At 69.1% G+C, this 55,793-nt stretch carries 55 protein-coding genes and 1 pseudogene (1 of these 56 running past the window's edge); 26 read left to right on the top strand and 30 right to left on the bottom strand.

Annotated elements, in window-relative coordinates:
- Positions 1–274: the 5' portion of a zinc-binding dehydrogenase gene (locus ACLARN_RS32945; RefSeq protein ID WP_409495374.1), read on the bottom strand. 830 nt of this gene lie to the left of the window's left edge; the window shows 274 of its 1,104 coding nt (coding positions 1–274); the start codon lies at positions 272–274; the stop codon falls past the left edge of the window.
- Between the two features lie 50 nt (positions 275–324).
- On the opposite strand from ACLARN_RS32945, the gene ACLARN_RS32940 reads away from it, so the two are divergent.
- Positions 325–1,704, top strand: coding sequence for an amidohydrolase (locus tag ACLARN_RS32940; RefSeq protein ID WP_409495373.1), 1,380 nt, complete (start codon positions 325–327; stop codon positions 1,702–1,704).
- On the opposite strand, the gene ACLARN_RS32935 is transcribed toward ACLARN_RS32940, so the two are convergent.
- Entirely contained in the window at positions 1,621–2,337 is a 717-nt protein-coding gene (locus ACLARN_RS32935) for an SDR family NAD(P)-dependent oxidoreductase (protein ID WP_084750451.1), read from the bottom strand. The two genes, ACLARN_RS32940 and ACLARN_RS32935, sit on opposite strands and share 84 nt — an antisense overlap.
- Before the next feature lie 69 nt (positions 2,338–2,406).
- On the opposite strand from ACLARN_RS32935, the gene ACLARN_RS32930 reads away from it, so the two are divergent.
- Positions 2,407–3,348, top strand: coding sequence for an aldo/keto reductase (locus ACLARN_RS32930; protein ID WP_409495372.1), 942 nt, complete (start codon positions 2,407–2,409; stop codon positions 3,346–3,348).
- A 394-nt stretch (positions 3,349–3,742) separates the two neighbouring features.
- Here the strand turns inward: ACLARN_RS32930 and ACLARN_RS32925 are convergent, their stop codons facing one another.
- Genes ACLARN_RS32925 through ACLARN_RS32905 form a run of 5 tightly spaced genes read right to left on the bottom strand, consistent with a single transcriptional unit; the run spans position 3,743 to position 9,649 of the window.
- Positions 3,743–4,441, bottom strand: a complete 699-nt coding sequence (locus ACLARN_RS32925; RefSeq protein ID WP_409495415.1) for an alpha/beta fold hydrolase — start codon at positions 4,439–4,441, stop codon at positions 3,743–3,745.
- Positions 4,442–4,471: 30 nt separating this feature from the next.
- Positions 4,472–5,392, bottom strand: a complete 921-nt coding sequence (locus ACLARN_RS32920) for an ABC transporter permease (protein ID WP_409495371.1) — start codon at positions 5,390–5,392, stop codon at positions 4,472–4,474.
- Positions 5,389–6,333 carry an ABC transporter permease gene (locus ACLARN_RS32915; RefSeq protein ID WP_409495370.1) on the bottom strand — a complete coding sequence of 315 codons (945 nt, stop codon included), beginning with the start codon at positions 6,331–6,333 and terminating at the stop codon, positions 5,389–5,391. Before ACLARN_RS32915 ends, ACLARN_RS32920 begins: the two co-directional genes overlap by 4 nt.
- Entirely contained in the window at positions 6,330–7,910 is a 1,581-nt protein-coding gene (locus tag ACLARN_RS32910) for an ABC transporter substrate-binding protein (RefSeq protein ID WP_409495369.1), read from the bottom strand. Before ACLARN_RS32910 ends, ACLARN_RS32915 begins: the two co-directional genes overlap by 4 nt.
- Entirely contained in the window at positions 7,907–9,649 is a 1,743-nt protein-coding gene (locus tag ACLARN_RS32905) for a dipeptide ABC transporter ATP-binding protein (RefSeq protein WP_409495368.1), read from the bottom strand. The genes ACLARN_RS32910 and ACLARN_RS32905 overlap by 4 nt, the downstream gene beginning before the upstream one ends.
- A gap of 234 nt (positions 9,650–9,883) precedes the next feature.
- Here ACLARN_RS32905 and ACLARN_RS32900 point away from each other — a divergent pair, with 234 nt between their 5' ends.
- Positions 9,884–10,870, top strand: coding sequence for a methyltransferase dimerization domain-containing protein (locus tag ACLARN_RS32900; RefSeq protein ID WP_409495367.1), 987 nt, complete (start codon positions 9,884–9,886; stop codon positions 10,868–10,870).
- Between the two features lie 2 nt (positions 10,871–10,872).
- On the top strand, positions 10,873–11,802 hold the full coding sequence (locus tag ACLARN_RS32895) for an alpha/beta hydrolase (protein ID WP_409495366.1): 930 nt from the start codon (positions 10,873–10,875) through the stop codon (positions 11,800–11,802).
- A gap of 74 nt (positions 11,803–11,876) precedes the next feature.
- On the opposite strand, the gene ACLARN_RS32890 is transcribed toward ACLARN_RS32895, so the two are convergent.
- Genes ACLARN_RS32890 through ACLARN_RS32875 form a run of 4 tightly spaced genes read right to left on the bottom strand, consistent with a single transcriptional unit; the run spans position 11,877 to position 16,810 of the window.
- A complete protein-coding gene (locus ACLARN_RS32890) occupies positions 11,877–12,464 on the bottom strand; it encodes a TetR/AcrR family transcriptional regulator (RefSeq protein ID WP_409495365.1) in 588 nt (195 codons plus the stop codon).
- Positions 12,465–12,505: 41 nt separating this feature from the next.
- On the bottom strand, positions 12,506–14,140 hold the full coding sequence (locus ACLARN_RS32885; RefSeq protein WP_409495364.1) for an amidohydrolase: 1,635 nt from the start codon (positions 14,138–14,140) through the stop codon (positions 12,506–12,508).
- A 3-nt stretch (positions 14,141–14,143) separates the two neighbouring features.
- Complete coding sequence (locus ACLARN_RS32880) at positions 14,144–14,935, bottom strand: molybdenum cofactor biosynthesis F family protein (protein WP_409495363.1); 792 nt, start codon at positions 14,933–14,935, stop codon at positions 14,144–14,146.
- Between the two features lie 9 nt (positions 14,936–14,944).
- Positions 14,945–16,810 (bottom strand): primary-amine oxidase, encoded by a 1,866-nt coding sequence (locus ACLARN_RS32875; protein ID WP_409495362.1) that lies wholly within the window; start codon positions 16,808–16,810, stop codon positions 14,945–14,947.
- A 122-nt stretch (positions 16,811–16,932) separates the two neighbouring features.
- Here ACLARN_RS32875 and ACLARN_RS32870 point away from each other — a divergent pair, with 122 nt between their 5' ends.
- Complete coding sequence (locus ACLARN_RS32870) at positions 16,933–17,652, top strand: SDR family NAD(P)-dependent oxidoreductase (RefSeq protein WP_409495361.1); 720 nt, start codon at positions 16,933–16,935, stop codon at positions 17,650–17,652.
- A 15-nt stretch (positions 17,653–17,667) separates the two neighbouring features.
- Positions 17,668–18,465: an SDR family NAD(P)-dependent oxidoreductase gene (locus ACLARN_RS32865; protein WP_409495360.1), complete on the top strand. Its 798-nt coding sequence runs from the start codon at positions 17,668–17,670 to the stop codon at positions 18,463–18,465.
- Between the two features lie 430 nt (positions 18,466–18,895).
- Here ACLARN_RS32865 and ACLARN_RS32860 read toward each other — a convergent pair whose 3' ends face one another.
- The 10 genes and pseudogenes from ACLARN_RS32860 to ACLARN_RS32815 all read right to left on the bottom strand — a co-directional run bounded on the left by ACLARN_RS32860 (position 18,896) and on the right by ACLARN_RS32815 (position 28,327).
- The gene (locus ACLARN_RS32860; protein ID WP_409495359.1) at positions 18,896–19,591 is read right to left on the bottom strand and encodes an ABC transporter ATP-binding protein; all 696 of its coding nucleotides are present in this window, start codon (positions 19,589–19,591) and stop codon (positions 18,896–18,898) included.
- On the bottom strand, positions 19,588–21,303 hold the full coding sequence (locus ACLARN_RS32855) for an ABC transporter permease subunit (protein WP_409495358.1): 1,716 nt from the start codon (positions 21,301–21,303) through the stop codon (positions 19,588–19,590). Before ACLARN_RS32855 ends, ACLARN_RS32860 begins: the two co-directional genes overlap by 4 nt.
- Positions 21,290–22,150, bottom strand: coding sequence for an ABC transporter permease subunit (locus ACLARN_RS32850; protein WP_409495357.1), 861 nt, complete (start codon positions 22,148–22,150; stop codon positions 21,290–21,292). Before ACLARN_RS32850 ends, ACLARN_RS32855 begins: the two co-directional genes overlap by 14 nt.
- A gap of 9 nt (positions 22,151–22,159) precedes the next feature.
- Positions 22,160–23,338, bottom strand: a complete 1,179-nt coding sequence (locus ACLARN_RS32845) for an ABC transporter substrate-binding protein (protein WP_409495356.1) — start codon at positions 23,336–23,338, stop codon at positions 22,160–22,162.
- On the bottom strand, positions 23,335–23,727 hold the full coding sequence (locus ACLARN_RS32840) for a nuclear transport factor 2 family protein (RefSeq protein WP_409495355.1): 393 nt from the start codon (positions 23,725–23,727) through the stop codon (positions 23,335–23,337). Before ACLARN_RS32840 ends, ACLARN_RS32845 begins: the two co-directional genes overlap by 4 nt.
- A gap of 185 nt (positions 23,728–23,912) precedes the next feature.
- Complete coding sequence (locus ACLARN_RS32835; RefSeq protein ID WP_409495354.1) at positions 23,913–24,680, bottom strand: MoaF C-terminal domain-containing protein; 768 nt, start codon at positions 24,678–24,680, stop codon at positions 23,913–23,915.
- A gap of 40 nt (positions 24,681–24,720) precedes the next feature.
- Entirely contained in the window at positions 24,721–25,719 is a 999-nt protein-coding gene (locus tag ACLARN_RS32830; RefSeq protein ID WP_409495353.1) for a helix-turn-helix domain-containing protein, read from the bottom strand.
- A gap of 61 nt (positions 25,720–25,780) precedes the next feature.
- Positions 25,781–26,263 carry a hypothetical protein gene (locus ACLARN_RS32825; protein ID WP_409495352.1) on the bottom strand — a complete coding sequence of 161 codons (483 nt, stop codon included), beginning with the start codon at positions 26,261–26,263 and terminating at the stop codon, positions 25,781–25,783.
- 60 nt (positions 26,264–26,323) lie between these two features.
- Positions 26,324–26,731: pseudogene (locus ACLARN_RS32820) on the bottom strand (zinc-binding dehydrogenase); the annotation flags it as partial.
- A 261-nt stretch (positions 26,732–26,992) separates the two neighbouring features.
- On the bottom strand, positions 26,993–28,327 hold the full coding sequence (locus ACLARN_RS32815) for a cytochrome P450 (protein ID WP_409495351.1): 1,335 nt from the start codon (positions 28,325–28,327) through the stop codon (positions 26,993–26,995).
- Positions 28,328–28,454: 127 nt separating this feature from the next.
- Between ACLARN_RS32815 and ACLARN_RS32810 the strand changes: the two genes are divergently transcribed.
- The 4 genes from ACLARN_RS32810 to ACLARN_RS32795 all read left to right on the top strand — a co-directional run bounded on the left by ACLARN_RS32810 (position 28,455) and on the right by ACLARN_RS32795 (position 33,800).
- Positions 28,455–29,735, top strand: coding sequence for a hemolysin family protein (locus ACLARN_RS32810; RefSeq protein ID WP_409495350.1), 1,281 nt, complete (start codon positions 28,455–28,457; stop codon positions 29,733–29,735).
- 63 nt (positions 29,736–29,798) lie between these two features.
- Complete coding sequence (gene ilvD / locus ACLARN_RS32805) at positions 29,799–31,478, top strand: dihydroxy-acid dehydratase (RefSeq protein WP_409495349.1); 1,680 nt, start codon at positions 29,799–29,801, stop codon at positions 31,476–31,478.
- Between the two features lie 50 nt (positions 31,479–31,528).
- The gene (locus ACLARN_RS32800) at positions 31,529–32,281 is read left to right on the top strand and encodes an NPP1 family protein (protein WP_409495348.1); all 753 of its coding nucleotides are present in this window, start codon (positions 31,529–31,531) and stop codon (positions 32,279–32,281) included.
- Positions 32,282–32,630: 349 nt separating this feature from the next.
- Positions 32,631–33,800 (top strand): helix-turn-helix domain-containing protein, encoded by a 1,170-nt coding sequence (locus ACLARN_RS32795; RefSeq protein WP_409495347.1) that lies wholly within the window; start codon positions 32,631–32,633, stop codon positions 33,798–33,800.
- A 9-nt stretch (positions 33,801–33,809) separates the two neighbouring features.
- On the opposite strand, the gene ACLARN_RS32790 is transcribed toward ACLARN_RS32795, so the two are convergent.
- Positions 33,810–36,119 (bottom strand): LuxR C-terminal-related transcriptional regulator, encoded by a 2,310-nt coding sequence (locus ACLARN_RS32790; RefSeq protein WP_409495346.1) that lies wholly within the window; start codon positions 36,117–36,119, stop codon positions 33,810–33,812.
- A gap of 88 nt (positions 36,120–36,207) precedes the next feature.
- Positions 36,208–36,441 carry a hypothetical protein gene (locus ACLARN_RS32785; RefSeq protein ID WP_409495345.1) on the bottom strand — a complete coding sequence of 78 codons (234 nt, stop codon included), beginning with the start codon at positions 36,439–36,441 and terminating at the stop codon, positions 36,208–36,210.
- A gap of 179 nt (positions 36,442–36,620) precedes the next feature.
- Between ACLARN_RS32785 and ACLARN_RS32780 the strand changes: the two genes are divergently transcribed.
- The 3 genes from ACLARN_RS32780 to ACLARN_RS32770 all read left to right on the top strand — a co-directional run bounded on the left by ACLARN_RS32780 (position 36,621) and on the right by ACLARN_RS32770 (position 39,153).
- Complete coding sequence (locus tag ACLARN_RS32780; protein WP_409495414.1) at positions 36,621–37,805, top strand: sensor histidine kinase; 1,185 nt, start codon at positions 36,621–36,623, stop codon at positions 37,803–37,805.
- Entirely contained in the window at positions 37,806–38,477 is a 672-nt protein-coding gene (locus tag ACLARN_RS32775) for a response regulator transcription factor (RefSeq protein ID WP_409495344.1), read from the top strand.
- 100 nt (positions 38,478–38,577) lie between these two features.
- Positions 38,578–39,153 (top strand): dihydrofolate reductase family protein, encoded by a 576-nt coding sequence (locus ACLARN_RS32770; RefSeq protein ID WP_409495343.1) that lies wholly within the window; start codon positions 38,578–38,580, stop codon positions 39,151–39,153.
- Here ACLARN_RS32770 and ACLARN_RS32765 read toward each other — a convergent pair.
- The gene (locus tag ACLARN_RS32765; protein ID WP_409495342.1) at positions 39,143–39,580 is read right to left on the bottom strand and encodes an ATP-binding protein; all 438 of its coding nucleotides are present in this window, start codon (positions 39,578–39,580) and stop codon (positions 39,143–39,145) included. The two genes, ACLARN_RS32770 and ACLARN_RS32765, sit on opposite strands and share 11 nt — an antisense overlap.
- A gap of 160 nt (positions 39,581–39,740) precedes the next feature.
- On the opposite strand from ACLARN_RS32765, the gene ACLARN_RS32760 reads away from it, so the two are divergent.
- Complete coding sequence (locus tag ACLARN_RS32760) at positions 39,741–40,085, top strand: STAS domain-containing protein (RefSeq protein WP_409495341.1); 345 nt, start codon at positions 39,741–39,743, stop codon at positions 40,083–40,085.
- A gap of 6 nt (positions 40,086–40,091) precedes the next feature.
- On the opposite strand, the gene ACLARN_RS32755 is transcribed toward ACLARN_RS32760, so the two are convergent.
- From ACLARN_RS32755 to ACLARN_RS32745, 3 genes are all read right to left on the bottom strand, one after another.
- Positions 40,092–40,532, bottom strand: a complete 441-nt coding sequence (locus ACLARN_RS32755) for an STAS domain-containing protein (protein ID WP_409495340.1) — start codon at positions 40,530–40,532, stop codon at positions 40,092–40,094.
- A 259-nt stretch (positions 40,533–40,791) separates the two neighbouring features.
- A complete protein-coding gene (locus tag ACLARN_RS32750) occupies positions 40,792–41,004 on the bottom strand; it encodes a hypothetical protein (RefSeq protein ID WP_409495339.1) in 213 nt (70 codons plus the stop codon).
- A 106-nt stretch (positions 41,005–41,110) separates the two neighbouring features.
- Positions 41,111–42,097: a LysR family transcriptional regulator gene (locus ACLARN_RS32745; protein ID WP_409495338.1), complete on the bottom strand. Its 987-nt coding sequence runs from the start codon at positions 42,095–42,097 to the stop codon at positions 41,111–41,113.
- Positions 42,098–42,285: 188 nt separating this feature from the next.
- Between ACLARN_RS32745 and ACLARN_RS32740 the strand changes: the two genes are divergently transcribed.
- The 7 genes from ACLARN_RS32740 to ACLARN_RS32710 all read left to right on the top strand — a co-directional run bounded on the left by ACLARN_RS32740 (position 42,286) and on the right by ACLARN_RS32710 (position 49,267).
- On the top strand, positions 42,286–43,701 hold the full coding sequence (locus ACLARN_RS32740; RefSeq protein ID WP_409495337.1) for an aminopeptidase P family protein: 1,416 nt from the start codon (positions 42,286–42,288) through the stop codon (positions 43,699–43,701).
- 151 nt (positions 43,702–43,852) lie between these two features.
- The gene (locus tag ACLARN_RS32735) at positions 43,853–44,452 is read left to right on the top strand and encodes a helix-turn-helix domain-containing protein (RefSeq protein ID WP_409495336.1); all 600 of its coding nucleotides are present in this window, start codon (positions 43,853–43,855) and stop codon (positions 44,450–44,452) included.
- Positions 44,453–44,530: 78 nt separating this feature from the next.
- Entirely contained in the window at positions 44,531–45,694 is a 1,164-nt protein-coding gene (locus ACLARN_RS32730; RefSeq protein WP_409495335.1) for an NAD(P)/FAD-dependent oxidoreductase, read from the top strand.
- Positions 45,691–45,999 (top strand): (2Fe-2S)-binding protein, encoded by a 309-nt coding sequence (locus tag ACLARN_RS32725; RefSeq protein ID WP_409495334.1) that lies wholly within the window; start codon positions 45,691–45,693, stop codon positions 45,997–45,999. The genes ACLARN_RS32730 and ACLARN_RS32725 overlap by 4 nt, the downstream gene beginning before the upstream one ends.
- Positions 45,996–47,357, top strand: a complete 1,362-nt coding sequence (locus tag ACLARN_RS32720) for an NAD(P)/FAD-dependent oxidoreductase (protein ID WP_409495333.1) — start codon at positions 45,996–45,998, stop codon at positions 47,355–47,357. The genes ACLARN_RS32725 and ACLARN_RS32720 overlap by 4 nt, the downstream gene beginning before the upstream one ends.
- A complete protein-coding gene (locus tag ACLARN_RS32715) occupies positions 47,354–48,265 on the top strand; it encodes a dihydrodipicolinate synthase family protein (protein ID WP_409495332.1) in 912 nt (303 codons plus the stop codon). Before ACLARN_RS32720 ends, ACLARN_RS32715 begins: the two co-directional genes overlap by 4 nt.
- Complete coding sequence (locus tag ACLARN_RS32710) at positions 48,266–49,267, top strand: proline racemase family protein (protein WP_409495331.1); 1,002 nt, start codon at positions 48,266–48,268, stop codon at positions 49,265–49,267.
- 47 nt (positions 49,268–49,314) lie between these two features.
- On the opposite strand, the gene ACLARN_RS32705 is transcribed toward ACLARN_RS32710, so the two are convergent.
- Genes ACLARN_RS32705 through ACLARN_RS32695 form a run of 3 tightly spaced genes read right to left on the bottom strand, consistent with a single transcriptional unit; the run spans position 49,315 to position 52,351 of the window.
- Entirely contained in the window at positions 49,315–50,529 is a 1,215-nt protein-coding gene (locus ACLARN_RS32705; protein WP_409495330.1) for an amidohydrolase family protein, read from the bottom strand.
- On the bottom strand, positions 50,526–50,963 hold the full coding sequence (locus tag ACLARN_RS32700; RefSeq protein WP_409495329.1) for a GAF domain-containing protein: 438 nt from the start codon (positions 50,961–50,963) through the stop codon (positions 50,526–50,528). The genes ACLARN_RS32705 and ACLARN_RS32700 overlap by 4 nt, the downstream gene beginning before the upstream one ends.
- A complete protein-coding gene (locus tag ACLARN_RS32695) occupies positions 50,960–52,351 on the bottom strand; it encodes an MFS transporter (protein ID WP_409495328.1) in 1,392 nt (463 codons plus the stop codon). Before ACLARN_RS32695 ends, ACLARN_RS32700 begins: the two co-directional genes overlap by 4 nt.
- Positions 52,352–52,486: 135 nt before the next feature.
- Between ACLARN_RS32695 and ACLARN_RS32690 the strand changes: the two genes are divergently transcribed.
- The 5 genes from ACLARN_RS32690 (at position 52,487) to ACLARN_RS32670 (ending at position 55,641) form a co-directional block, all read left to right on the top strand.
- A complete protein-coding gene (locus tag ACLARN_RS32690; RefSeq protein ID WP_409495327.1) occupies positions 52,487–53,413 on the top strand; it encodes a MurR/RpiR family transcriptional regulator in 927 nt (308 codons plus the stop codon).
- A gap of 79 nt (positions 53,414–53,492) precedes the next feature.
- A complete protein-coding gene (locus ACLARN_RS32685; RefSeq protein WP_409495326.1) occupies positions 53,493–53,657 on the top strand; it encodes a hypothetical protein in 165 nt (54 codons plus the stop codon).
- A 96-nt stretch (positions 53,658–53,753) separates the two neighbouring features.
- A complete protein-coding gene (locus ACLARN_RS32680) occupies positions 53,754–54,059 on the top strand; it encodes a hypothetical protein (protein WP_409495325.1) in 306 nt (101 codons plus the stop codon).
- Positions 54,052–55,146 (top strand): VanZ family protein, encoded by a 1,095-nt coding sequence (locus tag ACLARN_RS32675; RefSeq protein WP_409495324.1) that lies wholly within the window; start codon positions 54,052–54,054, stop codon positions 55,144–55,146. The genes ACLARN_RS32680 and ACLARN_RS32675 overlap by 8 nt, the downstream gene beginning before the upstream one ends.
- Positions 55,147–55,248: 102 nt before the next feature.
- Complete coding sequence (locus ACLARN_RS32670; protein ID WP_409495323.1) at positions 55,249–55,641, top strand: hypothetical protein; 393 nt, start codon at positions 55,249–55,251, stop codon at positions 55,639–55,641.
- Positions 55,642–55,793: the final 152 nt, after the last annotated feature.

Here is a 55,793-nt window from a genome sequence, read left to right as displayed (position 1 = left end):
GGTCGCCTTCGGTGATCTCCCGGCCGAGGGTGTCGGTGGTGCCCGGTCCGACCGCCACCACCTCGCCGACCATTTCGTGACCCAGCACCATCGGGAGCATGCCGGGGAAGGTCATCTGGCCCGACCAGAGGTGCACGTCGGTGCCGCACAGCGTGGTGCAGGTGATCCGGACCAGCGCGGCGCCCGGTTCCGGTTCTTCCGGCAGCGGTAGTTCCCGCAAGGTGAGTGCTGAGCCGTGTTCGGTGAGCACCGCCGCTTCGGTTCTGTTGACCATCTTTTTAGTCTACAGTCGTAGGAGAAAAAGTCCAGATCCTGGAGGAAACCATGCCGTCGCAACGTATTCGCCCCGCATCGCTCGTGGTTCGCGGCGGTCCGATCCTCACCTTCGACCCGGCGGGCACCGTCGTGCGGGCGATGGCGGTGCGCGACGGCCGGATCGTCGCCGTCGGTGATGTCGCCTTGGATCACGTCGGTCCGGAGACCGAGGTGGTCGAACTGGCGGGCAGAACCGTTTTGCCCGGTATCAACGATTCGCACCTCCACGCGACCTGGCTCGGTGCCCGATGGCCGGACACGCTCATCGGTGGTGCGGGATTCACCGGGGGAGAAGAGAAAACGGTGCGCACCGCGGCCGAACGGCGGGCCGCCATCCTGCGCGCGGGAGACCTGTGTGCGTCACTCGGCATCACCAGCTACACCGAGCCCGGTCTGGGCCCGGGTGAAACCGGCTGCTTCGGCGCCGAGGTGCTGGAGGAGTACGCGGCACTGGCCGTGGAGGGGCTTCTGCGGGCGAGGGTGACCGCGCTGCGGTTGTTCGGCCTGCTCGACGGCGCCAGTTCGCTGGAGGACTTCGAGCGCGGGCTGGCGACGCCGTCACCGGCCGCGGATCCGTTGTGGCTCACCGTGCCCGGGGTGAAGATCTTCGCCGACGGGATCCCGCCGATGCGGTCCGCGTGGACACATCATTGCTACGTCGACGGTTCACACGGCGCCCTGCTGGTGGACGGCGACGACGATCCCGGACGCGCGGGCAATCTCGCCGCCATGATCGACCTCGCCCATGAGGCCGGGATGGTGGTCGCGGTGCACGCCACGGGGGACCGCAGCATCGAGGCCGCACTCGGCTCGCTCCGCCGAGGTGACCACCTGGTGCACGGGGATCTGGTGACGGTGGATCAGCTGGCGAGGATGGCTTCGGCGGGGGTCGGCCTGACCACGCAGCCCGCGATCGCGGTGGCGATGCGGGGAATGTTGTCGGACGCTCTCGGTGCGGAGGTCGGCGCTCGCGCTTGGCCGCTGGCCGAGATGCTCGATTCGGGTGTCCCGCTGACCTTGAGCAGTGACGCGCCGGTGGTCACCCCGGACTGGCGGGTGCACATCGCCGCGGCCGCCCGGATGCTGGAAGCGTCCGAAGTGGACGCCGAGCTGATGACCCGGCTTCTGCGTTGCTACACGGTCGCGGCCGCCGAGCAGGACGGGGCGGCTGCTTGGAAGGGGTCGCTGACCGTGGGCCGCGTCGCCGACTTCTGTGTGCTCGCGGCGAATCCGCTGGAGACCGCGTTCGCGGACCTGCCGGACGTCGGTGTCGAACTTACCGTGTCCGGCGGCCGCGTCGTCCACTCAGGTGAGCAGTTGCCCGCCGTCGACCTGGAGGCTCACTCCGGTGAGATGGCCGGCGTCGGCGGAGGCGAGGAACAGGACTGACGGCACCACGTCGGCGACGGAAGCGATGGTTCCCAACGGGATCCTCGCTTCCCACGCCGCGCGGGCGGCGGTGTCCGAGGCGAATCCGGCGGTCATCGGCGTGAGCACCGGGCCGGGCGCGACGGCGTTGACCCGGATCCCGTGGGGTGCCAGTTCGAGCGCGGCGGAACGGGTGAGCGCCTCGACCGCGGCCTTGGTGGCCTCGTAATGGCCGAGTCCGGGAGTCGGCTGCCGGGCGCCGATGGAGGTGATGTTGACGATGGCGCCACGGGTGCCCGCTTCGAGCATATGCGCGCCGACCGCGCGGGTCATCAGGAAGGTGCCGCGGAAGTTCACCCGCATGCACAGGTCGAAGACGCCGATGTCCAGTCCCACCAACGGTCCGCCGCCTCCGGCGAGGCCTGCGTTGTTGACCAGGACGTCCACCGGTCCGAAGTCGCCGGTGATCAGCGCCAGCGCCGCGTCGACCGAGCCCGGGTCGGAGATGTCGAGTTCGACGTGTTCCGCGCCGAGTTCTTTGGCCAGGTCGTGAGCCGCGCGCGCGTCGACGTCGGCGATGACCACGCGGTCGCCCGCGGACTGGAAGGCTTCGGCGACTCCGCGGCCGATGCCACTGGCACCGCCGGTCACCACTACGAGTCTCTTGTTCATTCTACGATCGTAGACTAAAACTTGTTTCCGTTGCCAGTGAAAGGAAATCTCGTGAACGAGAAGCAGAACGGGCTGGGCTTCGCCACTTCGGCGCTGAGCCTGGGATCCTGGAACACCTGGGACCGCATGGACTTCGACGACGCGGTGCGTCTGATCCGCTACGCGATCGACGCCGGGGTCACGCTGTTCGACGTGGCCCACTACAACATGGGACCGCATTCCGAACAGTCGCGCACGGATCTCCTCTTCGGTGAGGCCGTCCGAACCGCCGGGATCGACCGCGACGACTATCAATTGTGCGGGAAACTCTGGCTCTGGGACTACCCGAACACCGGTTTCGCCGAGCAACTCGCGACCTCGTTCGACAGGATCGGCGTCGACCGCGCGGAAGCGGTCGTGGTCGGCGACTACTTCGAACGGCCGGACATCCCGCGGATCGTCACCGAAGTCGCCGAACAGATCCGCCTCGGCCGGTTCGACGTCTGGGGCGTGAACAACTGGCTCGCCTCGGATCTCGACCGGGCGCTGGACTTCGCTTCTGAGAAGGGACTTCCGGCGCCGAGTTTCGCCCAGCTGAAGTACAGCGTCGCGCGGCGGTCCATGGCGGAAGGTCCTTTCTACGGCCCGCATTTCGAGGCCGGACGGCTGACTTTGCAGGCGTCGGACGTGTTCGAGGGCGGGGTGTTGCTCGGCAAGACCCCGGACCGGAAGATCGGTGCGGATCCTGGCGGTATCCGGGAGTCGATCCGTGCCGCCGCCAGTCGTGTCACCGCTGTTGCCGGAGACTTCGGGGTGAGTCCTTCGCAGCTGGCGATCGCGTTCTGTCTCACCTACGCACCGGTGGCGAACGTACTGTTCGGGGTGAGCCGCCTCGTGCAACTAGAGGACAACTTGGGTGCTGTACGGCTGGCTTCCGAGCACGGTGCGGAGGTGCGGGACGCTCTGGAGGACCTCTGGCTGGACCGCTCGGTCGCCGCCGATGGGACCCTCTGACGCCTGTCGCATGTGCAATGAAGGACGCTTTCATAGCAAAATTTGCTATGAAAGCGTCCTTCATTGCACGTCCGCGGTGGTGCTGGTGTGCGTCGGTCCGTGATGTCCAGCGGCCGTGTCGCGAAAGCCACTTTGGGGACATCAGGCGTCCCCAAAGTGGCTTTCGCGACATCCGGAAGGGCTGGTATTGTCCTCACGGCGGCCCGGATCAGCGAGTCCTCAACTCGTGAGTGCGATCGGACTAGAACACGAATCGCCACTCACGACCACCCCGGCCCGCTCGGTACCGGCGCTCGGGACGTCATCGTTGTGACTGGTGGGTACGAGAACAACTCCTGGGCCTGACCCAAAATCGCCACCAACGGCACCTCGGCACAGGCGCGAAACTAAGTCCCTACCCGAGGAACTCCCGCACGACCGCCTTGAACTCCGGGCTCCGCAGCGCCCCGCCGTGGTCCCCGGGCACCCGCACCAGCGAGGCTCCCGGCACCAGTTCGACGAGCGTCTCGATGCCCTGACTCACCGGGTCGTCGGTACCGGCCACGAACCGTGTCGGCACGGCGACGGCACCCACGACCGGAGTGAACGGTTCAGCGCGCAGATCCTCGATACACCGCGCGAGCGCGGCCGGATTCCGCCCCGGTGCGGTGATCATGTGCGCGATCATCCCGGTCAGTGGATCGGACGGTGCCTTGCCGCCGTCGGCGAACGCCAGCGCGGCCGCGACATCGACGGCGCCGAAGGGCTCGAACGGGCTCACGCCGGCCAGCACCAGTCGCCGCACCGGCGCCTGGGTGGGCAGTTCCCAGGACAACCGGGCACCCAGCGAGTAACCGACAACGTCCACTTCGGACAGATCCGAGACGAGCCGCGACAGTTCGCCGGTGATCGCGGCCGCCCCGAGCGAGCCTGCGGGTGCCGGGCTGGAGCCGTGAGCAGGCAGGTCGGGAACGATCACTTCGCGACCCGCGGCGGTGAGGGCGGCGGGCCATCCTGTGGTGATCCAGTCGGTGTGCCCGTCGGAGGCGAATCCGTGCACCAGCAGTACCGGCGGTCCCGAGACGACCTCGGGGACGAAACGGCGCACGGCCAGAGAAGTAGTGGCAGACAACGGAATCCTTTCTCAGCTGCCGGAGGGGCGGCGGGTGCGCAGGCGTTGCATCTCGCTCAGCGTCCGCGCACGGGCGTCGACGGCGATCCGCAGCGACGATCCGATGAGGTTCAGCAGGAACACGCACACCATGATCGTCACGCCGGGCGCGATCACCAGCCAGGGCGCCTGCACCAGGTAAGACCGCCCTTCGGCGATCATGTTGCCCCAGGTCGGGGTCGGAGGAGCGATACCGAGGCCGAGGAAGCTCATCGCGCCGTCGACCAGCATCGCGGCCGCGGACAGGATCACCACCTGCACCAGCGCCAGCGGCAGCACGTTCGGGAACACGTGGACGACGAGGATCTTCCCCTTGCTCATTCCCGAAACCCTGGCCGCGCCGATGTACGCCCGGCCGGCGATGCCGAGCACCCGGCTGCGGATGACGCGGGCGGTGAACGGTGTGAAGATCACCGTCAGCGCGATCAACTCGGTCCAGATGCTCGCGCCGAGCGAGATCGCCAGCGCCATCGCCAGGATGATCGCCGGGAACGACATCCAGGCGTCCATCACCCGCATCAGCACCGCGTCCGCCGCCCGGAAGAACCCGCTGATCAGCCCGATCACGAGGCCGGTGAAGGCCGCGCACAGGGTGATCAAGGCCGACAACCCGAGCGACGCCCGCCCGCCGGAGACCAATCGGGCGAGCACGTCACGGCCGAACGAGTCGGTGCCGAGGGGATGCGCGCCCGACGGCGGCAGGAGCCGGTTGACCGGATCGGTCGCGCTCACGCTGGGCAGGAAGAGCGGCAGCACGAGCACGGTCAGGACGATCAGCGCCAGCAGCGCGGTGGTGATGACCAGCATCCGATTACGCCGGAACACCCGAGCCACCCGGCCGGACGGTGGGGCCTCGCGCACCGACGGCGTCTTTTCCACCAGGGCCACGCTCACGAGACACGCACCTTCGGGTCGAGCAGCGCGTACGACAGGTCCACCAGCAGGTTGACCAGTACGAACAGCACCGCGACGAACAGCGTCACACCCTGGATGAGCGGGAAGTCCCGAGTGGACACCGCGCCCATCAGCAGATGGCCGAGCCCCGGCACGACGAAGATGGACTCGATGATCACGATCCCGCCGACCAGCATGGCGAAGTTGCTGCCCAGCTGGGTGATCAGTGGCATCAGCGCGTTCGGCAGGACATGTTTGGTCATGACCTGCCGCTCGGACAGTCCCTTGACCCGTGCGGTGCGCAGATACGCCAGCGGAAGCTCGCCGAGCAGGCTTTCGCGCAGGGTGAGCACGAACAACGCGGTCTGCCCGATGATCAGCACGGTCAGCGGCAGCACCAGCGCGGGCACCGCCGTCGCCGGGTCGGTGAACAGGTTTTCGTAGCCGCTGGAGGGGAACCAGCGCAGCGTCACCGAGAACACCAGCACGAGCATCAGCGAGATCCAGAAGTCCGGCATCGCCATGCCCAGCGCGGACATCCGGTCCAGCAGCCGTGCCACCGGGTTGCGCGGCGACACGGCTTGCCAGGACGTGATCGCGACCGAGAGAAAGAAGCTGATCACCGTGGACAGCACGGCCAGCGTCAGCGTCGGCAGGATGTGGTCGGCGACCACGCCGAGCACCGGCGCGTGGTAGGTGATCGACGTGCCGAAGTCGCCTTGCAGCACGTTTCCGGCCCAGCCGAGATATTGCTCCCACAGTGTTCCGTTCAGCCCCATGCTCTCCCGCAACGCGTCCACATCGGACGGACGCGCAGTCGGGCCGAGGATGGTCTGCGCCGGGTCACCGGGGATCAGCCGGATGACGAAGAACATCATCGTCCCGACGATCACCAGGATGATCACCAGATCGCGCAGCCTGCGCAGTAGCAGACCGGTCATGATGCCAGCCAGGTGTTCCAGAATACGCGGTAGAAGTCGCCGTAACCCTTGAGTTTGGGGGAGTAGGCCGCGTACAGCTTGGACTGGCTCAGGGTGATCACCGACAGCTGCTTCCAGGTGAACGCCTGGAGCTTGTCCACCACGGTCTTCGCCTGCTCGGGCGTGGTCGAGGCGTTGAATTCGGCCATCAGCCCGTCCAGTTCGGGCGAGGAAGACCCGTTCAGCGTGCCCAGGGTGAGCGCGGGCATCTGCGCGGGCGAGGTCAGTGCCGAGTCGAAGAACAGCGTGGTGATGTCCCAGCCGCCCGGTTCCTTGGTCAAGGTGCCGAGCATGGTGGCGAAGTCGAAGGTGTCGATCTTGGTGTTGATGCCGATCTTCGAGAGGCTGTCCTGGATCAGCACGGCCCACTTGCCGAACTCGGGGTAGGAGTTCGTGGTGACGATGCGGATCGTCGCGCCGGCGGTGATCCCGACCTCGGCCAGCAACTGCTTGGCCTTCTCCGGATCGTGCTTCTTGTAGACCTCTTCGCCCGCGGTGGAATAGAACTGCTTGTTGTCCGGGGAGGCGAAGGCGCCGGTTTCGACGGTGAGATCCTTGCTGCCGCCGGTGGCCGCGTTGATCGCGGGTTTGTCCAGCAACAGGTTCAGCGCTTCGCGGGCACGGGGATCGGCGAACTTCGAACCGGTGTTGAAGTTCGGGATGATCACATTGTCGTTGCCGCCGGGCAGGTTGTGCACGACCACGGCCGGGTTGTTGCGCAGGGTCTCGTACTGGTCGTTGGTGGGCATGATGTGATCCCACTGCCCGGTCTGGAGGCCGTTGATCAGCGCGTCCTGGTCGGAGACCACCTTGTAGGTCACGGTGTCGAGGTACGCGTGCTTGGCGCCCGCCTGGCCACCCCAGTCCTCTTCGGACCGGGACTTGTAGCCCTGATAGCGCTCCAGCACCAGTTCGCGGCCGATGTCCCAGCTCTTCAGCTTGTAAGGCCCGGTCCCGATCGCCTTGTCCTGGGCGAACCCGGTCGGTGGGACACCGGCGAGGTTCTTCGCCTCGTAGATCTCCGTTCCCGCGCCGGCGAGTTCGTTGATCAGCGGGTAGCGCGGCTGCTTGAGCTTGATGGTCACCGTTGCCGGGTCGGCCGGGGTGATCGCCTCGATGTCCGGGGTGACCAGCTGACCGGTCCGGTGGACCTGCTGCCACCGCTTCAGGCTCGCCACGACGTCCTCGGACGTCAGCGGGTTGCCGTCGTGGAAGGTGACGCCTTGGCGCAGCTTGAAGGTATAGGTGAGCCTGTCCGGGCTGGTGGTGAAGTCCTCGACCAGCATGGGCCGGGCGGTGAAGCCCTTGTCCACTTCGAACAGCTTCTCGTACAGCATGTTGCCGATATGCGCGGTCACCTGGCCGGGGTTCGCGACCATGTCGAGGGACTGCGGGTCGGTGGGCACGGCGACGTTCAGGTTGCCGCCGGGCTTCGGCGGCCCGTCCGCGGCGCCACCGCCCGCCTGCCCTCCCATACACGAGCTGAGCAGCAGGACGGTCGCCACGCCGAGCGCGGCCGAGGTCAGGGTTCGTCTCATAGGTTCCGCACTCCAATTTCGGGGTTCGCCGCGAGCAGACGGCGGGTGTACTCGTGCCGGGCGCGGAGCCGGATCTCGTCCGGGTCGCCGATTTCGATCAGTTCGCCCCGGTACATCACGCCGACGCGGTCGGCGACCGAGAGCACCAGGCTGAGGTTGTGCGTGATGAACAGGAAGCTGAGCGCGCGGGTGCGCCGCAGGTCGAGCAGCAGGTTCATCACCTGGCCCTGCACCGAGACGTCGAGCGCGGAGGTGGGCTCGTCGGCGACGATGAGGTCGGGTTCGGCGGCGATCGCGCGGGCGATCGAGACGCGCTGCCGCTGTCCGCCGGAAAGCTGCGACGGCAATTTCTTGGCGGTGTCCGAGGGGAGCCCGACCTCGTCGATCAGTTCGGTGACCCGGCGGTCCAGTTCGGCGCCGCGCAGGCCGGTGAGTTCCCGGAGCGGTTCGGCGATGATCCGGGCGGCGGTGTGCCGGGGATCGAGCGAACTCTGCGGGTCCTGGAAGATAAGCTGGGCGCGACGCCGGAACGAGCGCTCGTCGCCGTCGAGACCGGCCGGGGTGCACCGATGTTCGCCGAAGGTGATGGTGCCTTCGGTCGGCGTCTCCAGCGCGCTCACCAGGCGGCCGAGTGTCGTCTTGCCCGAACCGGATTCCCCGACCAGGCCGAAGAACTCGCCCGGCGCGATCTCCAGCGACACCTTCTTGACCGCGTGCACCTCGGGCTCGCGGTTCAGCGAGAACCGCCCGCGGCGTCCGTACACTTTGGACACCGAGTCGATGACGAGCGTGGTGCCCTCGCCGGTGCCTTCGGTCTTCGCGCGGCTCAATGGCCTGGTTTCGGTCGCGATCGCCGATTCGCCGTTCATCGCGGCTTCCAGCATCGCCTCGGAGATCGTCGGGAAGCCATCGCGCCTGCTCACCCCGAGTTTCGGTACACAGTCGAGCAACGCCTTGGTGTAGGGATGCTTCGGCGCGTGCAGAATGTCCTCTTTGGACCCGAGTTCGACCAGTTCACCGCGATACATCACCGCGATCCGGTCGGCCACCTGCGCGGCCACGCCCATGTCGTGAGTGATGAAGACGCACGCGGTGCCGTGGTCGCGGCGGACGCGGTCGAACAGGGTGAGGATCTCCGCCTGCGTGGTCACGTCCAAAGCCGTGGTCGGCTCGTCGGCGATCAAGAGGCTCGGGTCGGCCATCAGGGCCAGCGCGATCATCACGCGCTGCTGCATCCCGCCCGACATCTGGTGCGGGTACAGGGAAAGCACCCGGTCGGTGTCGGTGAGGCCGACCTCCTTCACCAGGCCGCGTGCCTTCGCCTCGGCCTCGCGGTGCAACGGGGTGCCCTTGCGCGCGGCTTGGCGTGGCAGGGAACCGGGCTTGCGATAGGCCTCGATCAGCTGTTTGCCGACTCGTTGACTGGGATTGAGCGAATCCAGCGCCTCCTGGAAGATCATCCCGATTCGCGGGCCACGGTAGGAGCGCATCTCTTCGGTGGAGAGCCGCGTGAGATCCACGCCGTCGACGATGATCTCACCGCGGGTGAACACCGGCGCGACGAACTCCAGTAACCGGATGATCGACAAGGCCGTCACCGTTTTCCCGCTGCCGGATTCGCCGACCACGCAGAGTGTCCGGCCTTGTTCGAGGTCGAACGAGAGTTCGCGGACCAGTTCGCGTTCGGTTTCGTCGGCGATCACACCGACGGTCAGTTCTCGTAATTCGAGCAGGGTCATGAATCCCCTTTCCCGAGCCCGCCCGAAGCGGACCGCACAGCCGGGGAACGGGCCTCCGGCGGGGGTAGTTCTACGCATGTTGACACTGGGGGGCGGTACTGTCAATGGGTATATTCTACGAATGTAGGAAGTTGATATCCGGCAGGTTTTTCCTGGTGGTGGGGGAAAACTTGCACTGGATTCTTTTGTCTACATCTGTAGACTCTCGGCGGAAACGAGCTAAGGAGGGCACCCGTGAGCGGGTCGACCAAGACTGCCGGTCCCGAGCGGATCGTGGACATCGCCGTGGGCTACATGGCGGCCAAGCAACTCTTCGCGGCGAGCCGGATCGGGCTGTTCACCGCGCTCGCCGACGGGCCGCTGACGGCCGCGGAACTGGCGGGGAAGACCGGCAAACCGGAGAAGATCACCCGTATCCTCGGTGACGCCATGTCATCACTCGGTCTGCTGTCCCGTGTGGACGGACGATACGAACTGGCCCCCGACGCGGCGGAGTACCTCGGCGTCGGAGACCTCGATCTGGCGCCGTTCCTGACCTTTCTCGACGCCATCAGCTATCCGCACTGGTTGCAGTTCGGTCACACCGCCGACAGCGGCGAGCCCGGCAAGCTGGAGATGGACGACGCGCGCTGGGGCACGTTCATGTCCGGTGTGATGACGTATAACGCCCTACACGCGAAGATGCTGGCCGGCGCGTTCGATTTCGGCCCCCACCGGAAGCTGCTCGACCTCGGCGGGCTGTCGAGCGCGTTCGCGGTCGAAGCCATGAAGGCCAACGAAGAACTGCGCACGACGTTCGTCTTCGACCCGGGCTTCACCGAGTCGGTCACCGCCGCGGCGGCTGAAGCGGGGTTCGCCGACCGCGCGACCGTCATCGGCGCGGAGACGCCCACCGCGCGCCCCGAAGGCGAGTTCGACCTGGTGATGGTCAACCACGTCGTCCACCGTTTCGACGCGAAGCAGAACGCGGAGATCCTGCGCAACGCCCGCGCGGCCGCCGCGTCCGGCGCGCGACTGCTGCTGCTCGACTTCTTCCTCGACGACGACGCGAACCAGCGGCCGATCGACGCGCTGCACGCGGGTGAGTACCTGGTGATCGACGGGACGGTCGTCTACCCGGAGGCCGAGGTCCGGGAATGGCTGGCCGAGGCGGGCTGGCGGGTCACCGACCGGCTCGCGCTGCCGGGCAGCCCGCGGGTCCTCGTCGCGGAAGCGGTGTAGCCGTGACGTTGGATCCCGCGGTCAAGGAACTGCTCGCCCGCAGCGAGCTGCCCGACGCGCCTGCCCTTCCGCCGACGGCTGCTGAGTTGCGTGCCGCTTTCGCCGCTTCGTGGCAGCCTCCCGAAACGGTCGAAGAGGTCGCTTCGGTCACCGACCACGTCCTGCCTTCCGGTGTCCGGGTGCGGCTTTACCTGCCTGAGGCCGCGGGGGCGGCCCCGGCTTTCGTGTGGATCCACGGCGGCGGATGGACGATCGGCTCGATCGACGAGAACGAGGTCGCGTCGCGGGCGGTGTGCAACGCGGCGAAGGTCGCCGTCGTGGCGGTGGACTACCGGCTCGCGCCGGAGAATCCGTTCCCGGCGGCGCCGGACGACTGCTACGACGTCGTCGAATGGCTCGCTTCGGGCGGTGCGGGGGAGGCGGTGGATCCGGGGCGGATCGCGATCGGCGGGGAGAGTGCCGGCGGCAATCTGTCGACGGTGGTCTCGATGATGTCCCGCGACCGGAGTGGTCCGCCGTTGGCCGCGCAGGTGCTGATCTGCCCGGTCTACGGCCACCCGGACGACGGTTTCCGGTCCTACGCGGACTTCGCCGAGGGGTTCGGCATGACCGCCGGGGCGATGCGGTTCTTCTTCGATCAGTACGTGTCGGATCCGGCGCAGCTGAACGATCCGTATCTGCTGCCCTTGCGGGCCACTGACCTGACCGGGCTTCCGCCGGCACTGGTACTGACGGCCGAGTACGACGTCCTGCGGGACGAGGGCGAGGAGTTCGCGCGGCGCCTGACCGACGCCGGTACTCGGGTGGAGATGACCCGGTATTCGGGGCAGATCCACGGTTTCTACGGCCTGTACACCGATCTCCCGGCTTCGCCGCGGTCGCACGCGCACGTAGCGAGCTTCCTGACTCGGGTCTTCGACCGCCGCAATTAGTCACCTACTTGCGGCGAGCTGAAGGGCGCTTTCCCCGCATACGATGCGGGGAAAGCGCCCTTCAGCCCCAGGCGTCAGGGGCGGGCGAGGCGGGCGAAGAACGACTCGAGGTGCTGCCGCTGCAAAGCGATCGTCGAGAACTCCCCGGCGACCAGGCTCATCACGTTCGCCCCGGCGTTGATCAGCACGACCTCGTCGACCAGTTGCTCGTCGGGGGTCTCGGTGACGATGTCGCCGTCCTCCCGGCCCTCGGTGAGGTACCGGTGCAGCAGGCCCCGCCACGAGCGGATGTGCTCGAGGTACTTGTCCTGCAGTTTCGGGTTCGTCAGCGAAAGCTGCCAGAAGGTGAGCAGGACGCGCCCCGCGGCGATGCGGTCCTCGTCGATCGGCATCGACGAGACGCACAGCTCGCGGAGCGCGACCAGCCCGCGCAGTTCGTCCAGTTCCACGTACTCGCGCATCATGCCGAGCGCGCGTTCGTAGGTGGCCTGGATGATGTCTTCCTTGCTCGGGAAGTACAGCTTGAGCGCACCGTTGGCGAAGCCGGCGGCCGCCGCGATCTCGCGCATGGTGGCGGCCTCGATCCCGCCCTGGGTGATCAGATCCCAGGTGACGTCGACGATGTGACTTCGCCGTTCGTCGTGGTCGATGATCTTCGGCATCGGCAGACCTCCCGCACTGGTTCTTCTACCAGTGTAGGAGATCAGTCGCGGTGATACACGCGGTGCCCGGCGAACCACGTTTGTGTCACCTTTGTCTTGACGAGCGCGTTCGGATCGGTTTTGAACGGATCACGGTCGAGAACGACGAAATCGGCCGACTTCCCGGGGACCAGCGAGCCGGTGACGTCGCCCAGTCCCATCGCGCGCGCGGCGGCGAGGGTGAAGACCTCGATCGCCTCGGCCAGGGTGATCGCCTGCTCCGGCCACAGCGCCCCGGGAAACGTACCGGTCGGGTCCTGGCGGGTGACGAGGCCGTGGATGCCCTCCCACGCGTTCGGGGATTCGCTGACCGGCCAGTCCGATCCGCCGGCGACCAGCGCGCCCTCGTCAAGCAGCGACCGGTTCGGCTGCATCCGTCCGGCGCGTTCGCCGGGCAGCACCTCCGCGATGGCGGCCGGGATGACCCCGGGGACCCACAGGAACGGCGAGATGTCCGCGGCGACACCCAGCGAGGCGAAGCGCGGGAGGTCGTCGGGGTGGACGAACTGGCCGTGCGCGACCTGGAAACGTGCTTCGGTGAAGCCCTCGGCACGCACCTTTTCGACGGCGTCCAGTGTCGCGCGCACCGACGCGTCCCCGGTGCAGTGGACCTTGGCCGAGAGCCCGGCCGCGGCCGCGGTGCGCAGCCAGCCCACGAGTTCGTCGCCCGGCATGGTGGTGGCGCCGTGATGACAGGCCCCGTGCGCGTCGTCCGGCAGGTACGGCTCCAGGAACGCGGCGGTGCGCGTCGGCGGGACGCCGTCGAGGAAGATCTTCACGAAGTCGGGCCGGTGATGCTCACCGCGGTACTGCCCGGCGACCTCCAGCAGCGGCGCGCCGATCGGGTCGAAACCGAAGATCGGGTCGTTGATCAGCAACGACGACACCACCCACGCGCGCAGTTCGCCAGCGTCGTCGAGGGTCTTCAACGCGCGCAGGATGTCCGAGGAGACCCCGGCGTCCTGGAACGCGGTGACGCCGTACGAATGCAGCGTGCCGATCCCGTGCCGTGACGCCGCCACGTGCTGCTCGGCGGTGAGGGTCCGCGTCTCGCTGAGCGCCCGTTCGACGGCGACGCCCGCCGCCTCGAGCAGGACACCGACGGGCTCACCGGTCGCGGGGTCGCGGACGATCTCCCCGCCCACCGGATCGGGCGTCGACGTGGTGACCCCCGCCAGCTTCAAGGCCCGGCTGCTCACCCAGCGGTTGTGCCTGCTGTCGTCGGTGAGCATGACCGGACGGCCGCCCGCGGCCTCGTCGAGCGCGTGCCGGGCGGACGACCGCGAAAGGGTACTGACCAAAGTGGACGCCCAAGCACCGCCGACCACCCACTCGTCCGGCCCGAGCCCCTCGGCCCGCGAGCGGACTGCGGCGAGGATGTCGTCCAGACCAGCGTCGAGGCCGAAGTTCAACTCGTACAGGGCTGCGCGACCAGCGAGGGCGTGGTGATTGTGCACGTCGACCAGACCGGGCATCACGAACGCGCCTTCGAGGTCGACGACCTCGGTGCTCGGCCCGCGTTCGATTTCCTCCAGGGACAGCACCCGGCCGTCTTTGATCGCCAAGGACGACGCCCACGGCCGGACACCGTCCACTGTGTACACCGTGGCGTTGGTGAGGATCAGGTCGGCGGTCAAGGCTCAGCTCCCGGCGGGGTCGTACGCGTCGGGGTGCACGGTGGTGCTCAGCAGCTTGCCGTGCGCGCCGAAGGTGAAGTGAGTGGGAGTACTCCCGGTGGCGTCCAGTCCGAAAAGGACACCGTGCGAGCGCAGCCGCTTCGCGTCGCGGTGGTCGGCGACGGTCACGGAGGCACACGGGATCACCTTCTCCCGCCAGGCGAAGACGTAGATGCCCGGACGCAGTTCGTAGACCGAGTTCTCGTCGGTGTCCGCGAGCCCCCTCTCCGGACCGGCCAGGCACTGCCATGTGTACCAGTGCGGGCTGAGGTACACGTGCTCGTAGGCGTGTTCGGTGCTGTACACCCACAGCACCCGGCGCCCGACCAGCGACGTGGTCGGGGCGAGCGACTCGCCGCTGGGCTCGATGCCGCCGATCGTGGCGGCCAGGAACGTCTGCGTGACGCGGGGCGAGGTGTCGCCGATCTTGCTCAGCACCAGGAGCGCGCGGCCGCGGCGCAGGTCGAGCAGCAGCGTGAACGCCTCTTCCTGCCGTGCCTGCGGGTGGAACTGGACGTAGTACAGGTCGTCGTCGACCAGGAACGTCTCGCAGCGGTCGGTGCCCGTGCCGTGGTAGGTCCACTCGATCCGGGTGCCGGAGAAGCCCGCGGTGAACGTGGTGCCGTCTTCGCAGGCGAGCTCGAAGGTGCGGCCGTGCAGGTCGCCGACCGTGGGGGCCTTGTTCGCGTCGAAACCGGGGGCGAGGCCGTCCAGCGGCAGCCAGGTGGACGTGTCGGACAGGGTCAGTTCGGGCATGGAAAAGTCCTAGTGCTCGTGGGCGGAACAGTGCTCGTCGGTGGCGCCGGAAGGCAGGTCCAGTGCCGGGTTGCGGTCCAGGAATCCGTAGGGGCGCAGGGAAAAACCGGAGTAGTCGACCGGCATGACCGGCCAGTCCTCGGGACGAGGGATATGGGTCGGGCCGAACACGTGCCACAGCACGAGATCGGTGTCGGTGAGATCCCGGTCGGCGGCGGTCCAGGCAGGCAGCCCCGCCCCGCCCGGATGCGCGTTCGGCTGGTCGCCCGCGGGGAACCGTTCGTCGGCGCGGTACGGCGTGGCCCACAGGTGACGGGTGGCGAACGTCGCCCGCTGGTGGACACTCGATTCCGGTTGCGCCATCAGGGTCGCGGACGGCCGGGGCACGAGCTGGTACGCCGTCGGCGTGCCGAGCCGGTTCGTCCGCTCCGCGCTGCGGATCTCCCAGACGCGTGCCTTGGCCGGATCCGCGTGCCGTCGCGCTTCCTGTTCGGTCCGCAGCGGGGTTTCCTTCCAGGTGAAGGCGTTCCCGTACGGGTTCTGGTCGCCCATCGGCACGCGCTCGACGTCGATCTCGACGAGAGAGTTGCGTTCGCCGTCGATCGCGACGTCCAGCCGCGCGCAGAACAGATGCTGGTGCACCGGCGCGAACAGCCCGGGCGCGATCTCGTTGGCGTGCGGGTGTTTCGTGCCGGAGTGCGCGGCGCCGGCGAACACGATGCCGGTGGCCTTCGCCTCCAGTTCCACGGTGCCGTCGAGGTAGAGGTACCAGAAGAAGCCGTAGTCGTAGTTGCCGATGGTGGAGATCGACGAGATAACCAGCCGCCGCGAGCGGCGGACCTCGGCGCGACCGTCGAGATCCGTGTGCTTCCACAGGATCCCGTAGTCCTCCTCGTGCATGCAGATCGCGCGGGGGATCTCGACCGGGTGCCCGTGGTCGTCGGCGACGAAGGCGGGGAAGTAGTGGATGACACCGAGGCAATCGCAGCCCAGCCGCAGATCGTTGCCGTTCTTGCCGAGCAGGTACTCACCCGCGTCGAAGTAGCTGATCCAGAACCGGCCCGGCGCGGTGTCGCCGTAGGGCACCACCATCTCCGGCACCGACGCCCGGTGGAGCACCGAGCGGTCCTGGAACGAGATCTGGTGCAGCGTCAGGCCCTCGCGGGCGTTGAACCCGACCCGCAGCTTCCAGCCCTCCCAGGTGACCTCGTTGCCGTCGACGGTGAAACTGGGGCCCTCGGGCTGGGTGATCTCGATCGGTTTGAGCGTGGTGCGCGCCGGGGCGTCGCCGTAACGGCCGTGTTCTGGCGGGACGGGCACGTCGCCCTCGTCCTCGACCCGGAGCACCCGCTGCTCGGTCAGGTTGATGTGCACGATCAGACCCTCGACGGGGTGCGCCCACGGGCTGTCCGACTCGTCGTCGCGCAGGAAGGTCAGCGACCGGATGACCCGGCCGGTCTCGTCGGCCCTGCCGAAGAAACCGGGCGCCAGGGGAGCGCAGAACGCGTGCTCGATCCGGTCGGCGAGCCCGCGTCGTTCCATCGCGGCCTGCCATTCCGGCGACGCCTTGGTGATCGACGCGGCGAGGTCGTACTCCTCGAACAGATACGCGGGCTGACCGTCGCCACAGTCCTCGCCGGAGACCACTTCACGTTTCGGCAGCGAGACGACCACTTCGCGCGCCTGGCCGGTCGCGGTGTCCAGCAGCGTGTACTGGACGCGGCGGTCCGGGGCGGCGTCGGCCTTGTCCGGTTCCACCGGCAGCACCGACGGGAACCGCGTGGTCTCGGTGAGAAGACCCTCGGCGGCCAGGATCGCGCGGCCTGCGGTGAGTTCGTCGGCGGTCAGCGGGTCCAAAGGATGCGGCCTGGTCATGCTTCGCAGTCTTGCCGGTCCGGTGCCGCGAGGAAAGACGGCGCGGCCGTCATGCGGCTGCGGACAAGAAGGATGCACTGACGGCCAACCCTCGGGAAAGGGGCCAGCCGCAGGATGGCGCCATGCGACTGGAACTCGCGGGCAAGGCCGTGCTGGTGACCGGCGCGGCGTCCGGTATCGGCCTTGCCTGCGTCCAGGCGTTCCTGGCGGAAGGCGCGCGGGTCGGCGCCCTCGACAGGGCACCCGTGCCGACACTCGCCGACGGCCTGCTGGCGGTCCACGCCGACGTGACCGACGAACGGTCGGTGGCCGCGGCGGTCGGCACCGTCGCCGAGCGGTTCGGCGGCCTGGACGTCGTGGTCGGCTGCGCCGGGATCTCCGGACCGGTCGGGACACCGGTCACCGAAACTTCGGCGGCCGACTTCGCCACCGTCATGGCGGTCAACGTCACCGGCCAGTTCCTGCTGGTCAAACACGCGGCGCCGTGGCTCACCGCGGCGCGCGGCTCGGTCGTCCTGCTGGCCAGCGACTCCGCTTTCACCATCGCGCCAGGCATGGCGGCCTATGGCGCATCGAAGGGCGCTGTGGTCGCGATGACCAGGGCGCTCGCGGTCGATCTGCCCGGCGTCCGGGTGAACTGCGTGTGCCCGTCGGTGGTCGACACCCCGATGGCACGCGGCGACCTCGGCGAGGTGCTCGACGATCCCGCGTTCCCGGTGCAAGCTCCTGAAGACGTCGCCGACCAGGTGCTCTATCTCGCGTCCGCGCGTTCGCGGACGATCAACGGCCAGGCCGTGCTCGCCGACTTCGGCGTCTCGGCCCGTTCGGGTTTTCCCGCTTAGAAAGGACTCACGCGAGTGAAGAAGGTTGTCGCGATCACGGGTGGCGGTACCGGTATCGGCGCGGCGGTCGCCCGCCGGTACGCCGACGAAGGCGCCCAGGTGGTGGTCCTCGGACGGCGGCGCGAACCGCTGGAGAAGGTGGCGGCCGAAACCGGCGCGTACGTCGTCACCTGTGACGCCAGCGAACGCGAAGCCGCCGAGAACGCCGTGGCGGAGATCGTCGGGAAGTTCGGCAGGCTGGACGTCGTGGTGGCCAACGCGGGCGGGCACGGCCTGTCTTCGGTGGTCGACACCGGCGACGAGGAATGGGAACTGGCCCTGCGCTCGAACCTGTCCAGCGCCTTCGTGTTCTGCCGGGCCACGCTGCCCTCGCTGGTCGAGACCGGCGGCCAGGTGGTCATCGTGTCTTCCCTGGCCGGATTGTTCGCCGGGCCGAATGTCGCCGGGTACACCGTCGCGAAGCACGCCCTGATCGGGCTGACCCGCTCGATCGCCCGGGACTACGGACCGAAGGGCGTCCGCGCGAACGCGGTCTGCCCCGGCTGGGTGCGCACCCCGATGGCGGACGGAGAGATGGACCAGTTCGCCGAGGCCGCTGGCTTCGACGGTGGCCACGACGAGGGTTACCGCCGCGTCACCGCCGAGGTCCCGCTGCGCCGTCCCGCCGAGCCCGAGGAGATCGCGTCGATCGTGCGGTTCCTGGGCTCTTCGGAGTCGTCCTACATCACCGGCGCGGTGATCGTGGCCGACGGCGGTGCGCACGCGGTCGACCTGCCGACGCTGGCCTTCGAACGGGCGGGCATGGGCTCTTAGCCATCGGGCCAGAGTCTGTGAAGGCCTCCTTGCCTACTCTCAAAGTCAGGGGCCCGGCAAAGTCGAGATCTTGCAGGTCAGGCGGCTATTCACCGTCAGCGGGCACACCGGTTGCGGAGCCCCCTGAGCGGGGAGGATTCCGGACGTTGAACGTCCGGAATCCTCCCCGCTCGACCCTTTCGGGCACTAGCGATGTCAAGCCCGGATTACCAAGAGCAGCGCTGATCAGCAGCTCTGCGACTTTGCCGGGACCCTGACCCTGAAGGTAGTGAAGGAGGCCTTCACGGACCCGCCACCCCACACGACACCTTGACCGGCCGCGTCGTGTTCCCAATGTCGCATTTGAGACGCTCAGCGCCCCAGATGCGACATTGGGAACCCGCCTGGCTCGGATGCGGACCAGCCTCCGGTTATCGGGGAAGAAGGAGCCTCAGGATTCGCCCAGGTAGGCCGAGTGCAGGGTGCCGGGGGAGTCCAGCAGGCCCTGCGCGTCGCCCGCATAGGTGACGCGCCCCGAAGACACCACCAGCGCGTCGCTCGCCACGCCGAGGGCGAGGTGCGTGAACTGCTCGACCAGCAGGATCGCCGCGCCGTCCTCGGCGAACCGGGTCACCATCGGCAGCAGCCGGGTGAACACCACCGGCGCGAGGCCCAGCGACATCTCGTCGATCAGCAGGAACGACGGCCGCGCGGCGAACGCGCGGGCCAGCACCACCATCTGCTGTTCGCCGCCGCTGAGCAGCGCCGCCGGTGAGTCGCGGCGTTTCTCCAGTTCGGGAAACAGTTCGAACAGCTCGTCGGCCCGCGCGCGGGTGCGCGCGGTCAGCATCAGGTTCTCCAGCACGGTCAGGCCGCCGAACACCGCGCGACCCTGCTCGATATGTGCCAGACCTCGCCGCGCGCGGTTGACCCGCGACTGCTTCGTGATCTCGTCGGATCCGATGTGGACGGTCCCCGCCGAGGCGGGCACGACGCCGGAGACGGCCTCCAGCAGGCTGGTCTTCCCGGCGCCGTTGGGGCCGACGAGCGCGGTGATCCGCCCCGGTTCCAGCGTGAGGTCGACGCCGGAGATCACCGGACCAGCGCCGCGGGTGACCGTCAGCCCCGCTATCCGCAAAGCGTTCACAACAGCTCCGTTTCACCCATGTACGCCTTGAGCACGGCCGGATCGGCGAGCACTTCGGCCTGGGGGCCGGAGGCCAGCACACGGCCGAAGTCGAGGACGGTGATCGTGTCGCAGACCGAACGCACCAGGTCGAGGTCGTGCTCGATGAGCAGCACGGACACCCCGAACCGCGCCGGAACCTGCCGCAGCCGTTCCCCGAACGCGACGTGCTCCTCGTGCGGAAGTCCGGCGGCGGGTTCGTCGAGCAGCAGAACCCGCGGCCGCGCCAGCAGGTGCCCGACGACCTCGACCAGCCTGCGGGCGCCGACGTCCACTTGCGACAGTGGGGTGCGGGCCGCGGGGCAGCCGAAGAAGTCCAGTGCCTCACCGATCTCGTCGGCGGTGAGCCGTCGCCTGGCGAGGAACTTGACGTACGCCCCGACCGTCAGCCCCGGCGGGACACGGTCCTGCTGGAACGTCCGGCGCAGCCCGGCGCGGGCCCGGTTCGACGGCGACCCCGTCAGCGGCTTGCCGCCCAGCTCCACCGAGCCATCGGCGTTCGGCAGGAACCCGCTGATCGCGTCCACCAGCGTCGACTTGCCCGCACCGTTGGGCCCGATCACGCCGAGCACACCGTGTTCCGGTACGGAAATGTCCACTGAGGACAGTGCGGACACATGTCCGAAGTTCACGCTCAGCCCGCGCACGGTGAGCACCGGTGGACCGGGAGCCTTATACTTGACAGCCACGGTCCCGGCCAGATCGAGTTTCGCGGGTTCCCTCTTCGAGCGCCGGTACCAGACTTGCCGCACCGTGGTACCCAGGTTGCCGCCACTGGCCAGCGCCTGGACGCCGAGCACACCGAAGACCACGAATGCCCAGTCCTGCGGGATTCCCCAGCGCTTCAGCAGTTCCGGTACGCCGACCCAGAGCACCGCGCCGAACACGGCCATGTCGATCAGATGCGCGCCCGACATGATCGCCAGCACGTACAGCGCCAGCGACTGGATCGCGGTGAAACTGGCCGGGAAGGCGAGGCCGACCTGCCCGGTGAGCAGGCCGCCGCTGATCCCGCCGAGGGTGGCGCTCACCGCGAACGCGGTCAGTTTCGACGTCCGCACGCTCGTGCCCGCGGCCGCCGTCCCGCGTTCGGAGAACGCCACCGCCTGCCAGGCGCTGCCCCAGCGGCCGCGGCGCAGGAAGTACACGGCGAGGCAGCACAGCACCAGCACCACGATCGCGAGCTGGAAATAGGACCGGTCGTCGGAGAAGGCCTCGGGCCGTTCGACCGAGATCCCGCCGGAGACGCCGGGGAACTGGAGCTGGACGAGCGCGAGGTCGGCCGCGGCGGCGAGTCCCAGCGTGACGACGGCGAGGTTGATCCCGCGCAGCCGCAGCGCCGGGAGCCCGACGAGGATCCCGACCACACCGGCGGCGAGCCCGCCGAGCAACAGCCAGAGGAGGAACCCGCCGGGCGCCTGTGCCTCGTTCAACGCGGACACCGTCCAGGCGCCGACAGCGCCGAAGGTCAGCTGGCACAAGGAGATCATCCCCGCGCTGCCGGTGACCACGCCCAGCCCGAGCAACGAGATCCCGGCGACGACCGCGCTCATGCCCAGGTACACGAAGTACCCGTCGAGCCCGGCGCTCAGTCCGTAGCCGACCGCGATCGCCACCAGGGCGACCACGAACGGGAACCCGGTACGTACCCCGCGTTGGTCAGCGAGCCGCATCCCACACCTCCTTGCGCTGCGACCACAGCAGCAGCGCGACGATCACTGCGAACGGCAGGAAGTACCGCACCACCGAAAGGCCGTCGACCTGCGCGGCCGCGCCCTGGATCAGGCCGAGGCCCAGCCCGCCCGCGACAGCGAGGTCGAGTCGGCGGAACCCGCCGAGCAGGGCCGCCGCGGCCGAGGGCACCACGAGCATCGCCAGCGACGTCGCGTCGTTCGACTGCGAAGGCGCCACGATCGAGATGACCAGCGTGCTGACCACCCCGGTGACCGCCCAGACCGCGACGCTGAGCCGTTTCGCCGGGATGCCCAGAAGTTCGGCGGTGGTCGGACGTTCGGACAGCGCCCTGAGCTGGACTCCTGCCGAGGTCCGGCTCAGGACGATCTTGCTGGCCGCCGCCACCAGCACCGCCAGCGCGACGGTGACCACGGTGACCTGGCTGATCACCACCCCGCCGACGGTGAGGGCCGGGCCGTCCAGGATCGGGTGGAACGGCTGCGGTTTGTTGCCGAACAGGATGAACGACAACGAGATCAGCAGGAGCAGCACCGCCACCGTCACCGCCGAGCGGGTGCCGGTGTCCGCCTCGGCGAGCCAGGTGGACACGATCCAGCCGAGGAGCGCGCTGAGCAGCCCGCCGAGCAGGATTCCCGCCACCGTGGCGAGCCACGTCGGCAGTCCGAAGTGGACGGACAGGAACACCGCCACGTAGCAGCCGAACATCCCGGTGGCCGACTGGGCGAAGTTGACCACCCGCACCAACCGCGACATCAGCGTCAGGCAGACCGCCAGTACCGCGTACAGTCCGCCGGCGGCCAGGCCGGCCAGCGCTCCCTGCAGCATCGAGTCCTCCTACTTCTTCGGGATGCGCAGCCAGTCGTTGGCGACCAGCTCCCATTTGCCGGTGCCGGAGGCGAGCTTGATCGGCCAGCCCGCGGTGTTGTCGTGGTGTGTCTGGCCCGGTCCGAAGACATACGGCGTGCCGACCATCGGATCGGTGATGGGCTTCATCTCGCGCAGCGCCTTGGTCACCGACTCGCGGGTGACGTCACCGCTGATCCCGCGGACGACCTCGAGGAAGTACTTCGCCGCCAGGTAACCGCCCTGGCTGAACGACGTCAGCGGGATGTTGTTCTTGGTCATCAGATCGTGCCAGACCTTGTTCTGCGGGCTGGCCGAATCGGTGAACGGGTAGAACTCGGCAGGCACGTACACCCCGGCGCCGGCGTTGGTGACGGCCTTGGCGTAGTTCTCGCTGTAGACGCTGGTCAGCAGCAGCCAGGTGACGTCGTTCCAGCCCTGCGCGGCGGCGGCCTTGAGCTGCCCGATGGAATCCGGTTCGACCGGGTTCACCGTGATCGCCTTGCACCCGGCGTTACGGGCCTTGACGATGTAGGAGGTGTAGTCGGAACCGCCGTAGGGCACGGTCGCGTCGAGGTACTTGAGCTTCTTGCCGGTGATCGCCGACCACTCGTCGATCGCCGCCTGATACGACGGCAGCGTGTTGCCCGCGATCTCCAGCAACGCGCAGATGTCGTTGAGTTTCAGCGTTTCCGAGCCGTAGAGCAGCGTCAGCGTCATGTCGTGGTACGGGCCGACGTTGGCCGGGGCGATGTTGGGGCTGGAGAAGCACGCCGGGTCCACGCCGATGCCCTGGATGGACAGGATCTTCTGCTGTTCGTAGTACTTGTTGTTGATCTCGCACTCGATGAGGCTGGACGAGCCGACCAGTGCGACCGCCTCGTCACGGCCGACGACCTCGCGGGCCGCGGCAGCGGCGGCCGCCGGATCGCCCTTGTCGTCGAGGGCCTTGTACTCGATCTGTCTTCCGTTCACACCGCCGCTCGCGTTGGCCGCGTCGAAGACCGCCTTGGCCGCCTGGGAGGCTTCGGGGAAGGTGGCCGCGCCACTCAGCGCGTTGACCGAGCCGACCTTGATCGGGCCGCTCGAACCACTTTCGGCTCCGGCGCAGCCCGCTGTCGCCAACAGGATGGCGGCGGCGAGGGCGACGAGGCGCCGCGCGGGCTTCACCGGTCCTCCGCTGCGTTCACGACGGGTACGGAGTCGACGATCTGCTCGAACGAGGTGACCTTTCCGCCGTCGAACTTCCACACGTGCGCGACGCGGGCGGTGAACGAGCGACCGGTTTCGCGGTGCTTGCCCTGGTAGGTGCCGATGCCGATCACCGTGTCACCCGCGTCGGCGAGCTCATCGAGGGCGAAACCGTAGCCGTCCCAGTCCTTCGCGATCGCGCCGAAGACCTTGTCCCGCACCTCTTCCGGACCGGTGTAGGTGCCGGCGTAAGGGAATCCGGCCGCCTCCGTCCAGGTGGTCTCGGGACCGAGCGGGGCCAGCATGCCCGCCAGATCGCCTCGGTCGCTCGCGGCGTAGTGCGCGGCGATGATGTCTAAATTGGACACTTAAGCTCCTTAGTGTCTGTTGGTGAACCCGCGTCCGCGATCGCATCGGCAGGGCGCGGCTTGGCCGTACCTCTTACGTTGGCGACAGGGGCGCCCTGCCACCGTGATAGCGGGGCCTTCGGCCGGGCGGGTTCACGCGTGATGGCCCTTTCGCGAGGTACGTCCCAGCTCCGCCAACAGCCTCCTTAGACCGGTTGCGCGTCGGGATAAGAGACGGCGCCGAGTGGGTAGATGTGCCCGCCCGCGCGGGAGTGTTCCGACCGGCCGTCGCCGGTGATGCCGAGGAAGACTCCGGTGGTCTTCAGCGCGTAGCCGAGGTCGTGCAGCCACACACTGGCCACGGCGATGCGGAATTCGCGGAAGCAGAACAGGTAGAGGCCGTCCTGGAACTTCCACACCGTCGACAGGTCCATATCCCCGTGGCCGCGCTGCACGCCTTCGAGGCATTGCCAGGCATAGCGTTGCGAGGACACGTACACGTGCTCGTAGAGGTGTTCCGGGCTGTAGCGGTAGACGTTGCGCTTGCCGATCAGATCGCGTGAGGGTCCCGGCCGCTCACCGGTCGGCGTGCCCGCGTCGGTGGTGCCGGACCAGAACGTCTGGGAGACACGGGGAACGCCTTCGACGTCCTCGGCCCCGATCACCGAACGCACGGCGAGCGCGCGATGCGTCGTCGTGGAGAAGACGACGGTGAGCGCTTCACCTTCCACACTGGTATGGGGGAGATTAACGAAGAAAACGTCTTCCCGGACGGCGACCGCGTCGTACGGATCCTTGATGCCGTTGCAGGTGACGGATTCCGCGTCCTCGAACCGCAGCGCGAGCGTCGTCCCGTCGTCGAGGGTGACGGTGAGCTCGCGTCCCGACAGGTCCGCGTTCGGCAGGCGGTAGGTGGCTATTCCGGCGGCGAACTCGTCATAGGTGCGCCACTGTTCCTCGGGTGCTTCGGACATGCGGTCATCGTCGGGGCGACCACCGGGGGAGGGCCAGCTGTCACGCGCTGGGCGGCAACAACCGATCGCTCACGGTCAAGCCGCGGCGCAGTTCGCTCGGCGAGCAGCCGAATTCCGTCTTGAACACCCGGCTGAAATGCGGCGCGTCCACGAAACCCCACTTCGCCGCGATGGCCGCGACGGGCCGCGAAGCGTGTACCGGGTCGAGCAGTTCGCGGCGGCAGTGTTCGAGACGCCGGGTGCGGATCCAGCCCGAGACGGTCGTGCCCTGCTCGTGGAAGAGGCCGTGCAGATGCCGGGTCGAGATGTAGTGCTCGGCGGCGATCTGCGCCGGGCCGAGGTCGGTGGAGGACAGATTCGTGTCGATGTAGGCGAGCACGCGGCGCATCAGTTCGTGGTGCGGCCCGGCCGTCGCGCGGGCGAGGTCGAGTTCGCTGGCGAACAGCGTGGCGAGCAGGTCGACCGCCGTATGCGCGAGCCGGACGCCGGCGGGTCCGCCGAGCTGGTCGAGGTTGCTGCCGAGCTGCGCGAGGAAGGGCACCACCACGTTCCCCATCCCGCGCTTTCCGGACATGGGGACCGCGGTCAGCTGGCCGACCAGGTCGCGGGGGAGATCGATGAGGCGCTGCGGGAACATCACCACGAGCGTGCGGAAATCCTCTTCGAACGCCAAGGAATACGGGCGGTGCGTGTCGTACAACGCCACGTCACCGGGGCGGAGCATGGCTTCGCGGTTGTCCTGCACCAGCAACCCGGTCCCGGACAGGATCAGGCTCAGTTTGTAGTAGTGCCTGTCCGCCCTGGCGATGAGCTCGGGCGTCCGTTCGACCACGTGCGCGGACGCGGTCACCTCGGTCAATTGCACGTCGTCGGCGCCGCACGAGCGGATGCGGCCGCGGAAGTGGTCGCGGTGCTCGCTCGTCACGTGCAACGGCACGAAGGAGTGCGACACCACCGTGCGGAAATCCGTGAAATCTCGCGCGACCGTGGTGGTGGTCGGGTCGGCGGTGGCGGTGGTCAAAACGTCACCTCGCAGCATCGGGGGGTGAATTTCATATACGATAAGCGATACGATGCTGCCGGGCAATGATCGCGGCGAGTCAGTCGGCGAGGCGGAACAGGAGGGTCCTCGGGTCCACGTCGACGGGTACCACCGTGCCCGTTTCGTAACGGCCGACCTCTTCGATGAGCAGGCGCGCGCTGAACGGCGTCACCCCCGGCCCTGTGACGACGAGGTCGACGTCGTCGGCCGGAGTGGTCACCTCACCGACCCAGATCCGTTTGCTGGAAACGACTTCGGCGGTCGCGCGAACGCCCGCCCGGTCGAGCGCGCGGTGGGCCTCGCGGGCCTTGGCGTTCTGCCACAGCTGAGAGCCGACGGCCGCCAGACCGCCGATCGTGAACACGGCGCCCATGGCGATGACGACCAGGCGGTCGTCATCGCCGGGCTCGAACCGGGTGCTGATCCAGAGCAGGGCCGGGCCGATCAGGGCCAGCACGGTCATGAAGAACCCCATGAGGCACCCGAACCCGGTGAAGGCGGGCAACTCCGGCGCTTCCCTGCCTTCACGGTCCCTCGTCACCGGCGAGACGTTACTGACCGGTTTTCCCGGCCGGTCCGGTAAAAATCCCCGCTTGGCGGGTCAGACGGTGAGGACGAGCTTGCCCCGGAGGTGACCGCCGTCGAGCAGCCGGTGCGCGTCGGCGACGCGTCCGAACGGAAACGTCTCCTGCACATGGACCCGGAGCTTGCCCTGCTCGGCGAGTTCGACGAGACCTCGCAGGGCGACCGGATCGGGGTCGACCGCGATGCCCCTGAAGTGCACACCGGCTGCCTTGTACTTGGCGGCGAGTCCCGAATCCTCCTCGGCGACCGCCGTCACCAGGTGACCGCCTGGGCGGAGCACGTCGAGCGACCGCTCGACGGTGTCGCCGCCGATCGTGTCGAACAGGACGTCGATGTCGCGGACCACGTCGGTGAAGTCGACCGTGGTGTAGTCGATCACCTCGTCGGCGCCGAACTCCTCGACGAACGCGTGGCTGGACGGCGATCACGCGTGACTGGATGGAGAACTCGGCCGCGGTCGGACTGGGCCGCGTGTTCCGCGTCCGATCACGCGAGTTCTCCGCCCAGTCACGCGTGATCTCCCTCCAGTCACGCGTGTCCTCCATAAGATCACGCGACGACCCGGGGATCCTTTCGCTTGGCCACGAATTCGCCAACAGCATCGTCAGATGACCCGAAATCCACACAGTCCCGCACGACAGTCCCCACCTCTGCCCGACCCTTCAACGGAAACCCGAACCACCACTTACGAGAGGGTCGCGGGTAGCGTTTCGAAGCCGCGCAGGATCCGGGTCTGCCGCCGCCGCTCCCCGCCGACGAGCCGCAGGTCGGGGAACCGCTCGAAGATCGACCGCAGCCCGATCTCCCCTTCCATCCTCGCCAGCGAAGCGCCGAGACAGTAATGCCGTCCGGCCCCGAACGACACGTGGTCTCGCGCGTTCGCCCGCTCGACGTCGAAGGTGGACGGGTCGTCGAAGATCTCCGGGTCCCGGTTGGCGCCCGCGAGCACCGTGCTGACGATCGCGCCCCGGCCGATCGGCTTCCCGCCGATTTCGGTGTCGCGGGCGGACAACCTGCCGGTGAGCAGGACGGGCGGGTCGTACCGGAGGATCTCGTCGGTCGCGTTGCTCCACAGTTCCGGATTCGCGCGCAGTTTCTCGAGCTGGCCCGGATGCCGGACGAGCAGGGCGATGCCGTTGCCGAGGAGGTTGACGGTCGTTTCGAACCCGGCCGCGAGGACGAGTCCCGCGGTCGCCTTGAGTTCCCGTTCGGTCAGGCCGACGCCGTCCTCGCGGGCGGCGATCAGCTTGCTCAGCAGGTTGTCCCCGGGATTCGCCCGCAGCTTCTCCAGATGCAGGGTGAGCCACGAGTCGAACTCGGCCAGCGTCGCTTCGACGGTACGGAAGGTCTTCCACGGCAGCCCGAGGTCGAGGCTCGGGGCCGCCGCTCCGCCCAGCGCGAGCACCTTGTCGCGTTCTTCGGGCGGCACACCGAGGATCTGGCTGATGACGGTGACCGGCAGGAGCCCGCAGTAGGACTCGACGAGATCGACGGGGTTCGCCGGGTCGAGACCGTCGAGAAGTTCGTTGGCGATCGCCTGCGTGCGTTCCCTCAGCTGCTCGACCGCGCGGGCGGTGAAGACCCGCGTGACGAGCTTCCGGTAGCGCGTGTGGTCGGGCGGTTCGCTGGCGAGCAGCGACGGCGGTTCGATCGGATGGATCAGGCCGGACGCCGACCAGGCGACGAGCCGGTTGAGCAGCGGATTGTCCGGGACGAACCGCACGGTCTTGAACGCGTCGCTGGTGAGGATCTCCTTGCACGCCGAATGCCGGGTGGTCACATGCCCGACCCGGGTGGTGGCGATGGCGCCGTGCGCGCGGATCTCGTCGAACAACCCGGTCAAATCCGCGCCGCCGCTCGCTTCGACGGACAGCCTGCCCTGGAGATCTCCCCGTCGCGCCGCGGCCCGCAGGGCCACCCGGGGGATCGCGTGGCCGATGCTCCAGCGGGTGACCGGTTTGGCGATCTCCTCCGCCCGGCGCCGGAGGTTCCGGGCGGGAGCGGTCTTGAGTGTGAACATCAGGACTCCGTCCGTGCGGGTCCTTCGAAGGTATCGGAACGACGTGTCAGTAGCGAGCGGCTCGACATCTGCGGGCCCGCGTTTCCCTCGGTAATGTTCTGCACTTCCGGCGGGCCGGGGAGTGCTTGTGGGCGGCTACGGGTTCGACATCGCGCTGGTCGCGGTGCTGGTGGTGCTCAACGCGGTGTTCGCGGGCAGCGAGATGGCGCTGATCTCGTTGCGCGAGGGGCAATTGCGCTCCTTGGAACGGGACGGCCGCGCGACGGCCCGCACGCTGGTCCGGCTGGCGCGCGACCCGAATCGCTTCCTGGCGACGATCCAGATCGGTATCACGCTCGCCGGGTTCCTGGCCTCGGCGACGGCGGCGGTGTCCCTCGCCGAACCCGTGGTGCCACTGCTGGGTTTCTTCGGCGACGCCGCCCGCGCGGTGGCCGTCGCACTGGTGACCGTGGTCCTCACGTTCCTGACCCTGGTGCTCGGGGAACTGGCGCCGAAGCGGCTGGCCATGCAGAACGCGCTGCGGTGGGCCTTGCTGGTGGCACGTCCGCTGAACCTGTTGTCGACGATCTCGAGACCCGTGGTCTGGGCGCTGAGCGTGTCGACGAACTTCGTCGTACGGGCGCTGGGCGGACGGACGGAGGCCGATCCGGACCAGATGTCGCCCGAGGAGCTCCGGGAACTGGTCTCGGCGCAACGCGGTCTGAACGCCGAGCAGCGCATGATCATCAACGGTGCCTTGGAAATCCACGAACGACGGCTGCGGGAGGTGCTCGTCCCGAGGCGGGCGGTACTGACCATCGCTGCGGAACAGGACCTCGAATCGGCGCGGCGGCAGCTGGCCGAGTCGGGCCACTCCCGGGCGCCGGTCGCCCGCGGCGGGCACCTGGACGACGTCATCGGCGTGGTGAGCCTGCGTGATCTGCTCGAAGACCGCGACGATCTCGCCGAAGTGGTCAGGCCAGCCGTGGTGTTCCCCGATTCGCTGCGAGTCTCGGACGCGTTGCGCAGCTTCAAGGCCGAGCGGGAGCAGATGGCGCTGGTGGTCGACGAGCACGGTTCCGTCGCGGGCATGGTCACGCTGGAGGACCTGCTGGAGGAGATCGTCGGCGAGATCTACGACGAGACCGACCGCGACGTCCTCGCCGTACGCGACGGACAGGACGGTTCCCTGGTCCTGCACGGCACGTTCCCGGTACACGACCTCGTCGACGTCGGCGTCGAGCTGCCCGACGCGCCGCCGGGGGAGTACGCGACGATCGCCGGGTTGATCCTCGTGCTCCTTGGCCGGATCCCGGAGAAGCCCGGCGACCGGGTGGTGGTCTCCGGCTGGACGGCCGAGGTGCTCGGCGTGGAGCATCACGCGATCACGCGCGTGGCGCTGCACCGTGGAGCGAATGCGGAGCGGTGAGTTGCGCCGGGCGCCTCCGGTTGGCAGCGTGCCCGGTGTCCCACCACGAAGAAAGGTGTCCCGATGCCGGAAGACCAGCCCGATTTGAAGCCTCGTTCACGCGACGTGACCGACGGCCTGGAGCGCGCGGCGGCCCGCGGGATGCTCCGCGCGGTCGGGATGGGCGACGACGACTTCGCCAAACCGCAGATCGGGGTGGCGTCCTCGTGGAACGAGATCACCCCGTGCAACCTCTCGCTCGACCGGCTGGCCAAGGCCGTCAAGAACGGTGTGCACGCGGCGGGCGGCTACCCGCTGGAGTTCGGCACGATCTCGGTGTCCGACGGCATTTCCATGGGACACGAGGGAATGCATTTCTCGCTGGTGTCGCGGGAGGTGATCGCCGACTCCGTCGAAACGGTGATGATGGCCGAGCGGCTGGACGGCTCCGTGCTGCTGGCGGGCTGCGACAAGTCGCTGCCTGGCATGCTGATGGCCGCCGCGCGGCTCGATCTCGCCTCCGTTTTCCTTTACGCCGGCTCGATCATGCCCGGTCAGGTCGACGGCCGGGACGTCACGATCATCGACGCCTTCGAGGCCGTCGGCGCCTGCCTGGCGGGCAAGATCACCCGCGCCGAAGTGGACCGGATCGAACGCGCCATCTGCCCCGGCGAGGGCGCCTGCGGCGGCATGTATACCGCCAACACGATGGCTTCGGTCGCCGAGGCACTCGGCATGTCACTGCCCGGATCGGCCGCGCCGCCCGCCGTCGACCGGCGCCGTGACGGGTTCGCCCACCGGTCGGGGGAGGCCGTCGTCGGCATGCTCCGGCAGGGCATCACCGCGCGGCAGATCATGACCATGGAGGCGTTCGAGAACGCCATCGCTGTCGTGATGGCGCTGGGCGGTTCGACCAATGCCGTCCTCCACCTGCTCGCGATCGCGCGCGAGGCGGAGGTCGATCTGCGCATCGACGACTTCAACCGCATCGGCGACAAGGTCCCGCACCTCGGCGACCTCAAGCCGTTCGGGAAGTACGTGATGAACGACGTCGACAAGGTCGGCGGGATCCCCGTGGTGATGAAGGCGCTGCTCGACGCCGGGCTCATGCACGGCGACGTGCTCACCGTGACCGGCAAGACGATGGCCGAGAACCTCGACGGCATCGCGCCCGCCGGCGTCGACGGCGAGATCATCCGCCCGCTCGACCGCCCGATCCACAAGACCGGCGGGCTGACCATCCTCAAGGGTTCGCTGGCGCCGGAAGGCGCGGTCGTGAAGTCGGCGGGTTTCGACGAATCGACGTTCACCGGCACCGCGCGGGTGTTCGACGGCGAACGAGCCGCCCTCGACGCGCTCGCCGAGGGCCGGATCGTCACCGGGGACGTCGTCGTCATCCGGTACGAAGGCCCCAAGGGCGGGCCGGGGATGCGCGAGATGCTCGCCATCACCGGCGCGATCAAGGGCGCGGGACTCGGGAAGGACGTCCTGCTCATCACCGACGGCCGGTTCAGCGGCGGCACGACCGGCCTCTGCGTCGGCCACATCGCGCCGGAAGCCGTCGACGCCGGGCCGATCGCGTTCGTGCGCGACGGTGACCCGATCACCCTCGACGTCGCGAACCGGACGCTCGAAGTCGAGATCGACGACATCGAGGCACGCCGGGAAGGCTGGGCTCCCAAGCCTCCGGCGTACACGCGCGGAGTGCTCGGCAAGTACGCCAAGGTCGTCCGGAGCGCCGCGCACGGAGCCGTTTGCGAGTAAGCCGACCAAGGAGGGTTCCGTGTTGAATCAAGTCGTGAATAAATAACCGCATGCGACGGTTCACCACGGTCCTCCTTGGCACACTCGCCGCCCTGCTTCTCGTGACAGGCACCGCCTCGGCGGCACCGCCGCAGGCTTTGGACTGGTCGGCGCCCTGGCCTGACCGGATCTACGAACCCGCCTTCGACTACGACGGCGACGGTTGTTACCCGACTCCGGCGATCGGCCGTGACGGCACCCTCGCGCCGGGCCTCGCGCTGGGCGGCGACGTCAACGGCCAGTGCCGCGACCTGTCCGATCTGGACAACACCAACGCGTACTCGCGGGTGAAGTGCAACAACGGCTGGTGCGCCTATCTGTACGCGCTCTACTTCGAGAAGGACCAGGCCGCGCTGGGCCCCGGGAGCGCCGGTCACCGGCACGACTGGGAGCACGTCGTCGTGTGGGTCCAGGGCGAGTGGGGCAGGTGCGTGTCGACCTCGGCGCACGGCAAGTACACGACCCGGCACCGCGACCAGGTCCCGTGGGACGAGACGGGCAAGCACCCCAAGGTGATCTATCACAAGGACGGCATCAGCACGCACTGCTTCCGGCACGCGAGCTTTGGCGAGGAGCCGGAGAACCACAAGAAGCAGTGGCAGTACCCGCCGCTGATCGGCTGGGACGGCTACCCGCCGGGGCTGCGCGACAAGCTGACCGGGCACGACTTCGGCAGCGCTCAGCTGGGGATCCGGGACTCGTCGTTCAACGGCGAACTCGCCAAGGCGAAGCCGGCGGGGATCCCGTTCGACCCGAACGGCTGAGGTCGGCGGTCCGGTTGGGCGTGAGTGGTCCGCTACCACTGCGTAGCGGGCCTTCAGGACACGCGAACGCCTGTGGTCACTGGGCCCTAGCTCGTCTGAAGTACATGAAGGCCCCCTTCCTTGCGCCTAGCGCAAGGAAGGGGGCCTTCATGTACTTGGGGAAGGTGTGAAGGTCGAGTTTCCTCGGCGGGAAGGGGTCCTTCACGGACCGCAGCCCGGTTCGGCAGATGCCACGAACGGGTGATCCGTACGGCGTAGAGGCGCGAGTACGTAATTCACCCGATGTGCCCGTTACTCCGCGGTAGCAGACTCGGCGGCCCGACGATTCCCGCTGCCCCGGAGGTCGACGATGACCGCGTCCGACGCCCCAGTCCGCCCGGCCCAGACCCGTTCGACCCAGACCCGTTCGACCCAGGCCCGCTCAGCCCCGACCCGTTCCGCCGCGCTCGTGCTCGCCCGCGCGGTGATCGACGGTGTCCGGCATTCCCTGCCCGAGCACGCGTCCCTGTTCGACGCGCGTGCCGCGGAGTTCGTCGCCTCTGTCTTGGAGCACGACGGAATGGCCTCCGCGCTGGGGATCGCCGCCGGTGCGGACGCCTTCCGGGAAGTCGGCGTCGCCGAATACGCCGCGGGCAAGGAGCTGGACCGGCTCTCGCGCGCCTACCACTCGGCGGGCCGGTGCGCTCTGCCCGTCCTGGCCTCGTTGTCGCGCCAGCACGGGGCCGGGTCGGCCTTGATGGACACGGGGGTGGAGGCCCTGCTCCGCTGCACCGACGTCCTGATCCGGCTTTCCACCACCGCCTACCGCGCCGCGCACACGCCGTCGGTGGCCGAGTTGCGCCGCGATCTCCTCAGGGAGCTTTTGAGCGGCCGGAAGTGGGCCGGGCTCGCGGCCGAGGCGGGGTGGGTGCCGCCCGCCCGGGTGGTCGCCATCGCCGCGGAGCCGGGCGCGCTCCGTGCCTCGTTCGGTCCGGAAGTGCTGGCCGATCTCACCGGCGAGTATCCGCACCTGCTCGTTCCCGACGACATCGAGATCGGTGGCGTACTGGCGGGGACGCGGGCGGCCGTCGGGCCCGCGGTCGCGCCCGCCGAAGCCGCGGTGTCCTTGCGGTGGGCACGCCGGACGCTGGAACTGGTGCGGCGTGAGGTGATCGAAGACGGACCGCTCGTGCGGTGGTCGGACCACTTGACCACGCACTGGCTGTTCGCCGACGAGGTGCTCACCGCCGCGCTCGTCACGCGCAGCCTGGCGCCGATCGCCGACCTGCCGCCGAACGAGCGCACCAAACTCGCCGAAACCCTCGAGGCGATGCTCGCCGCCCGCGGCGGGGCACCCGAGATCGCGGAGAACCTCGGCGTGCACCCGCAGACTGTCCGCAACCGCCTGCGCCGCCTTCGCGTGCTTTTCGGTGACCGCCTCGACGACCCCCGGGAGCGGCTCGACCTGCGCATCGCCTTGCGCGCCGACACGCACACCGCCGAACCGGCCCGGCCCGTTACACCGATCAGGGCGGCTTGAGGCCGGCGGTCAGGACTCCGCGGTGCGGGTGACCCAGGTGGCGACCTGGACGCGGTTGGCATAGCCGAGTTTGGTCAGGATGTGGTCGATATGGGTGTCCACCGTGCGGCGGGCGATGCCGAGCCGGTCGGCGATCTCCTGGTTCGTGAGCCCCTCGGCGACGACCCGCGCGATCTCGGTCTCGCGTTTGGTGAGTACCTGCGCCGTCTGTTTCGGGGGCTCGGGGGGTCGCTCTTCGAGGGCATACGCGATGGCGTCGGCGGTGGGCATCGCGGCGCCGTCGGTGAACTCCTTGATCGCGACCTCCCAGCCCAGCGCCGCGGTCACGGCGTCGGTGTCGGCCCGCAGTGGTTCGGTGAACGCCTCGTACCGCGTCGGCCAGGCACCCACCGTGCGCCAGACGTTCATCGAGGCGCCCTGGAGGATCGCGGCCCGGTTGGGACGTCCGGTGCGGGCCGCGCAACCGGCCAGCACGGTGAGTGTGAACCCGACGACCACGCGGTCGTCCACCCTGGCGTGCAGGCGCAGGATCTGCTCGCAGCAGCGGCTCGCCACGGAGAGGTCCCCTTGGAGGTACTCGGCGGCGGCGCGCGACCACAGCGCCCAGCCCCGCCAGAAGACCTCGCCCCGCCGCTCGCAGCGTTCGACGGATTCGGCGAGTACCTGCCTGCCGCGGTCGATGTCGCCGTCCAGCCAGACCGCCAGCCCGTGGTTGTAGCTCGCCCAGAGGTCAGCGCCCTCGTCGCCGTGGGCGCGGAACAGGTCGATGGCCGTGCCGAACAGCCGCGCCGCCTCGGGCATGTCGTTGCCGATCAGCGCGGCGTAGGCGCGGACGTGGAGCACGTAGGCGGCGGCGAGTTCGTCGCCGCTCGCCTCGGCTTCGGTGGCCGCCCTGTCCAGCATGCACCGGTGGGCGGGCATGTCTCCCTGCACCAGCGCCAGAAAACCGGACAGCCACAGCCCGTGTGCCCGCTCCGGGACACCCGGTGCCGCGACCTCGTCGAGCCGCCGGACCCACATCCGGCCTTCGGTGTTCAGCCCGCGGACGATCCAGAACTCCTTGACGTCACGCAACATCCGCAGCCCGACGACGGCGTCCTCCTGGCTGCCGGTGCAGTAGTCGAGTGCGACGCGCAGGTTCGCGTGCTCGCGCCGCAACCGGCCGATCCAGCCGAGCTGATCGGTCTCCAGCCATTCGGTGGCGTACCGGCCGGCGAGTTCGGCGAACCAGTCGCGATGCCGCTTGCGGAAGACGGACGTCTCGCCCGCCTCGTTCAGCCTGTCGACGCCGTACTCGCGCACCGATTCCAGCATGCGGTACCGCACGCCGCCCGGGTACTCCTCGCGCAGCAGGATGGACTTGTCGAGCAACCCGTCGACGACTTCGAGGACGCGTTCGCGGGGCAGTTCGCCACCGGAACAGACCTGTTCGGCGGCGTCGAGGTCGAAGCTGCCGGAGAACACCGACGTGCGCGCCCACAGCAGCTTTTCGGGGCCGGTGCACAGGTCGTGGCTCCAGTCGATCAGGGCCCGCATGGTTTCGTGCCGCTCCGGCCGCCCGCGCCGGTCCTTCGTGAGAACGGAGAACTGCCGGTCGAGCCGGTCGGCCAGCTGACGCAGGGACAACGCCCGCGCGCGGACCGCGGCCAGTTCGATGGCCAGTGGCAGCCCGTCGAGACGGCGGCACAGCCGGATCAGCGGTTCGGTGTCGGATTCGGTGAGCCGGAACGACGGCGCGACCGCGGTCGCGCGGTCCACGAACAGCCGCACCGACTCGTAGTTCACCGCGCGTTCGAAGGAGTCGCCCTGTTCCGGCACCGCCAGCGGCGGCACCGGCAGGATCCGCTCGCCCGCCACCCCGAGGGACTGCCTGCTCGTGGCCAGCACCGTCACCTGCGGACATTCCCTGACGATGGTGTCGGCGAACCAGGCGCAGCTGTCCACGAGGTGTTCGCAGTTGTCCAGCACCAGCAGCAACCGGCTCGACCGGAGCGCTTCGACGACGACCTCGATGGCCGGTTTCGCCGAGCGGTCGCCGAAGCCGAGGACGTTCGCCACCGTCGGCACCAGCAACGCGGGTTCCCGCAGTTCGGCCAGTGAAACGAACGCGACCTCGTCGGCCGTCGCGTCACGGTGGGCCGTCGCGATCCGCCACGCCAGCCTGGTCTTGCCCACCCCGCCGGGCCCGGTCAGCGTGACGAGTGACGACGCCGCCAGCAGGCGCCGCGCTTCGCCGGTCTCGGCGTCACGGCCTACGTAGCTGGTCACTTCGGTGGGTTCGGCAGACCACCCCGAAAGCGAGCCAACTCCGTCCGCCATGCACTCTCCCGCGATCGACCAGTCCCGCGCCTCCGTCCGAAGTAGACGGAAATCGCCCGGCAGCGGATCCTAGCGGACCGGCGTTCCGCTAGCGGGACAGTTGCTTGCCACGATCGTGCGCCCAGCCCGCCAGCACCGTCCCGGCGGCCACGAGCAGCAGGAACACGATCAACCTGCCGCCCCACTCACCGGGTACCCAGTCGAACGCTCCCCATAACTGGGTCGCGGAATGGTCGAAGAGACTGCGGATGGCGGCCTGCGCGAAGACGGCGAGCGCCACCATCCCGAGAATCTGCAGCCCCAGATAACCGCCCTTGCCCATGCTCCCTACCTCCTGTTTCGCGAGTGGGTCCAGCCTCGCTCGGTCCGGCGGCGAGCACATCGGCGTCGCGTCGCGCGCGGTGTCCGACCAAAGTCGACCCCGGCCGCGACCGAGGTCGAGGCCGGGATCGTCCCGTGTCCGGCTGCGCCGCCGCGGGCGGGTCGACCATGATGGGGCCGGTGATCACCGACCTCGGCGCCTTTCCGCCTCTCCGGCCGTGGCAGCAGGCCTGGCGGCTGCTGTCGGCGGCCGCGCTGGGAGTGGGGCTGTGGATTCTCACCGCCGCCCAGGTGCCGCCGGGGGTGGGCGGCCCCAGGGTCCAGTGGCTGAGCACCGGCGATCCGCTGGTGGCCCTCGCCTGCCTGGCCGCGCTGCTGTGGCGCCGTCGCTTCCCGGCCGTGATCGCGATCGGGGTCATCCTCGCCTCGACGGCGTCGGTGCTGGCGGGCGGTGCGGCGATGCTGGCACTCTGCTCGTTGGCCACCCGGCGCCGACCGGCGGAAACGGCGGTCGCCGCGGTGCTGAGCGTGGTCACCACGCTGTTCACCGCCGAGCTCTATCCTCGGCGCGAGGTGCCGGAACCGTTGTGGCTGATGCTCAGCGTCCCGATTCTGCTGGTGGGCATCACGGTGGCCGTCGGTGCCGCGATCGGCGCGCGCCGGGAGGAAGTGCGCTCCCTGCGGGAACAGGTCGAGAGCGTGGAACGGGAGCAGGCAGCCCGCGCGGCCGAGGCGCGGATCCTGGAGCGGCACCGGATCGCCCGCGAGATGCACGACGTCCTCGCGCACCGGGTCTCACTGGTCGCCATGCAGGCCGGAGTGCTGGGACACCGCCCGGACCTGCCCGCCGACCAGGTCGCGGAACTGGCCCGCGGGATCGCCGACGGCTCCCATCAGGCGCTGGAGGAACTGCGGGACGTCCTCGGCGTGCTGCGGGCGAGCCCGGACGAGCTGGAACCACCGCAACCCTCACTCGCCGACCTGCCCGCGCTCGTCGCGAACGCGCGAGCACTGGGACTCGACGTCAGCTTGACGGCCACGACAGCGGGCGAGCCGCCCGACGCGATCGCGAGGACCGTCTACCGGATCGTGCAGGAAGGGCTGACCAACGCGGGCAAGCACGCGCCGGGGGCCCGGGTGGCGGTCACCGTCGAAGGTGAGGCGGGTGACGGGGTGCGGGCGACGGTCCGGGATTCCGGTGCGTCGCGGATGATCGCGGGCCCGCCCGCCTCGGGCTTCGGCCTGCTCGGCCTCGCCGAGCGGGTCGCGCTGGCCGGCGGCGAACTGGACCACCACCCGGATCCCGGCGGCGGGTTCGTCCTCGCCGCGCGCCTGCCGTGGCCGGTCCGCGAAGGGAGCGAGTGAATGGACAACGAGCGGATACGGGTCGTGCTCGTCGACGACGAACACCTGGTGCGGATGGCGTTGCGGCTCATCGTCGACGGCGAACCCGATCTCGTCGTGGTCGGCGAGGCAGCCGACGGCGACACCGCGGTCACCGTGGTGGGGGAGCAGCGGCCCGACGTCGTCCTGATGGACGTCCGGATGCCGGGGCGTGACGGGCTCAGCGCGACCGAGGAGATCCTGAGGCTTCCGGAGCCGCCGCGGGTGCTGGTGCTCACCACGTTCGACACGGACGAGATGGTGCTGGGCGCGCTGCGCGTCGGCGCGCTCGGCTTCGTTCTCAAGGACACCCCGCCGCCGCGGATCCTGGCCGCCGTGCGGACGGTCGCCGCCGGGGAACCCGCGCTCTCGCCCGCCGCCACGGCCCGGCTGATCGCCGCGGCCACCGGGCCGCATTCGTCCGACGCGCGCCGGACGTCCCGCGACACGGCTCGCGATCTGCTGGCCACGCTGACCGACCGCGAACGCGAGACCGCGGACGCCATCGCCGAGGGGCTGTCCAACACCGACGTCGCGCGGAGGCTGAGCATCACCGTCGCGACGGTGAAGGCCCACACCAGCAGCATGCTCGCCAAACTCCGGGTCGAGAACCGGGTCCAGATCGCCCTGCTGGTCCGCGACGCCGAGGGTTGATCATCGAATCGCGGAAAATTCTTCCGGCAAGCTGTCGAATCCGCCGGTTCCCGGTCGACGCAGTGTCGAAAGCAGTTCAGAACGACCAAGGAGAAACCAGATGCGCACCCTGATCGCCACCGCGTTCGTCTCGCTCGACGGCGTCGTCGAAGGCCCCGGCGGGGAGCCGGGCTACCGCAACTCCGGCTGGACCTTCAACGGCATCGAGTTCGACGAAGCTGCCTACGAGCTCAAGGGCCGCGAGCAGGGCGAGGCCACGGCGATGATGATGGGCCGGGCCAGCTACGAGGCGTTCTCGCCGGTGTGGCCGGACATGACCGTGGAATTCGCGGGCTACAACGCGATGCCGAAGTACGTCGTTTCGACCACCCTGCGGGAGGAAGACCTCGCCGACAACTGGGGCGAGACCACGATCCTGCGTTCGCTGGACGACGTCGCCGAGCTCAAGAAGACCGACGGCGGGCCGATCATCGTGCACGGCAGCGCGGAGCTGAACCGCAACCTCGCCGACGCCGGCCTGATCGACCGCTACCACCTGCTGCTGTTCCCGGTCCTGCTCGGCGCGGGCAAGAAGTTGTTCAGCGACACCGACAAGGACAAGCAGAGCCTGAAGCTCGTCGAGAGCGAGGCCTACGGCAACGGCGTCCAGAAGCTGGTCTACGACGTCACCCGGTGATCGGACCCCGACCGGGACCGGCGGGGCAGGGCCAGGCAAGCCGGACGACGGTCCCGGTGGGTGTGCTCGTCACGGAGGCCTCCGGCGCGAAGGCGCGGATGATCGGCAGGCCACGTCCGCCGTCCGGGCGGCGACCGTCGCGCCAGCGGCCTTCGTCGGTGACGGTGATCTCGATGTGACCGTCGACGAAGGCGGCGGTGACCGTCATGACGTTGTCGTCGGTGCCGTCCGGATAGGCGTGCTTGACGACGTTGGTCATCGCTTCGTAGGCGGTGAGTTTGAGATCCTCGGCCAGTTCCCTGGGAAGGCCTCGTTCGAGGGCCCAGTTCGTCAGGACGTCCCGCAACGCGGCTGCCTGAGCGGCGACGGCGGCGACTTCGAGGACCAGCTCGTCGGTGCTGTCACGCACCGGCTCGTCGATCGGCATCACGGAGCTTCTCCTCCTCGCCCGCCGCGGTCCACGACCGCCGGATCCACTGACCAGGCTAAGACACCGGGGGAATCGAGGTGCGAGTGCCGCGCGCACGGGGTGCCGTCATCGGATATCTTCGGAACTCTCGGTGTGCGGATCGTGAGGGAGTGTGACGGTGACGAGCGGAGACGGCGACATCCGGGAGGTTCCGTTCTCGGTGACGCTCGCCAGGCCCGATGGTGCCAAGGTCGTCATCGCGGTGGCGGGGGAGATCGACCTGACGACGGCCGAAGACCTCAAGGAGACTTTCGAGGAGGCACTGGAACCCGTGCCCGGACGGCTCGTCGTCGACCTCGAAGGCGTGGAGTTCTGCGATTCCACCGGTCTGGCGACCCTGGTCAGGATCAACGACCGGTGCGCCACCCGCGGCGTCGACCTGAGTTTCCTGCCGTCGCCGACGATCCGGCGGCTGGCACTGAAGACGGGCCTCTCCACACTGCTGCCGCTCGCCGGGGCCTGACCGCCTTCAGGGTTTGGGCAAGGCCTTCGGTACGTCGCGGAGCGCGTTGGCGAGGTACTGGAACACGGGGATATGGACGTCGACACCGAACAGGTTCAGCAGCCTCAGCACCGGGCGGGTGCTGGCGACGACCCCGATCGTCCGGTGTTCGGCGTTGGCGCGGGCGGCGGCGGATTCGATGACCCGCAACCCGGCGACGCCGAGGAAGGTGACCTCGGTGAGATCGAGGACCGTGGAGGTGGGGAGGTCGCCCCAGAGGGCGTGTTCGAGTCTTCCGGCGGTGGCGAGGTCGATTTCGCCCGCCGCGGAGACGACGAGCAGATCTTCACTCCATCGGGTCCGCTGGACTTCCAACAGGTTGTCTTCCGACAGGCGCGGTCGCGGAACGGTGGCATGGAGGACAGGGCTGTCGCGGCTGCCACGCATGGACGGGATTCGGTCGGTCATGGTGCTGGTCTCCCGGATAGCCGGGGACGAGACGGACAACGGGTAAGCCTGCACAACGGCTGCGCAAGTCAACTCGCCGCCGCGTCGCCCTGAGAAAGAATCGGGGTCGCGGACGTGCGGGTCGTTCGCGCGGGCTGGTGGACTCAACCTCACGTACTTGTCACCGTACGCTGCTCGTCGCGTCTGGCAACACCGCGCCTGGGTACGGGACATGATTCACGCTCGCGCATGATCAATCACGCGGGGCAGAACCCCGACGCTAGGGGCGGTGCGAGTCGACTTCCCTTGTGTCGTCCCGTTCTCGTTTCGCGGCCTTCCAGGCGGCGGTGGCGCACAGGAGTGCCGCCACGAAGCCGACCGCGGTGAGTGTCCCGGCCCAGACAGCACCGGTGCTGGCGAGAAGATAGAGCTGGATCACGGCGGTGCACGTGTAGACGACCGCCAGTCCCAGCCACAGCCGTTGCGCCATCATCTCCCGTCTCCGTTCCCCAGATACCGGGTCAATCGCGGCGAGGCGGGATCTGGTTACAGGGTGTTCGAAAACGGCGGCTTCCTGGCGGCGGATCCGCCTTGACCGCTCAGGAACCGGCCACCCGGAAGAAGTCCACCAGCCCATCCCCGGACCGGGAACTGCGCCGGTGTTCCCACCAGGTCCGGAACGGCGTCGACGCCATCGCGTGCCGCGTGTAGGACGTCATGACCGCGCGATACACGTTTTCCGCCTGGTCCCACGTGAGTCGTTCCTTGCGCCACGCCAATACGAGTCGCATCCGCATGGGATCGTCCTTGAGCGGCCGGACGACCATGCCCGGCAGTTCGGGCGCGGTGGGTTCCACGAGTTGCACGGCCTGCCCGGCCGCGATCAGGTGCCGTCCGCCGCCGTTGGGGCATTCGAAGCGGATCCGGGGCGTGAACCCCGCGCGGTGTGTGGCCGCGCGCAGCGACGTCAGCGAGCCGTCCTCGGGACCCGGGGGACCGATCCACGCTTCGTCGGCGAGGTCGGCCAGGTCGACCTCGAAGCCGTCAGCGAGCCGGTGGCGGGCGGGAAGACCGACGAAGACGGGCAGCCACGAGAACAGCACCCGATGCCCCAAATGCTTCGCCAGCGGGACTTCCTGGTCGTCGGACATGGCGATGACGGCGATATCGAGAGTGGAGCGGCCCAAAGCCTGCGCCAGCACCGCGCTGGACGGCTCCACGTGCACGGTCACGTCCAGTCCAGGCAGCGCGTCGTCCAGCCGCTCGACGAAGGTGGGCAGACAGTCCATTTGGGACGATCCGAGCCGGACCGGGCCGTCGCCCAGCGCGCCGAGCAGGTCGCTTTCGAATCTGTCGAACTCCACGAGCAGGGTGAGGGCCCGGCGGAGTGTCTGCTCGCCGACCGGGGTCGGGGTCACGCCGGTGTGGCTGCGGACGAACAGCGGCGCGCCGATCTGCCGTTCGAGCCGCTGGAGCAGGGAGGTCAGCGACGGCTGGGACATGCCCAGCGCGGCGGCCGCCTGCGAGAGGCTGCCCGCTTCGGCGATGGCGCAGATCGCCCGCAGGTGCCGGATCTCCAGGGCCATAGCCGGAGTCTATCGCCGCCGGTCATTACGGCCCGGCCCTTCGCGATGTGAAGGTGGTCGTGAGTGGCCTTCCGGGTGTCGCGAAAGCCACTTTCGGGACATCAGACGTCGCGAAAGTGGCTTTCGCGACACGGCCGCTGGGCTTCGCACCTCTCGAAGAGAACTCCGACTACCTGAAAGGGGAGCCGATGACCGGCGACCGAACCCGGCCGGACCTGCGCGCGCTGCTGGCCGCCAAGGGGTTCCGGAACTGGATCAGCGACGGCTGGGAGCCTGCCGACGACGTCGTCGACGTGCCGCCGGGCACCGCCGAGGCGGCGGCAGCCCATCGCGGCAGGCTGTCGGCGGAACTGCCGGGGCAGCGGATCGCGCTCGCCGCCGGCCGTGCCGTGGTGCGCTCCAACGACACGTTCCACGGCTTCCGTGCCGACAGCGACTTCGTCTGGCTCACCGGTTGCCAGCGCGAGGGCGCGGTCCTGGTGCTGACCCCGGCCGGGGACAGTCACCACGCCACGCTGTACGTCCCGCGCCCCGCCGAGGTGGACGAGCCCGACTTCGTCGGCGATGCCGACACCAGTCCGCTGTGGGTCGGCACCGCCGCCGGACCGGCCGCGTACGGCGACGCGTTCGGCATCGAATGTCGTCCGCTGGAGGACCTTCCGCACGGCTTGCGCGGGCGGAACCCGAGCGTGCTGGTCGGTGCGGGGGTCGATCCCGTGCTCGACGCGTACGGCTTCGGCCACAGCGAACGGCTCCGGACGGTCCTCGCGGATCTGCGCCGGATCAAGGACGAGTGGGAGATCGGGCAGTTGCGCGACGCCGTCGACGCCACCGCGCTCGGGTTCGCCGACGTGCTGGCCGCGCTGCCGGAGGCGGTCCGCGGCGGCGGGGAACGCTGGCTGCAAGGCACTTTCGACCGGCGTGCCCGCACGGAGGGCACCGGCCCCGGCTACACCTCCATCGTCGCGGCGGGATCGCACGCGCCGATCCTGCACTGGACGCGTTGCGACGGTCCGGTGACCGAAGACAGCCTGTTGCTGCTCGACGCCGGAGTCGAGCTGAATTCCTTGTACACCGCCGACATAACCCGCACTTTCCCGGTCGGCGGCGAGTTCACGACGGCGCAGCGCGACGTCTACGACCTGGTGTACAAGGCGCATCTCGCGGCGCTGGCGGAAGTGCGCCCTGGCAACGATTTCGCCGCCTTCCAGACGACGGCGCTCGGTGTGCTCGCGGCGGGATTGCACGATTGGGGCCTGCTCCCGGTGTCGGTGGACGAGGCGCTGTCGCCGGACGGGCAGCAGCACCGGCGGTACATCGTCTGCGGTACGGGTCATTTCCTCGGGCTGGACGTCCATGACTGCGCCGCCGCCCATCCCTCCGGCTATCGCGAGGGCACCCTCGCCGAGGGCATGGCGCTGGCGGTGGAACCCGGCCTGTACTTCCACGCCACCGACCGCACCGTGCCGCCCGAACTGCGCGGCCTCGGCATCCGCATCGAGGACAACGTCGTGGTCACCGAATCTGGCCACGACCTGCTGTCCAGCGGATTCCCGTCGACCGCGGACGAGATCACCGCCTGGGTCCGGGCGGCCAGGAGCTGAAGTCCCCTTCAGCTCCCACCATCGCGTCGTCCATCGGCCGCGGCTATGCCCTCCCCGTCGGCAGGCGTGTCATGATGTCCGCGAACTCGATCGGCAAAGCGAACGATTCGCCCTCCGGTCGTACGGTTTGACGAACGACAGGGGAGATGCGGTGGAGGACGAGGCGCCCTCGATCCGGGACATGCTGGCGGTCAACCTGCGCGCGGCCAGGGCGGCGAGGGGGATCTCGCTGTCGGAGCTGTCCCGCCGGTCGGGCATCGGCAAGGCGACGCTGTCGCAGCTGGAGTCCGGCGGCGGCAATCCGACCATCGAAACCGTGTTCAGCCTGTCCAGGGTGCTGGAGGTGGCGATCTCCGACCTGCTCGACCACCGCGCGGGTGGCGCGCTCACCGTGGTTCGCGGCGCCGACGTCGAAGTGCTCAGCGGCGAGGGCGTCGATCTCCGGCCACTGCGCCGGATCGAGGCCGGTGACGGCGTCTTCGAGGTGTACGACCAGGTGGTGCGCGGTGACGCGCCGCAGCGTTCGCAAGGGCACGTCGGGATCGAGCACACCGTCGTGCAGTCCGGTTCGCTGCGGGTCGAAGTGGCGGGGCGGACCGTCGAAGTCGGCCCGGGGGACTACGTCGCCTTCGACGCCCGTGAGCCGCATTGCTACACCGCGTCGGAGGGTCCGGTGCACTCGGTCCTGCTGCTGCAGTACCGCGCCGACGAACGGCTCGACGGCAGGCCGCATCCGGTGCTGAAGGGCTGACGGCGCCCTGGGTATTGACACCCTTCTGGGGTGGAACCTACGCTCCGATCGTTCGCTTTGCCGAACGCTGGAGGGTCGATGAACCGAACGCGCGTGGTGATACTCGGCGCGGGCATCGTCGGCGCCGCGTGTGCCCGTGAGCTGAGCCGGGCGGGCTTCGACGTCGTCGTCGTGGATCGCGGCCGTCCCGCCGGGGGCACTACGTCGCACGGCGAGGGCAACGTCCTCGTCTCCGACAAGGGACCGGGCGCCGAACTCGAACTCGCGAAGCTTTCCATTCGACTGTGGCCGCAGGTGGTCGCCGAAATCGCCGATGAGGACGCGCTTGCCGCTTCGGCGATCGAGTACGACCCCAAGGGTGGCATCGTGGTCGCCACCACCGATGACGGCGCCCGCGCTCTCACCACGTTCGCCGCGTCGCAACTCGGGGTTCGCGCGGAGTCGTTGTCTCCCAAGGAACTCGCTGACGCCGAACCCGCGCTGACCCGCGAGGTGACCGCCGCGTTCCACTACCCGGAGGACGCCCAGGTGCAGCCCGCGGGTGCGGCGCTGGCCCTGCTCGGTTCCGCACTCCGCCACGGCGCCCGGCTGCGGTCCGACACCGAGGTCGTCGGCGCGTCTGTCCGAAAGGGACGGATCACCGGTGTCCGCGTCCCCGGCGAGGTGATCGAGGCGGACGTCGTCGTCAACGCCGCGGGACCGTGGGCAGGCCAGGTGGCGGCGCTCCTCGGCGCACCGATCGCGGTCCGGCCCCGCCGTGGCGAAGTGCTGGTGACGACGCCGATGCCCGGCGTCGTCCGGCACAAGGTCTACGACGCCGATTACGTCGGCGTGGTCGGGGCCGATTCGGGCGACTTACAGACTTCCGCCGTCGTCGAATCGACCTGGGGCGGCACCGTGCTGATCGGCTCGTCACGGCGCCGGGTCGGCTTCGACGACACGATCCGGCCGGAGGTGCTGAGCGCCATCGCGGTCAAGGCGCTGCGGCTGTTCCCCGCGCTGGCCGATGCCGCGATCATGCGGGCCTACGGCGGCTTCCGGCCTTACGTCGACGATCATCTCCCCGTGCTCGGCGAGGACCCGAGGCTGGGTAATCTCTGGCACGCCACCGGACACGAAGGCGCCGGTATCGGGCTGAGCGTCGGCACCGCGCGATTGCTGCGCGAACTGCTCACCGGTGCGGAGCCCGCCATGCCGGTCGCGGAATTCACTGTGGACCGTCTGGCGGTATTGGCCGCATGAGCGGGCGACTGTTTCCCCGGGACAAGGATCCGGTGGGCCGCACCGACCGGCCGATCGGGATCACCGTCGACGGCGAACCCCTGACCGGGATCGCGGGACAGAGCGTGGCGGGTGTACTGCTCGCCGCGGGCCGGACTTCGTGGCGCACCACGCGTTCCGGCGCGCCGCGTGGCGTTTTCTGCGGCATCGGCGCGTGTTTCGACTGCTTGCTCACGGTCAACGACGTGCCCGACGTCCGCGCGTGCCGACGTCGAGCCGCCGACGGCGACGAAATCCGCACCCAGTCCCGGGAGGACGGGGCATGAAGCACGTGGTGATCGTCGGCGCCGGACCCGCCGGGCTCGCGGCGGCCGAGCACGCGCTGCGGGCGGGTGCCCGGGTCACTGTGCTGGATCAGGCCGAAGCTCCCGGCGGGCAGTACCACCGGACGATGCCGGAGGCCTACGCGGCGCGGAACCCGGAGCGACTCCACCACGGCTGGGCGGGATTCGAGCGGCGCCGTCGCTTGCTGGAACATCCACGGTGCCAGTGGTGGCCCGAATCCACCGTCTGGGCTCTCGACCGCGCGGAAAACCAGGTGCACGTGCTGCGAGGGCAGGCTGATGGCAGCGGACGGCGGCGATCGTCCCTTGAGCCGGACGCGCTGATCCTGGCGACCGGCGCGCACGACCGCACTCTGCCGTTCCCCGGCTGGGAATTGCCCGGTGTGTACACCGCGGGGGCGGCGCAGGCGCTGGCGAAGGGGGAGCGGGTCGCGATCGGCCGCCGGGTTCTCGTCGCAGGGGCCGGGCCGTTCCTGTTGCCGGTCGCGGAATCGCTGCTGGGCGTCGGGGCGGAGGTGGTCGCCGTACTGGAGGCGAACCCGTTCGCGACCGTCCGAAAAGGATGGTCGGTGCGGCCGTGGGAGCTGGCCGCCCACGCGGGCAAGTCGGCAGAGCTGGCCCGGTACGCCGCGACCTTGGCCCGCCATCGTGTCCCGTACCGGTTCGCCCACGCCGTGATCGAGGCGCGCGGGGCCGACCGGGTCCGCGAGGTCGTCACAGCCAGGGTCCGGGCCGACTGGTCGATCGTTCCCGGCACCGAGCGGACGTACGAGGTCGACGCGGTCTGCGTCGGACACGGTTTCGTCCCGCAGCCCGAACTCGCCGTCGCGGCGGGCTGCGCCCTCGACGGCGGTTTCGTGCGGGTCGACGACGAGCAACGGACCACAGTGGACAGTGTCTTCGCCGCGGGTGAGATCACCGGTATCGGCGGCGCGGTTACCGCCGCGGCCGAAGGCGCGGTGGCCGGCCGCGTCGCCGCCGGAGGAGATCCTGGCCGATCACTGCTCCGCGAACGTGACCGGGCGCGGGCCTTCGCCGGACGACTCGCCGCCGCGCACCCGATCGGCGCGGCCTGGCGCGGCTGGCTGGCCGAAGACACGATCGTCTGCCGCTGCGAGGAAACCACGTACGGCGAACTCACCCGCGCGGCAGGCGACCCGGCTTGCCCGGGCTCGCACGCACTGAAACTCGGCACCCGGGCCGGACTCGGCCCGTGCCAGGGCCGGATGTGCGGCCCTACCGTGTCCGAACTCAGCGGTGGCGCCGAACGGCATCACCGCCCGATCGCCCAGCCGATCCGGCTGGGCGAACTCGCCGAACCGAAGGAGACCTCCGCATGAGCACCCCCGACCTCGGTGGCGTCGTCGTCGCGACCGCCCTCCCGTACCGGGCGGACGAAGCGGCGCCCGCCGGGCTGGCCGTGGACTACGAGGCCTACGCCGCGCACTGCCGGTGGCTGATCGACAACGGCTGCCGGGGCGTCGGCCCGAACGGTTCCCTCGGCGAGTACTCGTCGCTCACCGACGACGAACGCCGCCGCGTCGCGCGCACCGCGATCGAAACCGTCGGTAGGGACGGGATCGTCGTCGTCGGCGTGCACGGCCCCGGGTCGCATCAGGCCAGGCACTGGGCGGAAATCGCGGCCGAGGACGGCGCCCACGGCCTGCTGTGCCTGCCGCCGACGATGTACCGCGCCAACCGCGGCGAGGTGCTCGCCCATTTCGAGGCGGTGGCGTCGGTCGGCCTGCCGGTGATGGTCTACAACAACCCCATCGACACCAAGGTCGATCTCACTCCTGGCCTGCTGGCCGAGATCGCGGCGATCGACAACGTGGTGGCGGTCAAGGAGTTCTCCGGTGACGTCCGGCGAGTGCTGGAGATCCGCGAGCAGGCACCGGAACTGGACGTGATCAGCGGCGCCGACGACGTCGTGCTGGAGAGCCTGCTGATGGGCGCGACCGGCTGGTTCGCCGGGTTCCCGAACGTGTTCCCCGCGGAGTCGGTCCGCCTGTTCGAACTGGCCAGGGCAGGGAAGCTGGAGGAGGCCATGGCGCTGTACGAACCACTGGTGGCCGCGTTCCGCTGGGACTCGCGGACGGAGTTCGTCCAGGCCATCAAGCTGGGCATGGATCTCGTCGGCCGCTACGGCGGGCCGTGCCGTCCGCCGCGCGGGCCGCTGACGGACGAGCATCGCGAGCAGGTCACCGCCGACATGCGTCGCGCGCTCGCCTCGCTGGGGGTGGAGTAGATGCGCTCGATCCGGTCGATCACCGCCGTCGACTCGCATACCGAGGGCATGCCGACCCGGGTGGTGACCGGCGGGGTCGGCGTCATCCCCGGCGACACCATGGCCGAACGCCGCCGGTACTTCATGGACCACATGGATCACCTGCGGCAGTTCCTGGTGAACGAGCCGCGCGGTCATTCCGCGATGAGCGGGGCGATCCTGCAGCCACCGACCCGGCCGGACGCCGACTGGGGCGTGGTGTACATCGAGGTGTCCGGCTGCCTGCCGATGTGCGGGCACGGCACGATCGGTGTCGCGACGGTGCTGGTGGAGACCGGCATGGTGGAGGTGACCGAACCGAAGACCGTGGTGCGCCTGGACACCCCGGCCGGGCTGGTGCACGCCGAAGTCGACGTCCGGGACGGTCGCGCGGAACGCGTCAAACTGCGCAACGTGGCGTCGTTCCTCGCCGACCGGGACGCCCTCGTCGACGTGCCCGGCCTCGGGGAAGTGCGTTACGACCTTGCCTACGGCGGCAACTTCTACGCCATCCTCGAACTGTCCCAAGTGGACATACCGTTCGATCGCGCGGAGAAGGACCGGATACTGGCCGCGGGGCTGGACATCATGGCGGCGATCAACGACCAGTGCCGGCCGAAGCATCCGGTCGATCCGCTGATCGGCGGCTGCAAGCACGTCCAGTTCCTCGCCCCGGGATCGGACGCACGGGCTTCCCGGCACGCGATGGCGATCCACCCCGGCTGGTTCGACCGGTCGCCGTGTGGCACCGGGACCTCGGCCAGGATGGCGCAGTTGCACGCCCGCGGTGAGCTGCCGCTGCACACGCCGTTCGAGAACAGTTCGTTCATCGGCACCACTTTCATCGGCGAGCTGGTCGAGGAGACCACTGTCGGCGGTGTCCCGGCCGTGGTGCCGGAGTTCTCCGGACGCGCCTGGATCACCGGGAACGCCACCTACCTGCTCGATCCGGACGACCCGTTCCCCGCGGGGTTCGTCCTCTAGTTGCGATCCATGCACGGGCAACTACCGCAACTAGAGGACGAAACGCGTCAGGCGGAGACCACGGTCCCGCCCTGGACGATGTGCCGGAACGCCTTCGGCTCGGCCAGGACGCCGACGTCCTCCAGCGGATCCCGGTCCACGACGACGAGATCGGCGTACGCGCCGGGCGCCAGGGTGCCGATCTCGCCGGTCAGGTTGAGCAGGTCCGCCGCAGTCGACGTCGCGGAGCGGATCACCTCAAGCGCGGACTGGACCTCCCCGCGCAGCCGGAATTCGTGGTTCTGGTGCCGGTGCATCCCGCCGAGGAGATCGCTGCCGTACACCAGTTTCACCCCAGCGCGAGCGGCCCGTTCCAGTGCGGCCATACCCGCGCCGAGGACGTCGTCGACCTTGCGCCAGCTCGATTCCGGCAGCCCGTGCTCGCGCCCTTCCTCCTTCAGCGCCCAGTACGTGACCAAAGTGGGCACGAGGTACGCGTCGTGCCGGAGGAACAGTTCGACACTGAGGTCGTCGATCAGGTTGCCGTGCTCGATCGACCGGACACCCAGCTCCAGGGCTCGGTTCACCGCACGGGCGGTGTAAGCGTGCGCGGCCACGTAGCGGTTGGCCGCCTCCGCCTCCTCGACGATCGCGCGCAGTTCCTCGGCGGAGTACTGCGTCGAGTCGACCCGGTCGGTGGGGGAGGCGACGCCGCCGGAGGCCATCACCTTGATGTGGTGCGCCCCCTTGCGCAGTTCGTCGCGCGCCGCCGCGCGGACCGCGTCGACACCGTCGGCGACCCGGCCGAGACCCGCGCAGCACGGATGGTCGTCGCTGGCGTTGGCGCCGCGGGTCCGGCTGTCGCCGTGCCCGCCGGTCTGGCTCAGCGCGCGTCCGCAGAACAGCAGGCGCGGGCCGCGGAACAGCCCCTCGGCCTGCGCGTCGGCGAGGCCGTAATCGGCACCGGAGGCGTCCCGGACCGTGGTGAAGCCCCGGTCCAGCATCCGGCTCATGGTGCGGGCGCTGTGCGCGGCCACGTAGGAGGGGGACGACGAGGGGAGCGACCCCAGATCCGCGGTCGACGCCGTCACGTGGACGTGCGCGTCGACTAGACCGGGCAACACGAACGCGCCGCGCAGGTCCTCGGTCCGCACGTCACCGGCGGTGAGGCCCGTGCCGGTCTCGACGATCCGGCCGTCGGCACACCTGAGGTCGCCCTCGGTGTACTCGCCCTTGACCGGGTCGAGCAGCCGGGCGTTGCGAAGGAGCAGTGATCCGTTCATCGGGTCTCCAGGAGTTCGCGCAGGGCCGGGACCGCCAACGGTGCCAGAGAACGGGCCGCCGTGACGGAATCGTCGTCGTAACTGCCTTCGGCGTCGAGGATGTTGAGGACGCCGAGGGTGCGGTCGCCGTCGACCACCGGCACGTTGATCACCGCGCCGCAGCCGAGCCGGTCGATGAGTTCGTGGTCGGCGAAGATCTCCCGCACCGCCGCGCTGTCCGGCCCGAAGTAGGGCTCCTGGCCCGTGATGCACTGGTCCAGCCAGCCCGCGGCCACCTCGACGGTCTTCTCGCCGCCGACCGGATATTCCTCCGGATGGCTGCTGTGCACGCGCCGCAGCGCCCGCCGTTCGGGCACCCACGCCAGCACGGTGAACAGCCGTACGCCGATCGTGGCGCGGGTCTTGTCCTCCACAGTGGACAGTGACACGGTCACTTCGTCATCTCCTTCGCGGTGGTCACGGGCGCGCCGTGTTCGGTCAGCTCTTCCAGTGAGCGGCCTGCGGTGGACAGGCCGAACACGACCACGACCACCACCCCGGCCGCCAGGACTGCGGTGGTCATGCCGAAGACGCCGGCGAACCCGAGGCTCGCGGCGGACAGGCCGATGATCGTCGGGGCCAGGATGCTGCCGAGCCTGCCGAACGCGCTGGACAGCCCGGTCCCGCTGGCGCGGATCCAGGTCGGGAACACCTCGGGGGTGTAGGAGTACACGCCGGCGTAGGTGCCGTTGAGGAAGAACGACAGGACCGCCCCGGCGAGGGTGATCGACCACGGCGCGTCCATCTGGCTCAGCCAGAACGCGCTCACCGCCGATCCCGCGAGGTACAACGCGATGGTGTGCTTGCGGTCCAGCCGTTCGGAGAGCCAGGCCGCGGAGAAGTACCCGGGGATCTGCGCCAGGTAGATGATGATGGAGAACTCGAAGCTCTTGGTCACCGTGATCCCGCGCTCGACGAGCAGTGTCGGGATCCAGGAGAAGAAACCGTAGTAGGAGAACGTGATCACGAACCAGACGGTCCAGATCACCGCGGTGCGGCGGGCCATCGCCGGGCTCCACAGGAACCTCAGCGCACTGAGGAGGTTGACCTTGGGCGTCTCCGTCGCGGGCTTGGCGTCGGTCTCGGCGACGGCCGGAAGTGGCTGCCCGGTCGCCTTTTCGACGTCCCGCTCCAGTTTCGCGACGATCTTCTCCGCCTCGGCGTGACGCCCGTTCGCGACCAGGAACCTCGGTGATTCCGGCAGCGACCGGCGCCACCACAGCAGCATGACGATCGGCAGCGCGGTGATCAGCTGGGCGACCCGCCAGCCTTCCGGCACCGTCGGGACGACGAACCTTCCGATCAGCGCGGCCATGACGAAGCCGAACGAGAAGAACCCGGCGAGCGCGCCGACGAACCAGCCGCGCCGTTTGGCCGGGACGAATTCCGACAGGAACGGCGCGATGATCGCGCTTTCCGCGCCCGCGCCGGCCCCGGCCAGTACCCGGGCGCCCAGGAAGATCTCGTAGTTGGGGGAGAAGGCGGCGAGCACCGAGAACACCGCGTAGAAGGCCAGCGCGTACATCATGACCTTCTTGCGGCCGATGCGGTCGCCAAGCAGGCCGGCGGCGATCGCGCCGAAGAGGAAGCCGAACGGCGTCGCCGAACCGATCAGCCCGAGCTGTCCGTTGTCGAGACCCCAGGCCGCTTTCGCGCTCGGCAGGAGGAAGGCGACCACGGCGGAGTCCATGCCGTCGAAGGTGTAGCCGAGCCCGCCGATGAGCAGGAGTAGATAGTGAGGACGGCTCAGAGGGAGCCGGTCCAGCCGTGCCAGAAGCGTCATGGGGAACGCCTTCCGTGGTTCGGGCGACGAGGAGTGCGGACAACGTATACTGCGTTTCTGTAAAACTGCAATGGTTGTTGCAAGTGGTTCGGCGGGCACGATGCGTTACCGTGACGCGGTCGAGGGAGGGTATGCGTGGCAGAGACGGGGATCGACGACGGTTTCGAGGCGTGGCTTCGGGATCGGACGCCGGAACGCGGCTTGCGGCCGAAGTCCGCCGCCGTGCTCGAAGTACTGGTCTCGCAACCGCGCCGGGCTTCGTTCGGCTCGACGGCCGAGCTCGCCCAGCTCGCCGGGGTCAACGTCGCCACCGTCACCAGGACCGCGCAGGCGCTGGGGTTCGCGGGCTGGCCCGCGCTGCAACAGGAATTGCGGGCGCGGTACATGTCGTCGCTGAGCGCGCCGCAGGTGGCCGAGGAACACCGCGACGTCGACTCGCCAGGGTCGGCGTCGCTGCGCCGCGACCTAGACAGTCTCGCTCTGCTCAACCGGCGGTTCGCCGAGGACGAGATCCGCAACGTCGCGCACGCCGTCGCCGCCGCGCGTCGCACGCTCGTCATCGCAGACGGCAGCTATGCCGCGGTCGGGATCGCCTTCGCGCACAACGCCCGGCTCGCCGGTTACGACGTCCACGCGATCACCGCCGGCGACGCCGAACTCGCCAACGCCACGGCGAAACTCACCGGCGAGGACGTGCTGATCGCGATCAGTTTCTGGCGCCTGTACGAAAGCACCGTCCTCGCCGCGAACGAGGCGAAGGCCAGGGGAGCGCGCGCCTTCGCCATCACCGACGCGGCCAGTCCCGCGCTGGCGGGTGCCGTCGAGCAGGTGCTGATGGTGCCCGCCGAAGGCGTCACCTTCTTCCCGTCGCTGACCGCGGGCATGAGCCTGGTGCAGGCGATCGTCGCGCAACTCGCCGCCGTCGACCCCGTCCGCACCGGCGAATCGATCGAGGCGGCCGAAGCCATGTGGTCACGGTTCGATCTGCTGCATCGCCGTCCGGGGTCGGCCGATCGGTCAGTCCCGAAAAGGCCGACCGGTCGAGGCGCGCCCGCCGGATGACCGATCCGCCGCACCCCGCCGAGAGGCGATCCTGGTCCAGGCCGCCGAAACAGGCGGTACGGGGATCGAGGAGGCCGAAATGACGATCATCGCTACCTTGGGTGCTTACTCCGGATTCGCTCTGCTCACGCTGATGGCGGTGACCCCGCTGCTGGTCGAGCTCGACCAGCGCTTCCCGGTCACCCGCCGGGCGAAGGCGGCCGAACGGGAACGCCGGATGCCCGCCAGCCTTGCTTCGGCGTGACGCAGAGCACAGAGAACCGCGTGGGACTACCTCACGTGAGTGATTCCGGAACCGTCGATTCGTAACTTTGTGTCGCGCTATGGAACGCTGAGTGACGTGACCGTGGATTTCTGCTCCAGTGCCCAGCCCGCCGACGCCTTCGCGGAGTTCCGTGAGAACGTCGACGACCTGACCCAGGCGTTCATCGACGCCTGCCGTCAGGGCCGCAGCCCGGGCGACGCCACACTCGACCTGTTGCAGCGGGTCCACGGGGAAGACCGCAACTGGGTCGTCGTCCATCTGACCTTCGCCATCGCCGCGCTCGCGCATCAGCGAGCCCTCGCTCCCGGCGACGGCATCACCCGGCCAGGTGGCGTAACGGGTGCGCCTGAGCGAGCGTTGCTAGCTTCCGCGAGTGACTGATCCGACCGTCTCCGCGATCATCGCGGTGTTCGCGGGTTTCGTGCTCGCGGGCGTTCTGGCCGTCCCATATATCGCGGCGAGCTACCGGCGCCGTGGCGAACTCGGGCTCTGGCGGGTCCTGCTGGTGTTCGGCTTCCTGGTCTACGCCATGTCACTGTGGACGTACACGCTGCTCCCCATCCCGCAGACCACGGCGGCGTGGTGCGCCGAGCACGCGTCGAGTCACCTGCAACTGCGCCCCTTCCAGTTCCTCGCCGACATCCGCCGCGAGCAGACCGGCGCCGGTCTGCGGGCCTTCCTGCGCAATCCCGCGGTCCAGCAGGCGGTCTTCAACGTCGTCTTGTTCGTGCCGCTGGGGATGTTCGCGCGGCACCTCTTCCGCCGCGGTTTCGTGGCCACCGTCGCCATCGGGTTCGCGGTCTCGCTGTTCATCGAGTGCACCCAGCTCACCGGGGTCTGGTTCCTGTTCGAATGCCCGTACCGGCTGGCCGACGTCGACGACCTGCTGACCAACACCCTCGGTGCCGCCGTCGGATTCGGGCTCGCTCCCTTGCTGCGGCTGCTGCCGGGCAACGAGCCGTCCGCGCCGCCGGGAACACCGCGTCCCGTCACCGCACGCCGCCGTCTGCTCGGGATGGCCGTCGACCTCGTCTCGGTCGTCCTGCTCGGCACGACCGTCGGGATCGTGACGACCCTGCTGGCGGGCGAACCCAACGCCGTGGTCCTGGCGCTGATCAGCACGCTGTTCCCCGCGGTGCTCCTGCTGTTCGTCATCCCTGTCGCGGGCAACGGCGCCAGCTTCGGTCAGCGGATCGTGTTGCTGCGCCCCGCCGGGCCGGACGGCGGGAAACCCGCCCTGTGGCGGATGATCGTGCGGTTCCTCGCGGGTTCCGGTGGCTATTTCACGCTGCTCACTCTGGCTTCCGCGGTCAACGGCGGATTCGAACCGCTGGCGAACCTGTTGTTCTTCGTCAGCGGGATCCTCGCGATCCGGCCGCAAGGCCACAAAGGACTGTCCGGTTTGATCGCCGGTCTCGAAGTGGTGGACGTGCGGGCGGTCGACGTGCCTGCCGCCACGGCCGCCTGAGGCCGTTCGGCACCCGATCGGGTTGTTCCGCTCGCTCATGCGAGTCGATCCGCCTGCCGCCGGGGACGGCCCGGAACACTCCTCGCGGTGGACGTGGAGTCGATGGATGACGTGGCCGATTGCCTGCTCTCGGTGGCCTGGAAGATCTTCCCGCTGATGGGGAAACCGCCCGCGCGTCCGGAAACCCGCGCCGAGGAGATCCGGTCCTTCCTCGTCGAGGCTTGCCACGGCGCGGGACTGCGGGCCCGCCAATGGGCGGCCGCGCACGGCGCGGGCACCGAGGCCGACCACCATCCGTTCCTGCGGCTGGCGGAGGTCTGCGCGGACGCGAACCTCTACCTGGACATGGTTTCCGGCGTCCTGGTGGTGGACCCGGAACGCGTCCATCGCCGGTGGACCGCAATCGAGGCGCTGGTGCACGAGGCCCGCGGTCTTGCCGAAAGCGTCACCGAATTCCTGGACGGCCAGGCGGCTTTGTCCGCCGCGGGCGCGTGAAGGCCCCCTTCCCTCGGCTCAGCCGAGGGGTGGATTTCAGGGGTCGTTGCAACACGGGTGATCAACTGGTTTTGGTGAGGAGTTTAGCGAGGCGCTCGGCTGGGGTGTCCCAGTCGAGTGTTTTGCGTGGGCGGCGGTTGAGTTGGGCGGCG

The sequence above is a fragment of the Amycolatopsis sp. cmx-11-12 genome (assembly GCF_046269425.1).
Lineage (GTDB): Bacteria > Actinomycetota > Actinomycetes > Mycobacteriales > Pseudonocardiaceae > Amycolatopsis.
This window is presented reverse-complemented; position numbering and strand designations above follow the sequence as displayed.

What these genes read in the sequence shown, in the direction of transcription:
- ACLARN_RS32940 (WP_409495373.1), top strand. Translation starts at nt 325, where the DNA reads ATGCCGTCGCAACGTATTCGCCCCGCATCGCTCGTGGTTCGCGGCGGT.
- ACLARN_RS32915 (WP_409495370.1), bottom strand. Translation starts at nt 6,333, where the DNA reads ATGACCGGTCTGCTACTGCGCAGGCTGCGCGATCTGGTGATCATCCTG.
- ACLARN_RS32910 (WP_409495369.1), bottom strand. Translation starts at nt 7,910, where the DNA reads ATGAGACGAACCCTGACCTCGGCCGCGCTCGGCGTGGCGACCGTCCTG.
- ACLARN_RS32905 (WP_409495368.1), bottom strand. Translation starts at nt 9,649, where the DNA reads ATGACCCTGCTCGAATTACGAGAACTGACCGTCGGTGTGATCGCCGAC.
- ACLARN_RS32890 (WP_409495365.1), bottom strand. Translation starts at nt 12,464, where the DNA reads ATGCCGAAGATCATCGACCACGACGAACGGCGAAGTCACATCGTCGAC.
- ACLARN_RS32880 (WP_409495363.1), bottom strand. Translation starts at nt 14,935, where the DNA reads ATGCCCGAACTGACCCTGTCCGACACGTCCACCTGGCTGCCGCTGGAC.
- ACLARN_RS32875 (WP_409495362.1), bottom strand. Translation starts at nt 16,810, where the DNA reads ATGACCAGGCCGCATCCTTTGGACCCGCTGACCGCCGACGAACTCACC.
- ACLARN_RS32870 (WP_409495361.1), top strand. Translation starts at nt 16,933, where the DNA reads ATGCGACTGGAACTCGCGGGCAAGGCCGTGCTGGTGACCGGCGCGGCG.
- ACLARN_RS32855 (WP_409495358.1), bottom strand. Translation starts at nt 21,303, where the DNA reads ATGCGGCTCGCTGACCAACGCGGGGTACGTACCGGGTTCCCGTTCGTG.
- ACLARN_RS32850 (WP_409495357.1), bottom strand. Translation starts at nt 22,150, where the DNA reads ATGCTGCAGGGAGCGCTGGCCGGCCTGGCCGCCGGCGGACTGTACGCG.
- ACLARN_RS32835 (WP_409495354.1), bottom strand. Translation starts at nt 24,680, where the DNA reads ATGTCCGAAGCACCCGAGGAACAGTGGCGCACCTATGACGAGTTCGCC.
- ACLARN_RS32830 (WP_409495353.1), bottom strand. Translation starts at nt 25,719, where the DNA reads ATGCTGCGAGGTGACGTTTTGACCACCGCCACCGCCGACCCGACCACC.
- ACLARN_RS32815 (WP_409495351.1), bottom strand. Translation starts at nt 28,327, where the DNA reads ATGTTCACACTCAAGACCGCTCCCGCCCGGAACCTCCGGCGCCGGGCG.
- ilvD (WP_409495349.1), top strand. Translation starts at nt 29,799, where the DNA reads ATGCCGGAAGACCAGCCCGATTTGAAGCCTCGTTCACGCGACGTGACC.
- ACLARN_RS32800 (WP_409495348.1), top strand. Translation starts at nt 31,529, where the DNA reads ATGCGACGGTTCACCACGGTCCTCCTTGGCACACTCGCCGCCCTGCTT.
- ACLARN_RS32795 (WP_409495347.1), top strand. Translation starts at nt 32,631, where the DNA reads ATGACCGCGTCCGACGCCCCAGTCCGCCCGGCCCAGACCCGTTCGACC.
- ACLARN_RS32790 (WP_409495346.1), bottom strand. Translation starts at nt 36,119, where the DNA reads ATGGCGGACGGAGTTGGCTCGCTTTCGGGGTGGTCTGCCGAACCCACC.
- ACLARN_RS32785 (WP_409495345.1), bottom strand. Translation starts at nt 36,441, where the DNA reads ATGGGCAAGGGCGGTTATCTGGGGCTGCAGATTCTCGGGATGGTGGCG.
- ACLARN_RS32775 (WP_409495344.1), top strand. Translation starts at nt 37,806, where the DNA reads ATGGACAACGAGCGGATACGGGTCGTGCTCGTCGACGACGAACACCTG.
- ACLARN_RS32770 (WP_409495343.1), top strand. Translation starts at nt 38,578, where the DNA reads ATGCGCACCCTGATCGCCACCGCGTTCGTCTCGCTCGACGGCGTCGTC.
- ACLARN_RS32765 (WP_409495342.1), bottom strand. Translation starts at nt 39,580, where the DNA reads ATGCCGATCGACGAGCCGGTGCGTGACAGCACCGACGAGCTGGTCCTC.
- ACLARN_RS32755 (WP_409495340.1), bottom strand. Translation starts at nt 40,532, where the DNA reads ATGACCGACCGAATCCCGTCCATGCGTGGCAGCCGCGACAGCCCTGTC.
- ACLARN_RS32750 (WP_409495339.1), bottom strand. Translation starts at nt 41,004, where the DNA reads ATGATGGCGCAACGGCTGTGGCTGGGACTGGCGGTCGTCTACACGTGC.
- ACLARN_RS32745 (WP_409495338.1), bottom strand. Translation starts at nt 42,097, where the DNA reads ATGGCCCTGGAGATCCGGCACCTGCGGGCGATCTGCGCCATCGCCGAA.
- ACLARN_RS32740 (WP_409495337.1), top strand. Translation starts at nt 42,286, where the DNA reads ATGACCGGCGACCGAACCCGGCCGGACCTGCGCGCGCTGCTGGCCGCC.
- ACLARN_RS32730 (WP_409495335.1), top strand. Translation starts at nt 44,531, where the DNA reads ATGAACCGAACGCGCGTGGTGATACTCGGCGCGGGCATCGTCGGCGCC.
- ACLARN_RS32725 (WP_409495334.1), top strand. Translation starts at nt 45,691, where the DNA reads ATGAGCGGGCGACTGTTTCCCCGGGACAAGGATCCGGTGGGCCGCACC.
- ACLARN_RS32720 (WP_409495333.1), top strand. Translation starts at nt 45,996, where the DNA reads ATGAAGCACGTGGTGATCGTCGGCGCCGGACCCGCCGGGCTCGCGGCG.
- ACLARN_RS32715 (WP_409495332.1), top strand. Translation starts at nt 47,354, where the DNA reads ATGAGCACCCCCGACCTCGGTGGCGTCGTCGTCGCGACCGCCCTCCCG.
- ACLARN_RS32710 (WP_409495331.1), top strand. Translation starts at nt 48,266, where the DNA reads ATGCGCTCGATCCGGTCGATCACCGCCGTCGACTCGCATACCGAGGGC.
- ACLARN_RS32705 (WP_409495330.1), bottom strand. Translation starts at nt 50,529, where the DNA reads ATGAACGGATCACTGCTCCTTCGCAACGCCCGGCTGCTCGACCCGGTC.
- ACLARN_RS32695 (WP_409495328.1), bottom strand. Translation starts at nt 52,351, where the DNA reads ATGACGCTTCTGGCACGGCTGGACCGGCTCCCTCTGAGCCGTCCTCAC.
- ACLARN_RS32685 (WP_409495326.1), top strand. Translation starts at nt 53,493, where the DNA reads ATGACGATCATCGCTACCTTGGGTGCTTACTCCGGATTCGCTCTGCTC.
- ACLARN_RS32670 (WP_409495323.1), top strand. Translation starts at nt 55,249, where the DNA reads ATGGATGACGTGGCCGATTGCCTGCTCTCGGTGGCCTGGAAGATCTTC.